Annotated in this window: 55 protein-coding genes and 1 pseudogene (1 of these 56 only partly in view); 40 read left to right on the top strand and 16 right to left on the bottom strand. The window is 59.5% G+C overall.

Features of this window, described 5'->3' with window-relative positions; all coding sequences use genetic code 11:
* The 11 genes from fliA to F8N85_RS14775 all read left to right on the top strand — a co-directional run.
* Positions 1-576, top strand: partial view of an RNA polymerase sigma factor FliA gene (gene fliA / locus F8N85_RS14825; RefSeq protein WP_150804313.1) — the 3' portion only. It extends 165 nt beyond the left edge of the window; the window shows 576 of its 741 coding nt (coding positions 166-741); the start codon falls outside the window, past its left edge; its stop codon occupies positions 574-576.
* A gap of 168 nt (positions 577-744) precedes the next feature.
* On the top strand, positions 745-1,116 hold the full coding sequence (locus F8N85_RS14820; protein WP_191636184.1) for a chemotaxis response regulator CheY: 372 nt from the start codon (positions 745-747) through the stop codon (positions 1,114-1,116).
* A 23-nt stretch (positions 1,117-1,139) separates the two neighbouring features.
* On the top strand, positions 1,140-1,928 hold the full coding sequence (locus tag F8N85_RS14815) for a protein phosphatase CheZ (RefSeq protein WP_150804311.1): 789 nt from the start codon (positions 1,140-1,142) through the stop codon (positions 1,926-1,928).
* A gap of 27 nt (positions 1,929-1,955) precedes the next feature.
* Positions 1,956-4,172 (top strand): chemotaxis protein CheA, encoded by a 2,217-nt coding sequence (locus F8N85_RS14810; protein WP_150804310.1) that lies wholly within the window; start codon positions 1,956-1,958, stop codon positions 4,170-4,172.
* 49 nt (positions 4,173-4,221) lie between these two features.
* Complete coding sequence (locus tag F8N85_RS14805; RefSeq protein WP_150804309.1) at positions 4,222-5,352, top strand: protein-glutamate methylesterase/protein-glutamine glutaminase; 1,131 nt, start codon at positions 4,222-4,224, stop codon at positions 5,350-5,352.
* A complete protein-coding gene (locus F8N85_RS14800) occupies positions 5,352-6,092 on the top strand; it encodes a flagellar motor protein (RefSeq protein ID WP_150804308.1) in 741 nt (246 codons plus the stop codon). Before F8N85_RS14805 ends, F8N85_RS14800 begins: the two co-directional genes overlap by 1 nt.
* A 15-nt stretch (positions 6,093-6,107) precedes the next feature.
* The gene (gene motD / locus F8N85_RS14795) at positions 6,108-6,995 is read left to right on the top strand and encodes a flagellar motor protein MotD (RefSeq protein WP_150804307.1); all 888 of its coding nucleotides are present in this window, start codon (positions 6,108-6,110) and stop codon (positions 6,993-6,995) included.
* 50 nt (positions 6,996-7,045) lie between these two features.
* Entirely contained in the window at positions 7,046-7,834 is a 789-nt protein-coding gene (locus F8N85_RS14790) for a ParA family protein (RefSeq protein WP_150804306.1), read from the top strand.
* A gap of 57 nt (positions 7,835-7,891) precedes the next feature.
* Positions 7,892-8,770, top strand: a complete 879-nt coding sequence (locus tag F8N85_RS14785) for a CheW domain-containing protein (protein ID WP_150804305.1) — start codon at positions 7,892-7,894, stop codon at positions 8,768-8,770.
* Positions 8,771-8,848: 78 nt separating this feature from the next.
* Positions 8,849-9,331 carry a chemotaxis protein CheW gene (locus F8N85_RS14780; protein ID WP_150804304.1) on the top strand — a complete coding sequence of 161 codons (483 nt, stop codon included), beginning with the start codon at positions 8,849-8,851 and terminating at the stop codon, positions 9,329-9,331.
* Positions 9,332-9,736, top strand: a complete 405-nt coding sequence (locus F8N85_RS14775) for a DUF2802 domain-containing protein (RefSeq protein WP_150804303.1) — start codon at positions 9,332-9,334, stop codon at positions 9,734-9,736.
* 294 nt (positions 9,737-10,030) lie between these two features.
* On the opposite strand, the gene F8N85_RS14765 is transcribed toward F8N85_RS14775, so the two are convergent.
* Together F8N85_RS14765 and F8N85_RS14760 are read right to left on the bottom strand one after the other, a co-directional pair.
* Positions 10,031-10,360 carry an EscU/YscU/HrcU family type III secretion system export apparatus switch protein gene (locus F8N85_RS14765; protein ID WP_150804302.1) on the bottom strand — a complete coding sequence of 110 codons (330 nt, stop codon included), beginning with the start codon at positions 10,358-10,360 and terminating at the stop codon, positions 10,031-10,033.
* Positions 10,357-11,928, bottom strand: a complete 1,572-nt coding sequence (locus F8N85_RS14760) for a flagellar hook-length control protein FliK (protein WP_150804301.1) — start codon at positions 11,926-11,928, stop codon at positions 10,357-10,359. The genes F8N85_RS14765 and F8N85_RS14760 overlap by 4 nt, the downstream gene beginning before the upstream one ends.
* A gap of 249 nt (positions 11,929-12,177) precedes the next feature.
* On the opposite strand from F8N85_RS14760, the gene ccmA reads away from it, so the two are divergent.
* From ccmA to F8N85_RS14695, 13 genes are all read left to right on the top strand, one after another.
* On the top strand, positions 12,178-12,771 hold the full coding sequence (gene ccmA / locus F8N85_RS14755; protein ID WP_412072492.1) for a cytochrome c biogenesis heme-transporting ATPase CcmA: 594 nt from the start codon (positions 12,178-12,180) through the stop codon (positions 12,769-12,771).
* Positions 12,768-13,436: a heme exporter protein CcmB gene (ccmB, locus tag F8N85_RS14750; RefSeq protein ID WP_150804299.1), complete on the top strand. Its 669-nt coding sequence runs from the start codon at positions 12,768-12,770 to the stop codon at positions 13,434-13,436. Before ccmA ends, ccmB begins: the two co-directional genes overlap by 4 nt.
* A gap of 95 nt (positions 13,437-13,531) precedes the next feature.
* Positions 13,532-14,287, top strand: coding sequence for a heme ABC transporter permease (locus F8N85_RS14745; RefSeq protein WP_150804298.1), 756 nt, complete (start codon positions 13,532-13,534; stop codon positions 14,285-14,287).
* Positions 14,284-14,460, top strand: a complete 177-nt coding sequence (ccmD, locus tag F8N85_RS14740; protein ID WP_150804297.1) for a heme exporter protein CcmD — start codon at positions 14,284-14,286, stop codon at positions 14,458-14,460. The genes F8N85_RS14745 and ccmD overlap by 4 nt, the downstream gene beginning before the upstream one ends.
* A complete protein-coding gene (gene ccmE, locus F8N85_RS14735; RefSeq protein WP_150804296.1) occupies positions 14,457-14,912 on the top strand; it encodes a cytochrome c maturation protein CcmE in 456 nt (151 codons plus the stop codon). Before ccmD ends, ccmE begins: the two co-directional genes overlap by 4 nt.
* Before the next feature lie 3 nt (positions 14,913-14,915).
* Positions 14,916-16,904, top strand: a complete 1,989-nt coding sequence (locus tag F8N85_RS14730; RefSeq protein ID WP_150804295.1) for a heme lyase CcmF/NrfE family subunit — start codon at positions 14,916-14,918, stop codon at positions 16,902-16,904.
* Complete coding sequence (locus tag F8N85_RS14725) at positions 16,901-17,437, top strand: DsbE family thiol:disulfide interchange protein (RefSeq protein WP_150804294.1); 537 nt, start codon at positions 16,901-16,903, stop codon at positions 17,435-17,437. The genes F8N85_RS14730 and F8N85_RS14725 overlap by 4 nt, the downstream gene beginning before the upstream one ends.
* Positions 17,434-17,904, top strand: coding sequence for a cytochrome c-type biogenesis protein (locus tag F8N85_RS14720; protein ID WP_150804293.1), 471 nt, complete (start codon positions 17,434-17,436; stop codon positions 17,902-17,904). Before F8N85_RS14725 ends, F8N85_RS14720 begins: the two co-directional genes overlap by 4 nt.
* Positions 17,901-19,109, top strand: a complete 1,209-nt coding sequence (gene ccmI, locus F8N85_RS14715) for a c-type cytochrome biogenesis protein CcmI (RefSeq protein WP_150804292.1) — start codon at positions 17,901-17,903, stop codon at positions 19,107-19,109. Before F8N85_RS14720 ends, ccmI begins: the two co-directional genes overlap by 4 nt.
* 14 nt (positions 19,110-19,123) lie before the next feature.
* Entirely contained in the window at positions 19,124-19,531 is a 408-nt protein-coding gene (locus F8N85_RS14710) for a hypothetical protein (RefSeq protein ID WP_150804291.1), read from the top strand.
* 306 nt (positions 19,532-19,837) lie between these two features.
* A complete protein-coding gene (locus F8N85_RS14705; protein ID WP_150804290.1) occupies positions 19,838-20,020 on the top strand; it encodes a type II toxin-antitoxin system HicA family toxin in 183 nt (60 codons plus the stop codon).
* Between the two features lie 29 nt (positions 20,021-20,049).
* Complete coding sequence (locus F8N85_RS14700; RefSeq protein WP_150804289.1) at positions 20,050-20,454, top strand: type II toxin-antitoxin system HicB family antitoxin; 405 nt, start codon at positions 20,050-20,052, stop codon at positions 20,452-20,454.
* A 134-nt stretch (positions 20,455-20,588) separates the two neighbouring features.
* Positions 20,589-20,990, top strand: coding sequence for a RidA family protein (locus tag F8N85_RS14695; protein WP_150804288.1), 402 nt, complete (start codon positions 20,589-20,591; stop codon positions 20,988-20,990).
* A gap of 168 nt (positions 20,991-21,158) precedes the next feature.
* Here F8N85_RS14695 and F8N85_RS14690 read toward each other — a convergent pair whose 3' ends face one another.
* From F8N85_RS14690 to gcl, 8 genes are all read right to left on the bottom strand, one after another.
* Positions 21,159-22,157, bottom strand: coding sequence for a sulfate ABC transporter substrate-binding protein (locus tag F8N85_RS14690; protein ID WP_150804287.1), 999 nt, complete (start codon positions 22,155-22,157; stop codon positions 21,159-21,161).
* An 88-nt stretch (positions 22,158-22,245) separates the two neighbouring features.
* On the bottom strand, positions 22,246-23,070 hold the full coding sequence (locus F8N85_RS14685) for an ion transporter (RefSeq protein ID WP_150804286.1): 825 nt from the start codon (positions 23,068-23,070) through the stop codon (positions 22,246-22,248).
* A gap of 21 nt (positions 23,071-23,091) precedes the next feature.
* A complete protein-coding gene (locus tag F8N85_RS14680; RefSeq protein ID WP_150804285.1) occupies positions 23,092-24,012 on the bottom strand; it encodes an urea transporter in 921 nt (306 codons plus the stop codon).
* Positions 24,013-24,168: 156 nt separating this feature from the next.
* A complete protein-coding gene (gene pyk, locus F8N85_RS14675; RefSeq protein WP_150804284.1) occupies positions 24,169-25,584 on the bottom strand; it encodes a pyruvate kinase in 1,416 nt (471 codons plus the stop codon).
* Positions 25,574-26,854: a glycerate kinase gene (locus F8N85_RS14670; RefSeq protein WP_150804283.1), complete on the bottom strand. Its 1,281-nt coding sequence runs from the start codon at positions 26,852-26,854 to the stop codon at positions 25,574-25,576. The genes pyk and F8N85_RS14670 overlap by 11 nt, the downstream gene beginning before the upstream one ends.
* 274 nt (positions 26,855-27,128) lie before the next feature.
* On the bottom strand, positions 27,129-28,019 hold the full coding sequence (locus F8N85_RS14665; RefSeq protein WP_150804282.1) for a 2-hydroxy-3-oxopropionate reductase: 891 nt from the start codon (positions 28,017-28,019) through the stop codon (positions 27,129-27,131).
* Between the two features lie 206 nt (positions 28,020-28,225).
* Positions 28,226-29,008: a hydroxypyruvate isomerase gene (gene hyi, locus F8N85_RS14655; protein WP_150804280.1), complete on the bottom strand. Its 783-nt coding sequence runs from the start codon at positions 29,006-29,008 to the stop codon at positions 28,226-28,228.
* A 129-nt stretch (positions 29,009-29,137) separates the two neighbouring features.
* A complete protein-coding gene (gene gcl, locus F8N85_RS14650; RefSeq protein WP_150804279.1) occupies positions 29,138-30,913 on the bottom strand; it encodes a glyoxylate carboligase in 1,776 nt (591 codons plus the stop codon).
* Between the two features lie 266 nt (positions 30,914-31,179).
* Here gcl and F8N85_RS14645 point away from each other — a divergent pair, with 266 nt between their 5' ends.
* On the top strand, positions 31,180-31,620 hold the full coding sequence (locus F8N85_RS14645; protein ID WP_150804278.1) for a GlcG/HbpS family heme-binding protein: 441 nt from the start codon (positions 31,180-31,182) through the stop codon (positions 31,618-31,620).
* Between the two features lie 215 nt (positions 31,621-31,835).
* Positions 31,836-32,305, top strand: a pseudogene (locus tag F8N85_RS14640) (REP-associated tyrosine transposase).
* 125 nt (positions 32,306-32,430) lie between these two features.
* On the opposite strand, the gene F8N85_RS14635 reads toward F8N85_RS14640, so the two are convergent.
* Positions 32,431-33,036 (bottom strand): TetR/AcrR family transcriptional regulator, encoded by a 606-nt coding sequence (locus tag F8N85_RS14635; RefSeq protein WP_150804277.1) that lies wholly within the window; start codon positions 33,034-33,036, stop codon positions 32,431-32,433.
* A 134-nt stretch (positions 33,037-33,170) separates the two neighbouring features.
* On the opposite strand from F8N85_RS14635, the gene F8N85_RS14630 reads away from it, so the two are divergent.
* On the top strand, positions 33,171-34,097 hold the full coding sequence (locus F8N85_RS14630) for a DUF808 domain-containing protein (RefSeq protein ID WP_150804276.1): 927 nt from the start codon (positions 33,171-33,173) through the stop codon (positions 34,095-34,097).
* Positions 34,098-34,295: 198 nt separating this feature from the next.
* On the opposite strand, the gene F8N85_RS14625 is transcribed toward F8N85_RS14630, so the two are convergent.
* Positions 34,296-35,084 (bottom strand): VacJ family lipoprotein, encoded by a 789-nt coding sequence (locus tag F8N85_RS14625; RefSeq protein WP_150804275.1) that lies wholly within the window; start codon positions 35,082-35,084, stop codon positions 34,296-34,298.
* Positions 35,077-36,375: a serine/threonine protein kinase gene (locus F8N85_RS14620; RefSeq protein ID WP_150804274.1), complete on the bottom strand. Its 1,299-nt coding sequence runs from the start codon at positions 36,373-36,375 to the stop codon at positions 35,077-35,079. The genes F8N85_RS14625 and F8N85_RS14620 overlap by 8 nt, the downstream gene beginning before the upstream one ends.
* A gap of 236 nt (positions 36,376-36,611) precedes the next feature.
* Here F8N85_RS14620 and F8N85_RS14615 point away from each other — a divergent pair, with 236 nt between their 5' ends.
* Positions 36,612-36,980, top strand: coding sequence for a hypothetical protein (locus F8N85_RS14615; RefSeq protein ID WP_150804273.1), 369 nt, complete (start codon positions 36,612-36,614; stop codon positions 36,978-36,980).
* Positions 36,981-37,106: 126 nt separating this feature from the next.
* On the opposite strand, the gene F8N85_RS14610 is transcribed toward F8N85_RS14615, so the two are convergent.
* The gene (locus F8N85_RS14610; RefSeq protein WP_150804272.1) at positions 37,107-38,702 is read right to left on the bottom strand and encodes a beta (1-6) glucans synthase; all 1,596 of its coding nucleotides are present in this window, start codon (positions 38,700-38,702) and stop codon (positions 37,107-37,109) included.
* Positions 38,703-39,027: 325 nt separating this feature from the next.
* Here F8N85_RS14610 and F8N85_RS14600 point away from each other — a divergent pair, with 325 nt between their 5' ends.
* From F8N85_RS14600 to F8N85_RS14590, 3 genes are all read left to right on the top strand, one after another.
* A complete protein-coding gene (locus tag F8N85_RS14600; RefSeq protein WP_150804271.1) occupies positions 39,028-39,876 on the top strand; it encodes a glycine betaine ABC transporter substrate-binding protein in 849 nt (282 codons plus the stop codon).
* Between the two features lie 192 nt (positions 39,877-40,068).
* On the top strand, positions 40,069-40,380 hold the full coding sequence (locus tag F8N85_RS14595; protein ID WP_150804270.1) for a DUF485 domain-containing protein: 312 nt from the start codon (positions 40,069-40,071) through the stop codon (positions 40,378-40,380).
* On the top strand, positions 40,377-42,035 hold the full coding sequence (locus F8N85_RS14590) for a cation acetate symporter (protein WP_150804269.1): 1,659 nt from the start codon (positions 40,377-40,379) through the stop codon (positions 42,033-42,035). Before F8N85_RS14595 ends, F8N85_RS14590 begins: the two co-directional genes overlap by 4 nt.
* Before the next feature lie 786 nt (positions 42,036-42,821).
* On the opposite strand, the gene gltA is transcribed toward F8N85_RS14590, so the two are convergent.
* Positions 42,822-44,111 (bottom strand): citrate synthase, encoded by a 1,290-nt coding sequence (gltA, locus tag F8N85_RS14585; RefSeq protein WP_150804268.1) that lies wholly within the window; start codon positions 44,109-44,111, stop codon positions 42,822-42,824.
* A gap of 364 nt (positions 44,112-44,475) precedes the next feature.
* Here gltA and sdhC point away from each other — a divergent pair, with 364 nt between their 5' ends.
* The 9 genes from sdhC (at position 44,476) to sucD (ending at position 55,826) form a co-directional block, all read left to right on the top strand.
* Positions 44,476-44,850 carry a succinate dehydrogenase, cytochrome b556 subunit gene (gene sdhC / locus F8N85_RS14580; protein ID WP_150804267.1) on the top strand — a complete coding sequence of 125 codons (375 nt, stop codon included), beginning with the start codon at positions 44,476-44,478 and terminating at the stop codon, positions 44,848-44,850.
* A complete protein-coding gene (gene sdhD, locus F8N85_RS14575) occupies positions 44,844-45,212 on the top strand; it encodes a succinate dehydrogenase, hydrophobic membrane anchor protein (protein WP_095110633.1) in 369 nt (122 codons plus the stop codon). The genes sdhC and sdhD overlap by 7 nt, the downstream gene beginning before the upstream one ends.
* 3 nt (positions 45,213-45,215) lie before the next feature.
* On the top strand, positions 45,216-46,991 hold the full coding sequence (sdhA, locus tag F8N85_RS14570) for a succinate dehydrogenase flavoprotein subunit (protein WP_150804266.1): 1,776 nt from the start codon (positions 45,216-45,218) through the stop codon (positions 46,989-46,991).
* Between the two features lie 11 nt (positions 46,992-47,002).
* Positions 47,003-47,707: a succinate dehydrogenase iron-sulfur subunit gene (locus F8N85_RS14565; protein ID WP_150804265.1), complete on the top strand. Its 705-nt coding sequence runs from the start codon at positions 47,003-47,005 to the stop codon at positions 47,705-47,707.
* A gap of 254 nt (positions 47,708-47,961) precedes the next feature.
* Entirely contained in the window at positions 47,962-50,793 is a 2,832-nt protein-coding gene (locus tag F8N85_RS14560; protein ID WP_150804264.1) for a 2-oxoglutarate dehydrogenase E1 component, read from the top strand.
* A gap of 42 nt (positions 50,794-50,835) precedes the next feature.
* Complete coding sequence (gene odhB, locus F8N85_RS14555) at positions 50,836-52,053, top strand: 2-oxoglutarate dehydrogenase complex dihydrolipoyllysine-residue succinyltransferase (RefSeq protein ID WP_150804263.1); 1,218 nt, start codon at positions 50,836-50,838, stop codon at positions 52,051-52,053.
* 110 nt (positions 52,054-52,163) lie between these two features.
* Positions 52,164-53,600 carry a dihydrolipoyl dehydrogenase gene (lpdA, locus tag F8N85_RS14550; RefSeq protein ID WP_150804262.1) on the top strand — a complete coding sequence of 479 codons (1,437 nt, stop codon included), beginning with the start codon at positions 52,164-52,166 and terminating at the stop codon, positions 53,598-53,600.
* A 178-nt stretch (positions 53,601-53,778) separates the two neighbouring features.
* Positions 53,779-54,945, top strand: coding sequence for an ADP-forming succinate--CoA ligase subunit beta (sucC, locus tag F8N85_RS14545; protein WP_008148602.1), 1,167 nt, complete (start codon positions 53,779-53,781; stop codon positions 54,943-54,945).
* Positions 54,945-55,826 carry a succinate--CoA ligase subunit alpha gene (gene sucD / locus F8N85_RS14540; protein WP_150804261.1) on the top strand — a complete coding sequence of 294 codons (882 nt, stop codon included), beginning with the start codon at positions 54,945-54,947 and terminating at the stop codon, positions 55,824-55,826. Before sucC ends, sucD begins: the two co-directional genes overlap by 1 nt.
* A gap of 162 nt (positions 55,827-55,988) precedes the next feature.
* Here sucD and F8N85_RS14535 read toward each other — a convergent pair.
* The coding region (locus F8N85_RS14535; protein ID WP_191636183.1) for a transposase at positions 55,989-56,418 on the bottom strand (430 nt) is incomplete at its 5' end.

Raw genomic sequence — 56,418 nt, 5'->3', positions numbered from 1 at the left:
CTGCTCGAGGTCTCGACCAAGTACGACGCCAGCAAGGGTGCGAGTTTCGAAACCTATGCCGGTATCCGTATTCGTGGGGCGATGCTCGATGAGGTGCGTAAAGGTGACTGGGCGCCGCGTTCGGTACACCGCAATACCCGGATGGTCAGTGATGCCATTCGCTCAATTGAAGCTAAAACCGGTCGCGACGCTAAAGATCACGAGGTTGCGGCCGAACTCCAATTGAGTCTCGACGATTATTACGGGATTTTGAACGACACCTTGGGCAGCCGGCTGTTCAGTTTCGACGATCTGTTGCAGGACGGCGAGCATGAAGGGCTGCACGAAGATGGCGCGAGTGCTCATCTCGAGCCGTCGCGCGACCTGGAAGACGAGCGTTTCCAGGCTGCGTTGGCGGACGCGATTGCCAATTTGCCGGAGCGTGAGCGACTGGTCTTGGCGCTGTACTACGACGAAGAGCTGAACCTCAAGGAAATCGGTGAGGTCCTGGGGGTCAGCGAATCGCGGGTCAGCCAGTTACACAGCCAGTGCGCGGCCCGCTTGCGGGGGCGTTTGGGGGAGTGGCGAGCGCGCTGACAGGCAGTGTGGGGACACTGCGAACGAGGCTGGTACGGCGTTTTTGCTGCACCGGTCGCGGCCCTTTGTACTCCATGCAGCCGTTGAGTGTGACGTCAAAATGATTGAGTGGCGTGTCCAGGTGCTGGGCGCGTTTAAGACTGCTTGGAGGTCGAATTGGACAAGAACATGAAAATCCTCATCGTTGATGACTTCTCAACGATGCGGCGGATCATAAAAAACCTGTTGCGTGACCTTGGGTTCACCAACACGGTCGAGGCGGATGACGGTACTACCGCGATTCCAGTCCTCAACAGCGGGAGCATCGACTTTCTGGTAACCGACTGGAACATGCCTGGCATGACCGGTATCGACCTGCTGCGTCACGTGCGTGCCGATGAAAGACTCAAGCACCTGCCGGTTCTGATGGTCACGGCCGAAGCCAAGCGTGAACAAATCATCGAAGCTGCCCAGGCCGGAGTGAACGGCTATGTGGTCAAACCCTTCACGGCCCAGGCGTTGAAAGACAAGATTGAAAAAATCTTCGAACGCATTGGTTGACGGAATTTGCCACGGGGGGAGCTATGGAGCATTACGAAACTTCACAGGCCGATTTTGAATCGACTCTGAAAAAACACGCCCGCGAACTGGTCGACAGCCTTGAAAAAGGCCAATTCGGCGACGCGGTGCAATTGATCCATGAGCTCAACCAGACCCGTGATCGCGGCCTGTACCAGGAAGTCGGCAAGCTCACCCGCGAACTGCATAGTGCGATCGTCAATTTTCAGATTGACCCGAACATGCCGCAAGCCAAGGAAGTGTCCCAGATCACGGATGCCACTGAGCGTTTGTCTTATGTTGTCAGGCTGACCGAGGCTGCAGCCAACCGCACCATGGATCTGGTCGAGAACAGTACGCCGCTGGTCAATGGCCTGAGCAATGACGCCCAGGCCTTGAGTGCCGACTGGGGCCGTTTCATGCGCCGCGAAGTCGGTGCCGAAGAGTTTCGCGAACTGGCCCGGCGGGTCGACGGTTTCCTGACGCGCAGCGAGCAACAGAATCGTATCGTCTCGGGCAACCTCAACGACATCCTGCTGGCGCAGGATTACCAGGACCTTACCGGTCAGGTAATCAAGCGCGTGACCCAGTTGGTCACGGAAGTCGAAAGCAATCTGCTCAAACTGGTGCTGATGGCCAGTCAGGTCGACCGTTTTGCCGGCATTGAACATGACCGTGAAGCGATCCTCGCGGAAAAAGATCCAGAAAAACATCTGTCTCAGGGTGAAGGTCCGCAGATTCATGCCGATAAACGTGAAGACGTTGTGTCCGGTCAGGACGATGTAGACGATTTGCTTTCCAGCCTTGGATTTTAGGCCGACCTAGTAGGAGCACCCATACACATGAGCTTCGGCGCCGATGAAGAGATCCTTCAGGATTTCCTGGTTGAGGCCGGCGAGATTCTTGAGCAACTGTCCGAACAGCTGGTCGAGCTTGAGAGCCGACCCGATGATGCGGATTTGCTCAATGCAATCTTTCGCGGTTTTCACACTGTAAAAGGGGGCGCCGGCTTCCTCCAGCTCCATGAGCTGGTGGAGTGCTGTCACATCGCCGAGAACGTCTTCGACATCCTGCGCAAGGGTGAGCGACGGGTCGACTCGGAATTGATGGACGTGGTTCTGGAAGCGCTGGATGCGGTGAACGGGATGTTCACTGAAGTCCGTGAACGCACCCCGGTTACTGCTGCAACACCCGAGTTGTTGGCGGCTCTGGCGCGTCTTGCCGAGCCTTCCACTGCCGAGGCAGCACCGGCGGTTGAAGTCAGTGCCGAACCCGTTGCCGAGAGCGATTCGGGCGACGTCACGGATAACGAATTCGAACTGCTGCTCGACTCGCTCAATGCGGTGAAGTCCCAGGCCGAGGCACCTGCAGCGGCACCCGTAGCGGCTGGCAGCGATGAAATCACCGACGCCGAGTTCGAGTCGTTGCTCGATCAGTTGCACGGCAAGGGCCAGTTCGCGGTCGACGCACTCGCCGAACCGGCCGAGCCTGCAGCCCCAACAGTCGCGGCGGCCAGCAACGAAATTACCGACGACGAATTCGAAGCGCTGCTCGACCAGTTGCACGGCAAAGGCACCTTCGCGGTCGAGGCCCTGGAATCGGCTATCGCTGCGGTACCGGCTCCGGCCGCGCCGAGCGCGTTAGCGGCGGGCAGTGATCTGATTTCCGATCATGAGTTCGAATCGCTGCTCGACGAATTGCACGGCAAAGGCAAGTTCACTGAAGTCGGTGCAGGTTCTGCCTCTCCCGCTGCAGTGGCCGCGCCGGTCGTCAAGCCGGTGGCCAAGCCTGTTGCCAAAGCACCTGAACCTGCAGCACCAAAGCCTGTCGCGGCGGCTGCACCTGCCCGGGCACCGGCTTCGCCACCCGCGGAAAAACCGGCCAGCGAAGCCGAGACCACTGTGCGGGTCGATACCGCGCGGCTGGACGAGATCATGAACATGGTCGGCGAACTGGTACTGGTGCGTAACCGCCTGGTGCGCCTGGGTCTCAACAGCGGCGATGAAGCCATGTCCAAAGCCGTGTCGAACCTCGACGTGGTGACGGCCGATCTGCAGACCGCGGTGATGAAAACCCGCATGCAGCCGATCAAAAAAGTCTTCGGCCGCTTCCCGCGCCTGGTCCGCGACCTGGCGCGTCAGCTGAAGAAAGAGATCGCCCTGGAGCTGGTGGGTGAAGAAACCGACCTCGACAAGAACCTCGTCGAGGCCCTGGCCGACCCGCTGGTCCACTTGGTGCGCAACGCGGTCGACCACGGTTGCGAATCGCCGGAAGAGCGCGAAGCCTCGGGCAAGCCCCGTTGCGGCAAGGTGATTCTGGCGGCGGAGCAGGAAGGCGACCACATCCTGTTGTCGATTTCCGATGACGGCAAGGGCATGGACGCGAATGTCCTGCGCGCCATCGCGGTGAAACGCGGGGTGATGGACAAGGATGCCGCCGATCGTCTGAGCGACACCGAGTGCTACAACCTGATTTTTGCCCCGGGCTTCTCGACCAAGACCGAGATTTCCGACGTGTCTGGTCGTGGCGTGGGCATGGACGTGGTGAAAACCAAGATTTCCCAGCTCAACGGTTCGATCAACATCTACTCGACCAAGGGCCAGGGCTCGAAGATCGTCATCAAGGTGCCGTTGACCCTGGCGATCATGCCGACGCTGATGGTCATGCTCGGCAATCAGGCCTTCGCCTTCCCGCTGGTCAACGTCAACGAGATCTTCCATCTCGACCTGTCGCGTACCAACGTGGTCGACGGCCAGGAAGTGGTGATTGTGCGCGACAAGGCGCTGCCACTGTTTTACCTCAAGCGCTGGCTGGTCGCTTCCGCCGCTCATGAAGAGCAGCGTGAAGGCCATGTGGTGATCCTTTCGGTGGGCACCCAGCGGATCGGCTTTGTCGTCGATCAACTGGTCGGCCAGGAAGAAGTGGTCATCAAGCCATTGGGCAAAATGCTCCAGGGAACCCCGGGCATGTCCGGCGCCACCATTACCGGTGACGGCCGCATCGCCTTGATTCTCGATGTCCCGAGCATGCTCAAGCGTTACGCCACGCGGCGTTTTTGATTCTGCTGGTGCGGGGCGGTCTTGCCCCGCCCTGCCTAACGGAGTGTTTATGGTAGTCAAGGTCCTGGTGGTGGATGATTCGGGTTTTTTCCGCCGCCGCGTCTCGGAAATTCTTTCAGCGGATCCGAATATCCAGGTCGTCGGTACGGCGACTAACGGTAAAGAGGCGATCGATCAGGCCCTGGCCCTCAAGCCGGACGTGATCACCATGGACTACGAGATGCCGATGATGGATGGCATCACGGCCGTGCGGCACATCATGCAGCGCTGCCCGACCCCGGTATTGATGTTCTCCTCGCTGACCCATGAAGGCGCCCGGGTCACCCTCGATGCGCTGGATGCCGGTGCGGTGGACTTCCTGCCGAAGAATTTCGAAGACATCTCGCGCAATCCCGAGAAGGTCAAGCAACTGCTGTGCGAGAAGGTTCTCAGCCTTTCGCGCAGCAATCGGCGTTTGAATGCCTACAGCAGCGCTGCGGTCCCGCAACCCGTCGCTACACCGGCTCCGTCACCCGCGATCAGCAGTCTGGGCAGCAGTGTGCCGGCACGTCCGGCTCCCACGCCGATGCCTGCTCGCATGCCAGCGGCCAGCCCGAGCTCGCCGGCACCGAAACGCAAAGCCTACAAGCTGGTGGCGATTGGTACGTCCACCGGCGGTCCGGTCGCGTTGCAGCGGGTGCTGACTCAATTACCGGCAAACTTCCCGGCGCCGATCGTGCTGGTCCAGCACATGCCGGCGGCCTTCACCAAGGCCTTCGCCGAACGTCTGGACAAGCTGTGCCGGATCAGCGTCAAGGAAGCCGAGGACGGTGACATTCTGCGTCCGGGCCTGGCGTTGCTGGCTCCCGGTGGCAAACAGATGATGATCGACGGGCGTGGCGCGGTGAAAATCCTCCCGGGCGACGAACGCCTGAACTACAAACCGTGCGTGGACATCACCTTCGGTTCGGCGGCCAAATCCTACGGTGACAAAGTTCTGGCGGTGGTGCTCACCGGCATGGGTGCCGACGGTCGCGAAGGCGCGCGTCTGCTCAAGCAGGGCGGCAGCGCGATCTGGGCTCAGGACGAAGCCAGTTGCGTGATCTACGGCATGCCGATGGCGATCGTCAAGGCTGACCTCGCGGACGCCGTGTACAGCCTGGACGAGATTGGCAAGCATCTGGTCGAGGCCTGTCTCTGATGGATGTACTAAGCCTCATCGGGATCATTCTGGCGTTTGTCGCGATCATTGGCGGCAACTACCTGGAAGGCGGTCATCTTGGTGCGCTGGCCAACGGCCCGGCGGCCTTGATCGTGATTGGCGGGACCATCGGCGCGGCGTTGTTGCAGGCGCCGATGAGCGCCTTCAAGCGTTCGATGCAGATCCTGGTGTGGATCATCTTTCCCCCACGGATCGATCTGGCCGGGGGCGTCGATCGGGTGGTCAACTGGAGCCTGACGGCGCGCAAGGAAGGTTTGCTAGGGCTGGAAGGGGTGGCCGATGCCGAACCCGACAACTACTCGCGAAAAGGCCTGCAGTTGCTGGTCGACGGTGCCGAGCCGGAAGCGATTCGCAGCATTCTCGAGGTGGATTTCTACACCCAGGAAAGCCGCGATATCGAAGCCGCCAAAGTCTTTGAAAGCATGGGCGGCTATGCGCCGACTATCGGCATCATCGGCGCGGTCATGGGCTTGATCCATGTCATGGGCAACCTGGCCGACCCTTCGCAACTGGGCAGCGGGATCGCCGTGGCCTTCGTCGCGACTATCTACGGTGTTGCCAGCGCCAACCTGCTGCTGTTGCCGATTGCCAGTAAGCTCAAGTCGATAGCCATGCGCCAGTCGCGTTATCGCGAAATGTTGCTTGAAGGAATCCTGTCGATTGCCGAAGGGGAGAATCCTCGTTCCATTGAGTTGAAGCTTCAGGGCTTCATGGACTGATGGGGGTAATGGATTATGGCTCGTCGTCGCCAACCTGAAGAACACATCAACCACGAACGCTGGCTGGTGTCCTACGCGGACTTCATTACCCTGCTGTTCGCCTTCTTTGTCGTCATGTATTCGATTTCGTCGGTCAACGAAGGCAAGTACAAGGTGATTTCCGAGGCGTTGATTGGCGTGTTCACCGACTCGGACCGGGCCCTCAAGCCGATTCCGATAGGCGACGAGCGAGCAAAGACGGTCACCCCGGCGCAACCCCTGGTCAAGGACAGCGAGCAAACCGATGCCGGCATTGCCGAGGCGAGCAATGACCCGCTGAAGTCGATTGCCGATGACATCAGCGCGGCGTTCGGCGACCTGCTCAGCTCCAAGCAGATGACCATCCGTGGCAACGAGCTGTGGGTGGAGATCGAACTCAATTCCAGCCTGCTGTTCGGCAGCGGCGACGCGATGCCCAGCGATATCGCATTCAATATCATCGATAAGGTCGCGGTCATTCTCAAACCCTTTGAAAACCCGATTCACGTCGAAGGCTTTACCGATGACCAGCCGATCCGCACCTCCCAATACCCGACCAACTGGGAGCTGTCTTCGGCTCGCTCGGCCAGCATCGTGCGCATGCTGGCCATGCAGGGGGTGAACCCCGGCCGTCTGGCCTCAGTGGGTTACGGCGAGTTTCAGCCAGTGGCCAACAATGCCACTGCCGAAGGTCGTGCGCGCAATCGGCGGGTGGTGCTGGTGGTGTCGCGCAATCTCGACGTACGCCGCAGCCTGACCGCTACCGGGGCGGCGAATGCCACGCCGGATGCCGCGTTGAAGCGTGCTGGCACACAAACTGCACCGACGCCTGTAAAGTCGCTGGGGCGTGGGAGTGCCGTCAATTCTCCGTCACCGGCTCTATAACGTAGCGCCATTTCTCGGTTGAGCCTGTTCGACCGGGAGGAACAATCCGAATGAGAGTCTGGGCAGTCGCCAATCAAAAAGGTGGTGTTGGTAAAACCACCAGTTCCATCGCTTTAGCCGGTTTGCTGGCCGAGGCGGGCAAGCGCGTGGTCGTGGTCGATCTCGACCCCCACGGCTCCATGACCAGCTACTTCGGCTACGACCCCGACACCCTTGAACACAGCTGCTACGACCTGTTCCTGCACAAGGGCAGTGTGCCGGCGGGGTTGCCCGGCCAGTTGCTGCTTTCGACCAGTGACGAACGCATTTCCCTGCTGCCTTCGAGCACCGCGCTGGCTACCCTCGAGCGTCAGTCGCCGGGCCAGAGCGGCCTGGGCCTGGTGATCGCCAAGAGCCTCGCGCAGTTGTGGCAGGATTTCGATTACGCGCTGATCGACAGCCCGCCGTTGCTCGGCGTGCTGATGGTCAATGCCTTGGCGGCCAGCCAGCAGTTGGTGATCCCGGTACAGACCGAGCACCTGGCGGTGAAAGGCCTGGAGCGCATGGTCAACACCCTGGCAATGATCAATCGTTCGCGCAAGCAGGCGTTGCCCTTCAGCATCGTGCCAACCCTGTTCGACCGCCGGACCCAAGCGTCTCTCGGCACCTTGCGGGTACTGCGTGACATGTACCCCGAGGACATCTGGCAAGGTTACATTCCGGTCGATACCCGGTTGCGCGATGCCAGCCGGGCCGGGCTGACGCCTTCGCAGTTCGACGGCAAGAGCCGTGGGGTTCTGGCCTATCGGTCATTGCTCAAGCACCTGCTGGCGCAACAACTTGTGCCGCAGGTGGCTTGAGATGAGGCTTCTTTCTACGGGACCGGGGTCGGACGCAGCTTTTGTAGGAGTGTTCCAATGAACCGGCCGGTAAAAATCACCTCTCGGCCGCAACTGGCGCTGCAGTCCTATCTGGATGCGTTGCTGCAGGACGCCACCGAAGAGCTCGAGCTGATAGTCGAACCGTTGCCCGAGCGGGTGACGGCGCACGACACGCTGGATGAGTTCCAGGCGGCGGTGCTTGAAGAGCAGGCTCGAGATGCGCGGCAGCAGAGCGTGGTTGTCCCGGTTGGTGCTGCCGTTGCGCCGCCGTCGGTCGCGGTGCCGGTGCTGGAAGCGCCCGCGCCGATGCTCACCGTCGTTGCTCCGCTGGCTCCGGTTGCGGCGCAGGTGCAAGCCTTGGTCTCGCCGGTGGTCGAAGTCCATTTGCCGCCGAGCAACACGCCGCCACCCGTGGAGAGCGACGGCCGGCCGTCCTGGGCTGCCGAGCCGTTCGAATGCCTGCTGTTCGATGTGGCCGGCCTGACCCTGGCAGTACCGTTGGTTTGCCTGGGTTCGATTTATTCCCTGGCCGGCCACGAACTAACGCCGCTGTTCGGCCAGCCGGAGTGGTTCCTCGGGATTCTGCCGAGCCAGGCCGGCAACCTGAAAGTGCTGGATACCGCGCGCTGGGTCATGCCGGATCGCTACCGCGATGATTTCCGTCAGGGCCTGCAATACGTGATCTCGGTTCAGGGCTATGAATGGGGGCTGGCGGTGCATCAGGTCAGCCGTTCCCTGCGCCTGGACCCGAACGAAATCAAATGGCGCAGCCATCGTGGTCAGCGTCCATGGCTGGCCGGTACGGTGATTGAGCACATGTGCGCGCTGCTGGATGTCTCTGAACTGGCCGAATTGATTGCCAGCGGCGGGGCGAAGCAGCTGCCCGTCAGCAAGCCGACGAACAAACCTGCATAACCAAACAACAGGCTGCACCTTGAGTGTGGCCAGACAGAACACACACCGTTTTAAACGGTTTTTTGAGGGGTCAGGGGTATGAATAAGTCGTCGTCTCTACAGAGTTCCGAAGATCCGATCCTGCAATGGGTGACCTTCAAGCTGGACAATGAAACCTACGGCATCAATGTGATGCGCGTTCAGGAAGTCTTGCGTTACACCGAGATCGCGCCAGTGCCGGGTGCGCCAGCCTATGTGCTGGGCATCATCAACCTGCGCGGCAACGTGGTCACCGTGATCGACACCCGTCAGCGCTTCGGCCTGATGAACGCCGAGATCAGCGACAACACCCGTATCGTGATCATCGAAGCCGACAAGCAAGTGGTCGGGATCATGGTCGACAGCGTGGCGGAAGTGGTTTACCTGCGTCAGTCGGAAATCGAAACCGCGCCTAACGTCGGTAACGAGGAATCGGCCAAGTTCATCCAGGGCGTGTGCAACAAGAACGGCGAACTGCTGATTCTGGTCGAGCTGGACAAGATGATGAGCGAAGAAGAATGGTCGGACCTGGAGCAAATCTGATTGATTCTTGAGGTGGCTGTGATTGTCCTGGGCGTCCTCTGGGTAACGACCCTGGGACTGTTCCTGGCCTACGCCATGCGGCAGCGGCAAGCCGCCATGGTCAAGGCCCAGGAGCAAGCCCAGGCCGATGCGCTGCGCGATCAACGCATCAAGGACCTGGGCAAGCGCGTCGACGATTACCAGAATGGCAACGTGCGGATGGGTGAAGCCCTGCATGAACTGCGGGCGGTGGTCGAGCCGTTGCCGGACAAACTGGCCCGACTGGAGCAGCGCGACCCGACCAGCCTCTCATTCGCCCAGGCCGCGCGCCTGGTGGGAATGGGCGCCAGCGTCGACGAACTGACCCAGTCCTGCGGATTGACCCAGGCCGAAGCCGAGTTGATGAGCAAGGTGCACAGAAACTAAAGGCATCGACGCGAGTCTGGCTGCGGGCGAACAACTGTGGCGAGGGGGCTTGCCCCCGTTCGGCTGCGCAGCAGTCGTAAAGCGGCTGATTCCATTTTTCTGGAAGAGCGCAATCGCAGGTTTCAGGGCTGCTCTGCAGCCCAGCGGGGGCAAGCCCCCTCGCCACAGGGTTCGCTGTGTTACTGATGCACCGTGTCATCGTTTTCGCGGGTAAGCTGATGCAACACATTACCCTGTGGGAGCGGCGATGCGACTTGCCCGCGATGGCGACGTTAGGGCCAACATCTCTCTCGCCTAGTAGTCTTCCCCCTGATCCGTCACATCCCGCTCCACCATAGGGGCATTCGGATCATGTCCTTCCGGAAACTTGCCTTTCAGGTTCCAGGCAAAGGCAATGATTTCGGCAATGGTCCGGTACAACTCTTCCGGAATACTGTCCCCCAGTTCCATCCGCGCCAGCAGCTTCACCAACTCGGCGTTTTCGTAGATCGGCACTTCGTAGTCGCGGGCGATTTTCAGGATGGCTTCGGCCAGTTCGTCGTCACCTTTGGCGGTGAGGGTCGGTGCGTGCTGGCCGTCGTATTTGAGGGCGATGGCCTGGCGGGGTGGGTTGGGGTTTTTCATGCGGTTTCATCGACCCAGCGTTGTTCGAGGCGGGTTTGTGCGCCTTGGGGGGGTGTGCCGAGGTGGCAGTCTAGATCACCGACGTTCAGGCCGGACGCTACGAGGCGCTCACGCAGCCCGCTCAAGTGGTTCTCGATCAGGCTCGCGGTATAGGGCCGCTCGGCCCACAGCTGGCCGGACAGCCGGCCTTGAACCAGTTGTGCCTGGATCTGCAGCGGCCCCAGCGGCTCCATGGCGAATGCCAGTTCGACTCGCCACAATAGTTGTTTGGATTCGCGTTCCGGGTGTTTTTCCTTCGGTGCTTTCTCGGGTATTTCCTCTCGCTGAAACTTGAGCTGCAGCGGCACGATGTCCTGCAGGTTGCGCATGGGGATTTCCAGCTGCCAGGTGCTTTGCAGGTTGCCCTCGGCGGTGAGGCCGGTCTGCTCCAGGCTCGACAGTTGATGGCTTTGCAGGCGCGACACCGCGGCGGCGGCCAGGCGCAGCAAGTGTTCCAGATCACCTTCGCCGTCCAGGCTTTGCAGCAAGCGCGAAGGCAGCGGGAAACCACCGGGGTGGGGTTTGGCGCTGACCTGGCCAAGGGTGCCGAGGGCGCTGCGGACAAAACTCGGCAACGCCTGGGCCAGGGTGTTGGCGGCAATGAGCGCGTTGAAGTGGGTGTTGGCCGGCAGGCCGGGGGCCATTTGCCCGATCAGGCGCAGCAGGTTGCCTTTGATGTCCGGGGTCAGCGCCGGGTTCTGTCCGGCGAGCAACTTCGCTTCCAGGAACAGGCCGCTGTTGGCCAGCGCCTGGGCCAGGCCTTTTGGCGTGCTCAACTGTTGGGCGTCGGGTAAACCGCTGAGCAACTTGTCGATGGCGGCGCGCACATCGGCAGATGTAGTGCTGGCTGAGGTCTGATTCTGCAAGGCGTTCAACAACCCTTCCAGCGAGCCCTGGCGGCTCTGTTGGCTGATCAGTTGTTGCGCCACAGCCAGCTGTTCCTGACGACCGCTCAGAGGCACGAAGCTCAGCTCTTGTGAGCCCTGGACGATGGCGCTAAGCAGGCTGGCGATGCGCAGCGGTTGCGGGCTGTCGATGCTCAAGGTGCTGCCGCTCAAGGCGGTATTGAGCAGGCTCACCAGCGAGCGATAAACCGCGGGTTGGCCTGCGGTCTGGGGCAGTAACTGAGTGGTCAGGACCTTGCCCTGGAGCAAACTGCCGACCGGCAGTCTCGAAGTATCCAGGCGGGTGAGGGTGGCGACGCTGGAGGCGATGGCTTGCTGCACGCTGATCGCCAGTTTTCCGGCCGACGGCTGGCTCACCGCCAGGTTCGTGCCTTCGGGCAGGGGCTGGTTACTGGTGGCCTGGACGGTGGTCTGGCGGCCGTTGTCGAGTGTCAGCTTGAGCAGCAACTGGAACGTCTGATCAGCCTGTTTCAGCGACAGCACTTCGGCCCTGGCGGTCTGTCCGGCGCCAATCAGGCCTTCCAGCGGTTGCAGCAGCTTGAGCAACTCGCCACTCACCGCGGTCGGGCGCGTGGCGCCGGGAGCTGGCTGCGGTAGCGGGAGGATGTTCATTTCGCCGGTCATCGGGTCACACCCTGTCGAAATTGCCCTCTTTGGATCAGGACATGACATGTATAATGCCGCCCCGTTATCAAGGGCGCGCTGAAAACATCGCAAATGTTTGACGCAGCTCTCTAGAACAGGCCGCCAATGCATTTACTCTGCATCACTTTAACGGCCGCTCTACCGCCGACTTGAACCGTAAAGGCCCGCGATCTCTTGACCAGCCCACTTCTAGAAGCCATAGCCCTCGCCTGTGAGCGAGACTGGCGGATGCTCTTCGAAAACCTCGAATTGCGTCTGGCGGGCGGTGACATGTTGCAGATCAGCGGCCCCAACGGCAGTGGCAAGACCAGCCTGCTGCGTTTGCTGGCCGGTCTCATGCAGCCGACCGCGGGCCAGGTCTTGCTCAACGGCCAGCCCTTGAAAGCGCAGCGTACCGATCAGGCGCATAACCTGTTGTGGATCGGCCACGCCGCCGGGATCAAGGATTTGCTGACACCTGAAGAAAACCTCAGCTGGCTCTGCGCCCTGCATCAGCCGGCCGGCCATGAGGCGATCTGGAAGGCGCTGGATTCGGTAGGTCTGCGCGGATTCGAGGATGTACCCTGTCACACCCTGTCCGCCGGTCAGCGACGCCGCGTGGCGCTGGCTCGGCTCTATCTGGACAGCCCGAAGCTGTGGATCCTCGACGAACCCTTCACCGCCCTCGACAAGCAAGGCGTGGCGCAGCTCGAAGAGCACCTGGCCGTTCACTGTGAGCAGGGTGGTATGGTGGTGTTAACCACTCACCATACCTTGAAGCGCATGCCTGCCAGTTATCGCGACATCGATTTGGGCTTATACCTTGGGGGCCAGGCCGAATGAGTGTTTTCGGACTACTGGTTGCCCGTGAGGCGCGGTTGTTGTTTCGGCGTCCGGCCGAGCTGGCCAATCCGCTGGTTTTCTTCTCAATAGTGGTTGCAATGTTTCCGTTGGCGGTCGGTCCGGAGACTCAATTGTTGCAAACCTTGTCTCCGGGACTGGTCTGGGTAGCGGCCTTATTGTCCGTCCTGCTCTCGCTGGACGGGCTCTTCCGCAGTGATTTCGAAGACGGATCGCTGGAGCAGTGGGTCCTTTCGTCGCACCCCCTGCCTCTTCTTGTTTTGGCCAAGGTACTGGCACACTGGGCGTTTTCCGGCCTGGCACTGGTTTTGCTCGCACCCTTGCTGGCCTTGATGCTCGGTTTACCGGCCGCTTGTCTGCCGGTGTTGCTGCTGTCGTTGCTGCTCGGTACACCGGTACTGAGTTTGCTCGGTGCGGTGGGCGCGGCGCTGACGGTGGGATTGAAACGTGGTGGCTTGTTGCTGGCACTGTTGATTCTGCCGTTGTACATCCCGGTACTGATTCTTGGCAGTGGCGCCTTGCAGGCGGCATTGCAGGGCATGCCGGCAACCGGTTACCTGCTCTGGCTTGGCAGCCTGACCGCCCTGGCGGTAACCCTGACACCTTTTGCAATAGCTGCTGGCCTGAAGATAAGCGTCGGCGAATAATAATGAGGTCTGGTCATTTTTTGATCACTTTTTATTGAAAAAAGGCAGACCCTGGCTTTTCGTGCTGACGAAAAGCAACCGTGATGGAAACAGCAATGAACTGGACTTGGTTTCATAAGCTCGGCTCGCCCAAGTGGTTTTATGGTATCAGCGGCAGAATGCTGCCCTGGCTAAGTGTGGCCGCGGTACTGCTGATCGGCATAGGCACGGTCTGGGGCCTGGCCTTCGCACCACCGGACTACCAGCAAGGCGACAGTTTTCGGATCATCTACATTCACGTCCCGGCCGCCATGCTGGCGCAGTCCTGCTACGTGATGCTGGCCGTGTGCGGCATTGTCGGGCTGGTGTGGAAGATGAAACTGGCCGACGTCGCTCTGCAATGCGCAGCGCCGATCGGCGCCTGGATGACCGTGGTGGCGCTGGTCACCGGGGCCATCTGGGGCAAACCGACCTGGGGCTCGTGGTGGGTCTGGGATGCACGACTAACGTCCATGCTTATTCTGCTGTTTCTGTACTTCGGTCTCATTGCCCTGGGCAACGCCATCAGTAATCGTGATAGCGCGGCCAAGGCCTGCGCGGTGTTGGCGATTGTCGGGGTGATCAACATTCCGATCATCAAATACTCTGTAGAGTGGTGGAACACACTGCATCAAGGTGTGACATTCAGCCTCACCGAGAAACCGGCGATGCCCGCCGAGATGTGGTTGCCGCTGCTGCTGACAGTACTGGGTTTCTACTGTTTCTTCGGCGTTGTGCTATTGCTGCGCATGCGCCTCGAAGTGCTCAAGCGTGAAGCCCGCAGCAGTTGGGTCAAGGCCCAGGTGCTGAACACACTGGAGGTCGCCCGATGAGTTTTACCTCAGTCGGCGATTTTCTCGCCATGGGCCATCACGGCCTGTATGTCTGGTCAGCCTATGGCATCTGCTTTGCAGTGCTGGCCCTCAACGTCGCGGCGCCGATCCTGGCCCGCAAGCGTTATCTGCAACAAGAGGCGCGTCGTCTGCGCCGGGAGAACGGTAAGTGAATCCGCTGCGTAAAAAGCGTCTAATGATTATTCTCGCGCTTCTGGTCGGAGTCGGCGCTGCTGTCGGCCTGGCCTTGAGCGCCTTGCAGCAGAACATCAATCTGTTCTACACCCCGACCCAGATCGCCAACGGCGAGGCACCGCAAGACACGCGCATCCGTGCCGGCGGCATGGTCGAGAAGGGGTCGCTGCAGCGCTCCGGGGATTCCCTGGACGTGCGATTCGTCGTCACCGACTTCAGCAAGTCCGTCACCATCACCTACCGCGGCATCCTCCCGGACCTGTTCCGTGAAGGGCAGGGCATCGTCGCCCTCGGCAAAATCAACGCTGATGGCGTGGTAGTGGCCGATGAAGTGCTGGCCAAACACGATGAAAAATACATGCCACCGGAAGTGACCAAGGCCCTGCAAGACAGTGGTCAATCGGCACCGACACCAGTCAAAGAGGGTTAACCGATGACGTCTGGAATCTTCATTCCCGAACTGGGCCACCTGGCGATGATACTGGCGCTGTGTTTTGCGCTGGTGCAAGCCGTGGTGCCGTTGCTCGGTGCCTGGCGCGGTGACCGGATGTGGATGGGCCTGGCCCAGCCTGCCGCATGGGGCCAATTTGCCTTTCTGACCTTCGCCTTCGGTTGCCTGACCTACGCCTTCATGACCGACGATTTTTCCGTCGACTATGTCGCCAGCAACTCCAACAGTGCGTTGCCCTGGTACTACAAGTTCAGCGCCGTATGGGGTGCCCACGAAGGTTCGTTGCTGCTCTGGGCGCTGATCCTCGGTGGCTGGACCTTCGCGGTATCGGTGTTCTCCCGGCAGTTGCCGCAAGTGATGCTGGCGCGGGTGCTGGCGGTGATGGGCATGATCAGCACCGGCTTCCTGCTGTTCCTGATCCTCACCTCCAACCCGTTCGCGCGCATCCTGCCGCAAATACCTACCGATGGTCGTGACCTCAACCCGCTGTTGCAAGATATCGGCCTGATCGTCCACCCACCGATGCTCTACATGGGTTATGTCGGTTTCTCCGTGGCCTTCGCTTTCGCCATCGCCGCATTGCTCGGCGGCCGACTGGATGCGGCCTGGGCGCGCTGGTCGCGGCCATGGACCATTGTTGCCTGGGCGTTCCTCGGCATCGGCATCACCCTCGGCTCCTGGTGGGCCTACTACGAACTCGGCTGGGGCGGCTGGTGGTTCTGGGACCCGGTGGAAAACGCTTCCTTCATGCCTTGGCTGGTGGGTACCGCGCTGATTCACTCGCTGGCCGTTACCGAAAAACGTGGCGTGTTCAAAAGCTGGACCGTGCTGCTGGCCATCGCCGCGTTCTCCTTGAGCCTGCTGGGAACCTTCCTGGTGCGTTCCGGTGTACTGACCTCGGTGCATGCCTTCGCCTCCGATCCGGAACGCGGGGTGTTCATCCTGATCTTCCTGCTGTTCGTGGTCGGCGGTTCGTTGACGCTGTTTGCCTTGCGTGCACCGGTGGTCAAGAGCCATGTCGGTTTCAACCTGTGGTCGCGCGAAACCCTGCTGCTGGGCAACAACCTGGTGTTGGTGGTTGCGGCCTCGATGATTCTGCTCGGCACCCTGTACCCGCTGATCCTCGATGCCATGACCGGCGCCAAGCTGTCGGTCGGCCCGCCGTACTTCAATGCGCTGTTCATCCCCTTGATGGCCTTGTTGATGGTGGTGATGGCGGTCGGCATGCTGGTGCGCTGGAAAGACACACCAGTCAAATGGCTGTTGAGCATGCTGACCCCGGTCTTGCTCGGCAGCGCGGCGCTGGCCGTGGTGGCCGGCATCGCCTATGGCGATTTCAACTGGGCGGTGCTGGCGACCTTCATGCTCGCCGCCTGGGTCTTGCTGGCGGGTGTGCGCGACATCTTCGACAAGACTCGGCACAAAGGCCTGATCAAAGGCCTGCCGACCCTGACCCGCAGCTATTGGGGCATGCAGGTGGCGCATCTGGGGATCGCTGTCTGCGCCCTGGGCGTGGTGCTTTCGAGCCAGAACAGCGCCGAGCGTGACCTGCGCCTGGCACCGGGCGAATCCATGGACCTGGGTGGTTACCAGTTTATCTTCGAAGGCGCCAAGCACTACGAAGGGCCGAACTTCACCTCGGACAAAGGCACTGTGCGGGTGATCCGCGACGGTAAGGAAATCAGCGTGTTGCACCCGGAAAAACGCCTCTACACCGTGCAGAATTCAGTGATGACCGAAGCCGGGATCGACGCCGGTTTCACCCGTGACCTGTATGTCGCCCTCGGCGAACCCCTGGGTGATGGCGCCTGGGCGGTGCGGGTGCACGTCAAACCGTTCGTGCGCTGGATCTGGTTCGGCGGCCTGCTCACCGGTCTTGGTGGTTTGCTGGCGGCATTGGACCGACGTTATCGGGTCAAAGTGAAAAGCCGCGTGCGCGAAGCTCTGGGCCTGTCGGGAGCCGCTGCATGAAGCGCTGGATAATGCTGCTGCCTCTGGCGGTGTTTCTGCTGGTGGCGGTGTTTCTCTACCGCGGGCTGTTCCTGAACCCGGCCGAACTGCCGTCGGCAATGATCGGTAAGCCGTTCCCGGCTTTCTCGCTGCCTACCGTGCAGGGTGACAAGCAGTTGACCCAGGCGGATCTGCTCGGCAAGCCGGCACTGGTCAACGTCTGGGCCACCTGGTGCATTTCCTGCCGGGTCGAACACCCGGTACTGAATAAACTGGCCGAGCAGGGTGTAGTGATCTATGGCGTCAACTACAAGGATGTCAATGCCGATGCGCAGAAGTGGCTCAAGGAATTCCATAATCCGTACCTGCTGGATATCCGTGACGAGGAGGGCTCCCTGGGCTTGAACCTTGGCGTTTACGGCGCCCCGGAAACCTTCTTCATCGACGCCAAAGGCATCATTCGCGACAAATTCGTCGGGGTGATCGACGAAGTGGTCTGGCGCGAAAAACTGGCCGGCAAGTATCAGGCACTGATCGATGAGGCCAAACCATGAAGCGCTGGTTAGCGGCGATCGTTTTCGGCCTGAGTATCGCCGGCATGGCTCACGCGGCGATCGACACCTACGAGTTCGCCAATGATGCCGATCGTGAGCGTTTTCGCGAGCTGACCAAAGAATTGCGCTGCCCCAAATGCCAGAACCAGGACATCGCTGATTCCAACGCGCCGATTGCCGCCGACTTGCGCAAAGAGATTTTCCGCATGCTTGGCGAGGGCAAGGACAATCAGCAGATCATCGACTTCATGGTCGACCGCTATGGCGACTTCGTGCGCTACAAACCGGCCCTGACTTCGAAAACCGCGGTGCTCTGGTTCGGTCCGGCCGGGCTGCTGCTGGGTGGGATAGTGATCATTGCGGTGATCATCCGCCGTCGTCGCGTACAGCGCACCGACACCCCGGACACGCTTTCCACCGAGGAGCGCAAGCGCCTCGATCAACTGTTGGATAAAGACCAAGAATGATTGATTTCTGGCTCGCTGCAGGTCTACTGCTATTGGTAGCCCTGAGTTTTCTGCTGATCCCGGTTTTACGCGGCCGTCGTGCCCAGCGTGAAGAGGATCGTACCGCGCTGAACGTGGCGCTTTACCAGGAACGCGTGGCTGAGTTGCAAACTCAGCAGGAAGAAGGCGTTCTCACTTCAGCGCAAATGGACGCCGGCCGCGCCGAAGCCGCCCGTGAACTGCTGGCCGACACCGAAGGCGCCGAGACCCCACGGGTTTCCCGTCTGGGCAAGCCGGCGCCGTTGCTCGCGGCCATTTTGGTGCCGGTGCTGGGCCTTGGCCTGTACCTGCATTATGGCGCCAGCGACAAGGTCGAACTGACCCGCGAATTCGCCCAGGCACCGCAATCGATGGAAGAGATGACCCGCCGTCTTGAGCGTGCCGTCGCCGCACAGCCGGATTCGGCTGAAGGCTTGTACTTCCTCGGTCGCACCTATATGGCTCAGGATCGCCCGGCGGACGCGGCGAAGATCTTCGAGCGCACCGTGGCCGTGGCCGGTCGTCAGCCGGAACTGCTCGGTCAGTGGGCTCAGGCGCAGTACTTTGCCGACAACAAAAAATGGTCGGACAAGGTTCAGGCCTTGACCGATGAAGCGCTGAAGGCCGACCCGAAAGAAGTCACCAGCCTCGGTCTGCTGGGCATCGCCGCCTTCGAAGGCGAGCGCTACCAGGAGGCGATCGAGTACTGGAATCGCCTCCTGGCGCAACTGCCGCCAGAGGACAGCTCCCGCGCCGCGCTGCAAGGCGGCATCACCCGGGCCAGCGAGAAACTGCAGGAGAGCGGCGGCAAAGTCGCTCAAGCTCCGGCAGTCGTGGCGAAAACCGCAGCGCTGCTCAAGGTCCGCGTCGATCTGGCGGCGGACCTCAAAGCCAAGGTCCAACCGGGCGACAGCGTATTCATCTTCGCCCGCGCCACCTCCGGCCCACCCGCGCCCTTGGCCGCCAAGCGGCTGACCGTTGCGGATCTGCCGGCGACTGTCGAGCTGGGTGATGCCGACGCGATGATGCCGCAGTTGAAACTGTCGAACTTCCCTGAAGTCCAACTGGTTGCGCGCATCTCCCGCGCCGGTAAACCGACTGCCGGCGAATGGATCGGTCGCAGCCAGCCTCTGGCCAGCAGCACCACCGCGCAGCAGCAATTGACCATCGACAGCCCGGACAAATAACAGGGAAACCGCCTATGACCGCCATCGCTCGCATCACCCTGCTCAGTCTGGTTCTGGGTCTAAGCGCTTGCGCGGTCCAACGGCCGACGCCTGCGCCCATGCCGCCGATTCCACCGTCAGGGCCGAGCACTCAGCCGGTTCCACCCAAGGCGCCGAGCAAACCGACCACCACGCCGGCCAAACCGGCCAAGCCGCTGCCACGCACCTCCGCCAGCTTTGCCCCACCACCGGGCGGCAACAGCCACTGGGATGCCAAGCTGGGCGTCTACGTTCTCGACGACCAGACCGACACCTTCTACCGCCAGCGCACCTACTACCGCTGGAACAACGGCTGGAGCCGCTCCATCAGCCCGAACGGGCCTTGGGAAGAGACGGATATCCAAGGCGTGCCGTCGGGGCTGGGGCGTCAGTTCAGTCAGTAAACAAAAACGGCAGCCTCAGGGTTGCCGTTTTGTTTTGGGAGACGAGCATCGCACCTGTGGCGAGGGAGCAAGCTCGCGCTGGGCCGGGGACGCGCTCGTTCGCGCAGCGGCCCTAAAACCTGCAAGCCGGTTCTGTCAGACCCGCCTCATGTGCAGTCTTTACGACTGCTGCGCCCGAGCGCGAACCGGTCATTTCTGCTCACTCAACATCCTGTAAAACACCACAACGTCACGCTTCGATTTTTTATGCTTGAGTAAAAGTAACTCTGGAGTTATTTTTGTCGGGCCGAAGCAAGGAGGCTGGTGGTGCAGAGCAGGCTATTGATCAAGGAGCTGGAGGCTGCGGGGTGGATACTCGATCGGGTCACCGGCAGTCATCACATCTTCGTCCACCCTTACAGTCCGCACACACTACCCGTCCCCCATCCCAAGAAAGACTTGCCGATCGGGACGGTCAAAAGCATCAGGAAGCGTGCCGGGCTTATTTAGTACGACGGTAGTTTTGCAGGAGAACCGCAATGCAATATCCAATCTGTATCGAATGGGGCGACGAAAACACCGCCATCGGTATTCAGATCCCCGATATACCGGGCGCCGTGACCGCAGGCGATACATTCGAAGAGGCCTACAACGCGGCTGTCGAAATCGCCCATATCATGCTGCAAGAAATTGCCGCCGACGGGCAGGCGATTCCCATGCCGACTTCGGCTGCGGTCCACCGTGACAATCCAGACTTTGCGGACATGGGCTGGGGAATGCTGGAACTGGATATCGCTCCCTATCTCGGCAAAACCGAGAAGGTCAACGTGACGCTGCCAGGTTTCGTCATTCAACGTATCGATCGTTATGTGCGTGAGCACAACGTCAAAAGCCGCTCTTCGTTTCTAGCGGATGCGGCGATGGAGAAGCTGGTTCGACACTAGGCGCGATATTCAGGTAGCGGCTTTTTCTCGGTCCTCCTCAGTGTATTTCCGGATTTTTCAGCGGACTGTCTTCGAGTGGGACTACCGGTCGCCTTCGGATAGGGTATGTGATCAGCCCATTGCCAGGAGGCAACATGCAGAAGACTGCGATCAATCCACCCTCGGTTTTCAACTCGTTGCAGTACGGGTTCAGTCAGGCGGTAGAGGTGCATGGCGGTCGCCGGCTGCTCCTTTCCGGTCAGGTCGGCGTCGATGCCAATGAGTGCACGGTTGGGCCTGGTCTGTTCGAACAAAGCTGCACGGCTATCGATAACATCGAGAAGCTGTTGGCTGAGCGGGGAGGGGATTTAAGCCATGTGATCATGTTGCGAATCTACATCGCCCAATCGGCTCGCAATGAGCAGGATTCTATCGTCAAGGTGCTGCGTGAGCGTTTCCCGGACAATCCGCCACCATCTTCCTGGATCATTGTCAGTGGGTTGTCGCTGCCGGAGTGGTTGATCGAGATTGAAGCCGAAGCGGTGCTTGCTGAGTGATGGCCGGTTTGGAGCTATCGATCAGAATGTGCGTCGGCTGGTCCGGCCCCATCGCGAGCAGGCTCGCTCCCACAGGTATTGAGTTGTACCCGTGGGAGGGGCGGTGCGGCGATCCGACTTGCTCGCGAAAGCGGTTGAACAGTCGCTAAAGATCTCGACCTTCAGCGCTTACTGCCCGCTGTAGATCTGATCAAAAACCCCGCCATCATTGAAGTGGGTTTTTTGCACGGTGCGCCAGTCACCGAAGGTTTTCTCCACCGAGAGGAAGTCGACTTTCGGGAAGCGGTCGGTGTATTTGGCCAGCACCGCAGGGTCCCGTGGGCGCAGGTAGTTGGCGGCGGCGATTTCCTGGCCTTCCGGGGACCAGAGGTACTTCAGGTATTGTTCGGCCACGGCGCGGGTGCCTTTCTTGTCGACGACTTTGTCGACCACGCTCACTGGCGGCTCGGCTTCGGCGGAAACGCTTGGGTAGATCACTTCGAACTGCTCGCGACCGAATTCGCGGGCAATCATTTCGGCTTCGTTTTCGAAGGTCACCAGTACGTCGCCGATCTGGTTGGTCATGAAAGTGGTGGTGGCTGCGCGACCGCCAGTGTCGAGGACCGGGGCTTGCTTGAACAGCCTGCCGACGAATTCCTTGGCCTTGTTCTCGTCACCGCCGTTCTTCAGCACATAGCCCCAGGCCGAGAGGTAGGTATAGCGACCGTTCCCGGAGGTTTTCGGGTTTGGCACTATGACTTGCACGCCGTCCTTGAGCAGGTCCGGCCAATCTTTCAAGGCTTTCGGGTTGCCTTTGCGGACGATGAATACGGTAGCCGAGGTGAACGGTGCGCTGTTGTTCGGCAGGCGGGTGACCCAATTCTCCGGGACCAGTTTGCCGTTGTCGGCAAGGGCGTTGATGTCGGTGGCCATGTTCATGGTGATGACGTCGGCCGGCAGGCCGTCGATGACCGAGCGGGCTTGTTTGCTGGAGCCGCCGAAGGACATCTGCAGGGTGATGTTTTCGTTGTGCTCGGCTTGCCAGTGTTTCTGGAAGGCAGTGTTGTAGTCCTTATAGAAATCTCGCATCACATCGTAGGAAACGTTTAGCAGGGTCGGCGCGGCCTGAGCCAGGCTACCCAATGCCAGACCGGCGGCCAGAAGTGAGGCACTAAAGAGTTTTTTCACTGCGCAATCCTTGTGTTAGATGTGGGGCAATTTGCCAGCGACTATAGCCGGGCCTGCATAGCTCTTTAAAGATTAAAAAGTACTTTGCTTATTCTATTTTCTTGAAAAGCACATTGCCGCAACGGGAGCAGAATGCTGCGCCATGTTCGTGATGGTTTTTCTTGCACACCGGGCAGTCGTGCTGGAGCTGCTCGCCGCGCATGGCGTTGGCCAGTTCAGCGGTAAAGATCCCGGTGGGTACGGCGATGATCGAATAACCGGTGATCATCACCAGTGACGATATGACCTGGCCCAGCGGGGTCTTGGGCACGATATCGCCGAAACCGACGGTGGTCAGGGTGACGATCGCCCAGTAGATCCCCTTGGGAATGCTAGTGAAGCCGTGCTCCGGGCCTTCGACCACGTACATCAAGGTGCCGAACACCGTGACCAGCGTCGATACGCTGAGCAGGAATACGATGATTTTCTGTTTGCTGCCGCGCAAGGCCGACATCAAATAGTTGGCTTGCTTGAGGTACGGGCTGAGCTTGAGTACGCGGAAAATTCGCAGCATCCGAATGATACGGATGATCAGCAGGAATTGGGCGTCGGCGTAATACAGCGCAAGGATCCCCGGGACGATCGCCAGCAGGTCCACCAGCCCGTAGAAACTGAAGGCATAGCGCAACGGCTTGGGCGAGCAGTACAGACGCAGGCCGTACTCGATAACAAACACAACGGTAAAAGCCCACTCGATGTAGGCCAGAACGTTGGCGTAGTTCTGGTGAACGCTGTCGATGCTGTCGAGAATCACGATCACCAGACTGGCGAGAATGATCAGCAGCAAGATGCTGTCGAAGCGTCTACCGGCCACTGTGTCGCTCTGGAAAATCAGGACGTAAAGTCGTTCACGCCAATTGCTGCTGCTGTCCATGGATAACGCCTGAACCGATGATCAGCGAAGCCTAGGGTGATTCTCCTCGATTACGCAAGGCGCACTGTCCATTGCCGTCTGGCGCAACACCCGAGTGCCGGCGTGGACCAGCCAGCAGGCGAAGATGAAAGGCGCGGTGAGAGCAGAAAGACCCAAGGCACTGAAACCGGGTGTCAGCAGTATGGCCAGGGCAATGCCGAGCAGCGGTAACCATGGGTAACGACGTTGCTGGCTTAGGGCGAGAGCGGCCAGTGCCGGATTGTAGCCGTTCAGGCCGAGTAACGCGGTCGAGGATTCGTTGAGCAGTAAAGCGCACGCCAGACCAATGCCTGCGCCCAGTAATGCCCAGGCGCCAGCGCGACGATTGGCAATCAGCAGCCCGGCAGCGATCAGCATGCCGGCCAATGGATGGTCGAGCAGCATGATCTGGCCCAGCCCTTTGAACCCGGCACCCAGCACGTTGAGGGTATCCAGTTCGGGCAGCTGGATGGCAGTCGGCTGATGGGGTGTGGCGAGACTGAGCAGCAGCCAACTCAAGCCCACGAACGGTGCGGTGTAGGCGGGCAGGCAAAACTGTTCGCGGGTGCGTTTGAGCCATTGCTGGGTGAGGATCGCACTAAGGCCGCCGCAGGCGATGATCAGCGGCGGCAGTATCACGGACCAGGCGAACTGCTGGCTCAGCAGCAGGCCCAGCAGGACGCCGTTGTAACTGTAGAGCCCGGCCTGGCGCTCGGCCTTGTCATAGCCGCGCCGTTGCGCGGTGAGCAAACCGGCGACGCCGCCCAGCAGGGCACCGCCGAGCAGCGTCGGCGCGGTCAGCAGAATCGCCAACAGACACAGCAAGCCGCAGAGCGGATGACGCTGCAGGAAAATCTGGCTGAAGCCGTTGAGCAGGGCGGTGGCCCAGTCGGGGCAGTGGGTGTTGAAGTGCTGAGTGGACATGGTGGGGTCTGTGGATAGGGGGAAGGCTGATAAGCCGCGGCGCCCCCATCGCGAGCAGGCTCGCTCCCACACTGGATCTTCGGTGTACACGCGATAGGTGTTCAACGCCGATCGAATGTGGGAGCGAGCTTGCTCGCGATGAGGCCGGCACAGGCGCTAGATCAACGTCTCGATGCGCAACGAGTTAGTCGACCCCGGCTGACCAAAAGGCACACCCGCCGTGATCAATAATGTATCGCCACGCTTGGCCATGCCTTGCGCCTGGGCGATTTCCAGGGCGGTGGAGCAGACTTCGTCGACTTGACGCAACCGGTCGTTAACCACCGAGTGCACGCCCCAGGCCACGGTCAGGCGGCGGGCGGTCTGCAGGTTCGGGGTGAGGTTGAGGATCGGCACTGTCGGCCGTTCCCGGGCGGCGCGTAAACTCGAGCTGCCGGACTCGCTGTAGTTCACCAGCACGGCCACCGGCAGGATGCTGCTGATCCGCCGGATCGCACAGCTGATGGCATCGGATACCGTGGCTTCGGCCTGTGGACGGCTGACGTCGAGTTGCGCCTGATAGTCCGGCCCACCTTCGACCTGACGGATGATCTTGCTCATCATCTGCACGGCTTCGAGCGGGTAATCGCCGGAGGCGGTTTCCGCCGAGAGCATCACCGCATCGGCGCCTTCGGCCACTGCATTGGCGACATCCGTGACTTCGGCGCGGGTCGGTGCCGGAGAGAAGCGCATCGACTCGAGCATCTGCGTCGCGACCACCACCGGTTTACCGAGCTGACGGCAGATAGTAATGATGTTCTTCTGGATCTGCGGCACGCTTTCGGCCGGCACCTCCACGCCCAGATCACCCCGGGCGACCATGATTGCGTCGCTCAGCTCGGCGATTTCGCGCAATTGTTCGACCGCTGACGGCTTCTCGATTTTTGCCATCAGGAAAGCTTTGTCACCGATCAGTTCGCGAGCTTCGCGGATGTCTTGCGGGCGTTGTACGAAAGACAGCGCGACCCAGTCGACACCCAGTTCCAGACCGAAGCTCAGGTCGCGACGATCCTTGGCCGTCAACGGGCTCAGCTCCAGCACCGCCTGGGGCACGTTGACGCCTTTGCGGTCGGACAACTCGCCGCCGTTGAGCACCGTGGTGTCGATGGCGTCGGCATGCTTGGCGATGACCCGCAGGCGCAGCTTGCCGTCGTCCAGCAGCAAGTCCATGCCCGGCTCAAGCGCAGCGATGATTTCCGGGTGGGGCAGGTTGACCCGGCGTTGGTCGCCGGGCGTCGGGTCCAGGTCCAGACGCAGCGCCTGACCGCGCACCAGTTGAACCTTGCCCTGGGCAAATTTGCCGACCCGCAGTTTCGGGCCTTGCAGGTCCATCAGAATGCCCAGGGGATAGTTCAGCTGCTGCTCGACTTCACGAATCCACTGGTAACGCTGGGCGTGGTCGGCGTGATCACCATGGCTGAAGTTGAGGCGAAAGATGTTCACCCCGGCTTCGACCAGCTCACGGATGGCGTCGATCCCGTCTGTGGCCGGGCCGAGGGTGGCGAGGATTTTGACCTTCTTGTCAGGCGTCATGTTCAGGGCTCTCGAGAATCAGGATGGCGCGGAAGTCGTTAACGTTGGTGCGGGTCGGTTCAGTGACGATCAACGCGTCCAGGGCGGCGAAGTAGCCATAGCCGTTGTTGTTGTCCAACTCGTCGCTGGCACTCAGGCCCATAGCGGCGGCGCGGGCGTAGCTGTCGGGGGTCATGATGGCGCCGGCGTTGTCTTCGGAACCGTCGATGCCATCGGTGTCACCTGCCAGTGCATACACCCCGGGCAGACCCTTGAGGCTGTCGGTAAGGCTCAGCAGGAATTCAGCGTTGCGCCCGCCCCGGCCGTTGCCGCGCACGGTGACGGTGGTTTCGCCGCCGGAGAGAATCACGCAGGGCGCGGCCAGCGGCTGGCCATGCAGGACCACCTGACGGGCAATGCCCGCATGGACCTTGGCCACTTCCCGGGACTCGCCTTCCAGATCGCCGAGAATCAATGGGCTGAACCCGGCCTGACGCGCTTTCACCGCTGCCGCTTCGAGGGATTGCTGCGGCCGCGCGATCAACTGGAAATGGCTGCGGGCCAGGCTCGGATCGCCGGGTTTGACCGTCTCCGATTCCGCGCTTTGCAGCCAGTTGCGCACCGTCGCCGGCACCTCGATGGCGTAGCGCTGGAGAATCGCCAGGGCTTGGGCCGAGGTGCTCGGGTCGGCCACGGTCGGCCCGGAAGCGATCACGGTCGCCAGGTCGCCCGGTACATCGGAAATCGCATAGGTGTAGACAGTAGCCGGCCAGCAGGCCTTGGCCAGGCGTCCACCCTTGATCGCCGAGAGGTGTTTGCGTACGCAGTTCATCTCGCCGATGGTGGCGCCGGATTTGAGCAGGGCTTTGTTGATCGACTGTTTGTCGGCGAGGGTGATGCCGGCCGCAGGCAGTGCCAGCAATGCCGAGCCACCCCCGGAGAGCAGAAAGATCACCCGGTCGTCTTCGCTGAGGTCGCTGACCAGTTCCAGCACCCGTTTTGCCACGGCCAGGCCGGCAGCATCAGGCACCGGGTGGGCGGCTTCGAGCACTTCGATTTTTTCGCAGGGGGCGCCGTGACCGTAGCGAGTCACCACCAACCCGGACACCTCGCCCTGCCAGCAGCGCTCGACCACTTGCGCCATGGCCGCGGCCGCTTTACCGGCGCCAATCACGATCACCCGACCGCTGCGATCGGTGGGCAAATGGGCTTCAAGGACTTGCTGCGGATGAGCGGCGTCGATGGCTGTGGCGAACAGCTCACGGAGCAATTGTTGCGGATCGACCGACATGGCGGGCTCCGGAATTCTTGTTATTGGGTAGGGCGACAGCTTGTGGGCAAACTCGGTCCAATGTGGGAGCTGGCTTGTTGTGGCGAGGGGGCTTGCCCCCGTTCGATTGCGAAGCAATCGCAAAACCGGTCACTGCATTTCTAATGCAAGATTGCGGTGACTGGCTTCAGGGGCGCTTCGCACCCCAACGGGGCGATGCGGCGTTCCGACAAGCCCCCTCGCCACACAAGCTCGCTCCTACAGGGGGGGGGCGGGCCAACTACAGGTAGCGGCCTTATTTATCGCGAATCGAGAAATTCGCCATGTGCTCCAGGCCTTTGATCAGCGCCGAGTGATCCCAGTTGCTGCCACCGATGGCCGCGCAGGTGCTGAACACTTGTTGGGTATTGGCGGTATTGGGCAGGTTGATGCCCAGCTCGCGCGCGCCGGCCAGGGCCAGGTTCAAGTCCTTCTGGTGCAGGCTGATGCGGAAACCTGGATCGAAGGTGCCTTTGATCATGCGCTCGCCGTGAACCTCGAGGATCTTCGACGAAGCGAAACCACCCATCAGCGCTTCACGCACCTTGGCCGGATCGGCACCGTTTTTCGAAGCGAACAGCAGGGCTTCAGCGACGGCCTGGATGTTCAGCGCGACGATGATCTGGTTCGCCACTTTGGCGGTTTGACCGTCGCCGTTACCGCCGACCAGGGTGATGTTCTTGCCCATGCTCTGGAACAGCGGCAGGACTCGTTCGAAGGCAGTGTTATCGCCACCGACCATGATGCTCAGGGTCGCGGCCTTGGCGCCGACTTCACCGCCGGACACCGGGGCGTCGAGGTATTGCGCGCCTTTTTCGTTGATCTTCGTAGCGAAGGTTTTGGTCGCGGTCGGCGAGATCGAGCTCATGTCGATCACGACTTTGCCTTTGCCGACACCGGCAGCCACGCCGTCGGCGCGGAACAGCACGTCTTCGACCTGCGGGGTATCCGGGACCATGACGATGATGAACTCGGCTTCCTGGGCGACTTCTTTCGGGCTCGCCAGAGCGATCGCGCCACCGGCGATCAGGTCGGCAGGCGCGGCGTCGTGGTGCGCCGACAGGAACAGGCTGTGACCGGCATTCTGCAGGTTCAACGCCATTGGGTGGCCCATGATGCCGGTGCCGATAAATCCGATTTTAGCCATGAGAAAATCCTCTTTTTGTTATGTAGCTAAACAATGTGGTATTGGACGGGCATATACCTGTGGCGAGGGAGCTTGCTCCCGCTGGGGCGCGCAGCGGCCCTAAAACCTGCCATCTCGGTGTGTCAGGCGGTGCGCATACACAGGTTTTACGACTGCTTCGCAGCCGAGCGGGAGCAAGCTCCCTCGCCACAAAAGCCCAGTCTCAGTCAAATCGCGTTATGGGTTTTCAGCCAGCCCAACCCGGCTTCGGTGGTGGTCAGCGGCTTGTATTCACAGCCGACCCAGCCCTGGTAACCGATGCGGTCCAGGTGGGCGAACAGGAAGCGATAGTTGATCTCGCCAGTGCCCGGTTCGTTGCGCCCCGGGTTGTCGGCGAGCTGGATGTGATTGATCTCGTCCAGATGGTCGGCCATGGTCCGGGCCAGGTCGCCCTCCATGATTTGCATGTGGTAGATGTCGTATTGCAGGAACAGGTTGCTGCTGCCCACCTGCTCGCGAATCGACAGGGCCTGGGCGGTGTTGTTCAGGTAGAAGCCCGGGATGTCGCGGGTGTTGATCGCTTCCATCACCAGCTTGATGCCCACCGCTTGCAGCTTGTCGGCGGCGTACTTGAGGTTGGCGACTAAGGTCTTTTCCACGGTGGCATCGTCGACGCCTTGGGGGCGGATGCCGGCCAGGCAATTGACCTGCGTGTTGCCCAGCACTTTCGCGTAAGCGATCGCCAGATCGACACCGGCGCGGAATTCTTCGACCCGATCCGGCAGGCAGGCGATACCGCGCTCACCCTTGGCCCAGTCACCGGCCGGCAGGTTGAACAGTACTTGGGTCAGGCCGTGGGCATCGAGCTGGGCCTTGATCTCAGCGGAGTTGAAGTCATAAGGAAACAGGTATTCGACACCACTGAAGCCGGCCTTGGCGGCAGCTTCGAAGCGGGCAAGAAAATCCTGCTCGGTAAACAGCATGGACAGGTTGGCGGCGAAACGCGGCATGGTGGTCTCCTGTAAATGTGTGAGGCCTGCTGTGGGAGCGAGCTTGCTCGCGAAAGCGGTGTGCCAGACAACAAAGATGTTGAATGTACCGGCCTCATCGCGAGCAAGCTCGCTCCCACAGAGGGACGATCAATCGAGCAACGAAATAGCCGTCGGCGCATCGTTGCCGACCAGCGCCAGGTCTTCGAATTCGTTGACGGCGTTGATCTCGGTGCCCATGGAAATGTTGGTCACACGCTCCAGAATAATCTCGACGATCACCGGAACCTTGAATTCTTCGATCATTTCCTGAGCCTTGCGCAGCGCCGGCTGGATCTGCGCCGGTTCGAACACGCGCAGGGCCTTGCAACCCAGGCCTTCGGCCACCGCGACGTGGTCGACGCCGTAACCGTTGAGTTCCGGAGCGTTGAGGTTGTCGAAGGACAGCTGCACGCAGAAGTCCATATCGAAACCACGCTGCGCCTGACGGATCAGCCCCAGATAGGAGTTGTTCACCACCACGTGGATGTACGGCAGTTTGAACTGCGCGCCCACCGCCAGCTCTTCGATCATGAACTGGAAGTCATAGTCGCCGGACAGGGCCACGACCTTGCGGCTCGGATCCGCCTTGACCACGCCCAGCGCTGCCGGAATGGTCCAGCCCAGAGGGCCGGCCTGGCCGCAGTTGATCCAGTGGCGCGGCTTGTAGACGTGCAAGAACTGCGCGCCGGCAATCTGCGACAGACCGATGGTGCTGACGTAGCAGGTGTCCTTGCCGAACACCTGGTTCATTTCTTCGTAGACCCGTTGCGGTTTGACCGGCACGTTGTCGAAGTGAGTCTTGCGCTGCAGGCTGGCTTTGCGCTGCTGGCAATCTTGCAGCCAGGCGCTGCGGTCCTTCAGTTTGCCGGCGGCTTTCCATTCGCGAGCGACTTCGATAAAGACCTTCAGTGCGCTTGCGGCATCGGAAACGATGCCCAGGTCCGGGGTGAACACACGACCGATCTGGGTCGGTTCGATGTCGACGTGAATGAACCGTCGGCCTTCGGTGTAGACCTCCACCGAGCCGGTGTGACGGTTAGCCCAGCGGTTACCGACGCCCAGTACCACGTCGGACTTGAGCATGGTCGCATTGCCATAGCGGTGTGAGGTCTGCAGACCGACCATGCCGACCATCAGCGGGTGATCGTCAGGGATGGTGCCCCAGCCCATCAGGGTAGGGATCACCGGGATACCGGTCAGTTCTGCGAACTCTACCAGCAGCTCGCTGGCATCGGCATTGATGATGCCGCCACCGGCCACCAGTAATGGGCGTTCGGCCTGATCGAGCATGGCCAGGGCTTTCTCGATCTGCACCCGGTTGGCCAAGGGTTTGGCCAGCGGCAGCGGTTCGTAGGCGTCGATGTCGAATTCGATTTCGGCCATCTGCACGTCGAACGGCAGGTCGATCAGCACCGGGCCAGGGCGGCCGGAGCGCATTTCGAAAAAGGCTTTCTGGAAGGCGTAAGGCACCTGGCCGGGTTCCAGAACGGTGGTTGCCCATTTGGTCACTGGCTTGACGATGCTGGTGATATCGACCGCCTGGAAGTCTTCCTTGTGCATACGGGCGCGGGGTGCCTGGCCAGTGATGCAAAGGATCGGGATCGAGTCGGCCGAGGCGCTGTAGAGCCCGGTGACCATGTCGGTACCGGCAGGCCCGGAAGTACCGATGCATACGCCGATGTTGCCGGCTTTAGTGCGGGTGTAACCCTCGGCCATGTGCGAGGCGCCTTCAACGTGGCGCGCGAGGACGTGATCAATGCCGCCAATCTTTTGCAGGGCGGAGTACAGCGGGTTGATGGCTGCACCCGGGATGCCAAAAGCGGTATCAACCCCTTCACGGCGCATCACCAGAACGGCGGCTTCGATTGCTCTCATTTTGCTCATGGTTTTGTGCCTCTTACGTTTTGTAATTGTATACAAGTGGCTTTGCGCAGAGTGTATTCACGGCGGACGGCGCAGGTCAATCCATTTTATCAAGCGGCTGTTTCATTTCGTCAGAAGCCGGAAGTGCTGTGACTTTTCGTCGCACGAGCCGATTTTAGATAATTATTGTATACAAAAAAATAACTCATTGTGTTCTATTTGTTGTATCGGATTTCGCCTCGCCGAAGTCCACAGGCTTCTTCCATAACAAAATAAGGACGGCACCCATGAGCGCTTTAACCTTGAAAGTCGCAGTCAGCCTGACCGGTCGAGCCCTAGTCGCGGGGCGCAAGATCGCCGCGGCACCGCTGACCATTGCGGTACTCGATGCCGGCGGGCATCTGCTGAGCTTGCAGCGTGAAGACGGCGCGAGCCTGCTACGGCCGCAGATCGCCATCGGCAAAGCCTGGGGCGCGATTGCCCTGGGCAAGGGGTCGCGATTACTGGCGCTGGACGCGCAACAGCGGCCGGCGTTTATCGCCGCGCTCAATAGTCTGGGGCAGGGCAGCGTGGTGCCGGCGCCGGGCGGGGTGTTGATTCGGGATCAGGAGGGTGTGGTGATCGGCGCCATCGGCATCAGCGGCGACACCTCGGACATCGACGAACAATGCGCGATCAGCGCCATCGAGGCGCAGGGGTTGCGGGCGGATGCGGGGGTGAGTGCTTGATGGGTGTTGATTGATCCACCGCTATCGCGAGCGAGCTCGCTCCCACATTGGACTGATGGTGGACACAAAATATGTGAACACAATCGATCCCTGTGGGAGCGAGCTTGCTCGCGATAGCTATCTACTGGACACATCCAGACTAAAATTCTGCCCCACCGTCCGTCATTTACAGGTCTAGCCTTTCCATGAATTCATCATGTGAAAGAGGCAAAGGAATGCCTGATTTACCTGCTTCGCATCGCCTGCGTATCGCCTGCGCATTGGCCGCTATGCCGAGCCAAACCGCATTTACCTACTGACCACCAATACCCTCGACCGAGAACCGGTTTTTGAGGATTTTGTCTTGGGCAGATTGGTCGTTGACCAATTTCGAAGTGCACAGGATCAGGGTTGGGCGAACTCATTGGCCTGGGTGGTCATGCCCGATCACTTTCACTGGTTGATCGAGTTGGAGCACGGATCGTTGGGCGAACTGATGCAAAAAACCAAGTCATTGAGTACGCGAGCGGTGAACATGTCCTCTGGGCGCAAGGGCAGTCTTTGGCAGCCTGGCTATCACGACCGAGCGCTACGGTGGGAGGAGGATCTGGTAAAGCTGGCCAGGTACGTCGTAGCAAACCCATTGCGCGCGGGATTGGTCGAGCGTCCTGGCTACTATCCGCTGTGGGATGCTATTTGGATCTGATAGAAATCCGAGTTGCCCCCATTCGCGAGCAAGCTCGCTCCCACATTTGCTCTCTAGTGTTCACGGGATTTGTGTTCGCCGAAGATCATGTGTGGGCCTGCTCGCGAAGTGGGCGCCGCGGTCCATCAGTCCAGCTCGCACCCCTTGAGCACCAACCGAATGATGGTCTGCGCCGCTGCTTCATAATCCGCTTCATCGAGCTTGGCCTTGCCGGTGACGACTGATATTTGCCAGTCGAAATCGGCGTAGGTCTGGGTGGCGGCCCAGATGCTGAACATCAGGTGGTTGGGGTCGAGCGGGGCGATCAGGCCGCGGTCGATCCAGGTCTGGATGCAGTCGATGTTGTGCCTGGCCTGGGCGTTGAGTTGTTCGACCTGATCGGGGCTCAGGTGTGGCGCGCCATGCATGATTTCACTGGCGAACACCTTGGAGGCGAACGGCAGGTCGCGGGAGATGCGGATTTTTGAGCGGATATAGCCGCTCAGCACTTCGCTGGGTATGCCCTCGGCGTTGAACGGGGTCGAGGCCTGCAGGATCGGTTCGATGATGCTTTCCAGTACCTCGCGGTAGAGGTTTTCCTTGGACTTGAAGTAGTAGTAGACGTTGGGCTTGGGCAGCCCCGCCTTGGCCGCGATGTCGCTGGTTTTGGTCGCGGCGAAGCCCTTGTCGGCGAACTCTTCGCTGGCTGCACGCAGGATCAGTTCTTTGTTGCGCTCGCGGATGGTGCTCATAAACCAGGTGATTCCTTGCCTGTTCTGGCGGTTGCGCATGGTAGCACCGGCTTTGCGCGAGGCTCAAGAAAGCCCCACAGCGCCTTGGGTCGCGCTATGCTCGTCAAAATTTATTAGCAAAGGAAGCCTGACCCATGGCCGGAAGCAGTTTGCTGCTGTTGATCGATGATATTGCCGCGGTGCTCGATGACGTCTCCTTGATGACCAAAATGGCCGCGAAGAAGACCGCCGGGGTGCTCGGCGACGATCTGGCGCTCAATGCCCAGCAGGTCTCGGGCGTGCGCGCAGAACGTGAAATACCGGTGGTCTGGGCGGTTGCCAAAGGCTCGTTCATCAACAAGTTGATCCTGGTTCCTGCCGCATTGGCCATCAGTGCCTTCGTGCCATGGCTGGTGACTCCACTGTTGATGCTCGGTGGGGCTTACCTGTGTTTCGAAGGTTTCGAGAAACTCGCGCACAAGTTCCTCCACAGCAAGGCCGAAGATCAGGCTGAGCACGCTGAGTTGATCGAGGCCGTGGCCAATCCCGCAGTCGATCTGGTGGCCTTCGAGAAAGACAAGATCAAGGGCGCGGTGCGCACTGACTTCATCCTTTCGGCAGAAATCATCGCCATTACCCTCGGCACCGTGGCCGATGCGCCGCTGATGCAGCAGGTCCTCGTGCTGTCGGGCATTGCCATCGTCATGACCGTCGGTGTCTATGGCCTGGTAGCCGGTATCGTCAAACTCGACGACCTCGGGTTGTGGCTGACCCAAAAGCCCGGGCAGATGGCCAAAAGCATCGGCGGCGTCATTTTGCGCACGGCGCCGTACATGATGAAAGGCCTCGCGGTGATTGGCACCGCGGCGATGTTCCTGGTCGGTGGGGGGATTCTCACCCATGGTGTGCCAGCGGTTCATCACTGGATCGAGCGTGTTACCCAGAGCACCGCGGAACTGGTGGGCGGCTTTTCGCTGATCATGCCGACGTTGCTCAATGCAGTCGCCGGGATTATCGCCGGGGCGGTGGTGTTGGTGGGTGTGATGGCGTTCAGCAAGGTCTGGCGGATGGCGAAGGCCTGAAAAGATCAAAAGATCGTCCGAACGCGGCCCGAACCTGCGGCAGCTCCTACAGAATCGCGTGAATCTGCAATTTCACGGGTGTACCTGGTCGGCGTAGGAGCTGGCGTAGCCTGCGATCTTTTCGGGGGGCTGCAAAGCAACAAAGAAAAAGGCCATTCGATCTGATCGAATGGCCTTTTTCGTTAGCCGCAGTGTGCGTTATTCGGCAATCTGCAACTTGCGCGCCTCGGTGTAGACGTAACGCACCTTTTCGTACTCGAATGGCGAGTTCAGCTGGCCGTAGCGGAAGCTGGTCTGGTAGCGCTTGTCGATGCCGCGCAGGAGCAGGAGCTCCGGGTGGTTCCCGCTGACTTCGGCGACGTTGAGGAAGTTGATCTGCGCTTCCGCCGCGAAGTCGAACACCAGGCCGCCGGTATCGCGCAGGTTCGACGGGCCGAGGATCGGCAGGACAACGTAGGCCCCTCCCGGTACGCCATAGAAGCCCAGGGTCTGGCCGAAGTCTTCGTTCTGGCGCGGCAAGCCCATCATGGTTGCCGGGTCCCACAGGCCGGCGATGCCGATGGTGGTGTTGAGCAACAATCGACCGGTGGTTTCCATCGAGCGCTTGCCCTTGAGCTGAAACAGGCTGTTGAGCAGGTTGGGCACATCGCCGAGGTTGTTGAAGAAGTTGCTCACGCCGGTGCGCAGAAAGGTCGGGGTGATGTATTGATAACCGTTGACCACTGGCAGGAACACCCACTGATCGAAGCGATAGTTGAAGTGGTAGACCCGACGGTTCCACGACTCCAGCGGGTCAAAGACATTCAACGCGTTTAATGTCGAGCGTTCGAATTCGCGCTGGTCCAGGCCGGGGTTGAACTTGAGCCTGGAGAGCGGGAGGGTGAAGCCGTCCTGTTCGACCACGCTGGGTGTATTGGCCTTGCTGTTGTCGGCATTGGCATAGCCTGCGCAGAGCAACGCAGCGATAAGCAGGAGAGGTTTATCCACGGAAGAACTCCAGCATGGCGTCGCTGTTGACGCGGTAGTTGAGGTTGCCGCAATGGCCGCCGTGAGGGTAGACGGTCAGACGATCGCCGAAGGTTTTACGCAGGAAACCGAGGTCACCCGGGCCGAGGATCACGTCGTCGGCGTTGTGCATCACGGCTATTTTCGGGCTGTCGTGCAGATAATCCTTGAGCGCGTAGAGGCTCACCTGGTCGATCAGTTGCAGCACGCTGCCGCCGTCGGTACGGGCGCGCCACATCGGGATCACCTGCTCGGTGAGGTAGCAGTCGAAGTCGCATTGCAACGCACGTTTGAGAAACGGTGTGAGGCTGGTGCCTTCGGTGATCGGGTATTTGGGCGGGGTGATCAGGCCGCGGCGGTTGATCAGGTCCGAGGTAAAGGCGATGTCGGCCGCCGAGAAGCGGAATGAAGTACCGATCAGCATGGCCATTTGTTCGTTGGTCAGGTGCTGCTTGGACTGTTGGAAGTCGTAGAGCAGGGCGTCGTTGAGATCGATATAACCTTTTTGCTGGAAATAGCGGGTCAGCTTGTTCAGCACCAGTTCATAAAACGTGGTGCTGTTGTTGATGCCCTTGACCTCCGTTTGCACAAGCTTGTCGAGGTTGGTGATCGAGGTGTAGAGGTTGACCGGCGGATTGAGCAACAAGACTTTCTTGAAGTTGAAGCTGCGCCGGGTCTCGTCCAGTTTGCTGACAAACGCCGCGTCCAGTGCGCCCAGGCTGTAACCGGTGAGGTAGAAATCGGTGATCGGCAGTTTCGGGTTTTGCGCACGCACGGCCTGCATGACTCGGTACAAATCCTCGGCATCTTCCTGGGTCACCCCTGGGGTCGCAAAGCGTGAAGCGGCGGTCATGAAGTCGAAGCTGGTGGGCGACGACAGCTGCACCACGTGATAGCCGGCTTTGTAATAGAGCTTTTTCAGGTATTCGTTGATGCTGCTGTGATAAGGCGCACCCGTGCCGGCGATCAGGAAAATCAGCGGTGCCGGATGGTCCTGTTTGGCCATGCGGTAGGTAAGCTTTTTCACCGCCCAAAAGTTGTCGGGCAAAGTGAATTCACGCTCCGGACGCAATGTCAGGCTGTAATCCGCCTGGTCGATGTCCTCGTCGGCCGGCAGTTCTGGTCGCAATTCCGGTGGCGTGGTAGCAATCGTTGCCTCGAACGGATTGGTCACCGGGTAGCCATAACTGGCGGCGTCGATATCCACTGCCAGTGCGGACGCACTCAGAATAAGGCCGCCAACAAGGGCAGCGAAGCGCAAGGGTCGGAGCATGACTGAATCCCTTAGAGGAAGGTGCCGGGTAAAGTTTCGCAGGCCTATGACCACCACACTGGTACTGAAGTGCCATTCAGCGGCACAAAAAGTCAGTTCAACGAGCGTTCGTCGGGGCAATAGTAGCCGGACGATACACTTAGCGGCGATTTCGTGAACAGTTATCTGTTGATCTCGCTTGCTTACCCCCGCCGGGCGATTAAGCTGGGCGCCATTTTCGTCTATCGGAGTGCTTCATGTCCCGCCGCCTGCCCGTGATCCTGTTACTCATTGTTTTGCCGTTATGGCTGGCCGCCAGTTATGGCCTGCGTTACGGCTTTATGGAGGATGGGCAGTGGGTCGGCATTTGTGTCGACGAGGCAAGTCGCTGGGAATGCCAGGTGCGCTCGAACCTGGGGCTGATGATTCATTTCCAGATCCTCGGCTGGACGGCGTTGGCGGCAGCGGTGCTCGGGTTTGTGCTGCCGGGGCGTGCGGGCTGGTGGATGGCGGTGCTGGCACTGCTGTTCGGATTTCCGGCGCTGGCCTTGTACAACACCAGTATGGCGGTGTTTGCGGTGGTGATGGGTGGGTTGCGGTTGGTCAGGGCGACTCGCGGCGCCTGATAGTCAGCCTTCGCGGGCAAGCCCGCTCCCACACTTAACCTGAGTCGATCACACCATAGTGGTCTACCGCAGATCTAAATGTGGGGGCGGGCTTGCCCGCGAAGGGGCCTGCAAGAGCGCTGAAAATTACCTTTTGCGAACCCGCAAGCTGCGCCACAGTGCGGCAACCATCAATCCGCTCACCAGCGCCCAGCCCCAGGCCTGCTGGTTTTCCAGGCCTTCGCGGTATAGCTGCGGGGCGATGCCGACACCGATGATAAAGGCCAGCAGGGCAATCTCTGCACGCGGCACCCGGACCGGGCGGCACAGGTAGACCAGTGCCGGCAGCAACAAAGCGGCGCTCGGGAAACTGCGGTAGCGCGGGTCGAACACCAAGGCGAGCATCATCACCGCGCCAGCGAAACCTGCGGCCGCCAGCAGCCAGCCGGCGCGCTGCTCCAGCCAGTTGAAGGCACGCTCACGCCAGGCGGTTTTGCTACTCAGCGCCAGCGCAGCGTGTGCCAGTACCAACAGATTCAAGCCAACCAGTAATCCCGCCCAGATCCATTCGCCGGCAAAACGGCTGGTGACCCGCGCCAATTCACCCCAGGTGCCGATGGAGCAGGCCGCGACTGCACCGAGCAGCGGCAGGATCAGCGCTGCCCGAGTGCCGCGCACGCGACCCCCGAGGATCAGCGTGCCGAGGAAGACCAAGCCACCGATGCCCAGCCACAGAGGCCAGAAGGGCAGGTTCGACACCGGCCCGGCCAGCACGCCCTTGTCTTGACGATTGGCATCGAACAGCCCCCAGTAACCGCCCACCGCACCTTCGCTGGCGCGCTTCCACGGCTGGTCGAAGGCTTCGATCAGGTTGTAGTGCCAGCCTTGCTGCTCGGCCATCGCGACAAAGCCGCGAATGAACCGGGCTTCATTGACCCGGCTCGGCACCGCGGTTTCGCGCTGGCGGCCTTCGCTTGGCCAGCCGGTTTCGCCAATCATCACGTCCTTGGGCGCAAAGCTCTTGCCGAACACCTGGCGGACTTCGGCGACGTGATTGAGCGCGGCGTCGATATTGGAGGGGTCATCTTCCCAATACGGCAGCAAGTGGATGGTCAGAAAGTCCACGGTTGGCGCGATTTCCGGATGCTTGAGCCAGAACTCCCAGACATCGGCGTAGGTCACCGGCTGTTTGACCTGGCTTTTCACCTTGAGAATCAATTTTGCCAATTGCGCGCCGGTGACCTCCTTGCGCAACAGGACTTCGTTACCGACGATCACCGAGGTCACGACATCGGCGTTGGCATTGGCGGAAGCGATCAGCAAGTCGACTTCCTTGGCGGAGTCCACCGGATTGCTGTTGATCCAGGCACCGATCATCAGTTTCAAGCCGTGCTTGCGCGCCAGGGCGGGGAGGGCTTCGAGGCCGGTCATGGAATAGGTGCGGATGCATTCGAAGCGGGTGGCCAGCAACGCGAGGTCGGCATCCATGCGTTCGGGGCGCAGCTTGAACGGCTGGTCGAACGGCGATTGGTCTTTATCGAATGGGGTGTAGGAGGCGCATTGCAGCTTGTGCGTGGCGCTGGCCACATCCGGCAGCAGTACCGGTTGGCCGAGGCCGTACCAGAAACCGCAAAGGGCAAACAGGCCAAGCAGACAGGCGAACAGGTAAGGTAAAAAAGCGAAGCGTGCAGTCGCGGGCATGGTCTGGCCGGATGGGGGCAAAGCCGCGCATCTTACCTGCATTTATCACCCGCTTGGGCGGCTGCATGGTTTTGATATGCAAAGTTCGGGCGGGATCCGTCGTCGTATTTCTACTTGCCGTCGTTAATGGCGTTCTGATGTCGTTTCTCGTTGCCTTGAGGTCGCTGCCAGAGCAGGTCGCCGATCACGGCAGGTTGATGATCGGTGCGTCAGTACTCCGCTGATGTTCGAACAGGTTTGGTGGTAGGGCGTGAAGGGGGCGCTGGCGCCGAAGTTGACTAACAGAACTAGCCACACAGGCCGCTGAATAACAATAAGTTGACGCCGCTCGGCATCCGTCGGGCGCAGCACTTTCGGGGAAGTAACGATGAAGATGCGACGACTCTTAGGTGCAGGTGCCGCTCTGGTGCTTGCAGTTGGTTCCACTCTGGCCAGTGCCGACAGCAAAACCCTGAGCATCGGCTACGTCGACGGTTGGTCGGACAGCGTGGCGACCACCCATGTGGCGGCCGAGGTGATCAAAACGCTCGGTTATGACGTCAAGCTGCAGGCTGTGGCGACCGGGATCATGTGGCAGGGTGTTGCAACCGGCAAGCTCGATGCGATGCTCTCGGCCTGGCTGCCGGTGACTCACGGTGAGTACTGGGCCAAGAACAAGGACAAGGTGGTCGATTATGGCCCCAACTTCAAGGACGCGAAAATCGGCCTGATCGTGCCGGAGTACGTCAAGGCGCAGACTATCGGCGACCTGAAAGAAGACACTACCTTCAAGAACAAGATCGTCGGGATCGATGCCGGCTCGGGTGTAATGCTCAAGACTGATCAGGCGATCAAGGACTATGGCCTCGATTACAAGCTCCAGGCCAGTTCCGGTGCGGCGATGATTGCCGAACTGACGCGTGCCGAAGAGAAGAAAGAGTCCATTGCGGTCACCGGTTGGGTGCCACACTGGATGTTCGCCAAGTGGAAACTGCGCTTCCTTGATGATCCAAAAGGTGTTTACGGTGCTGCTGAAACGGTAAACAGCATCGGCAGCAAAGGTCTGGAAAAGAAGGCTCCGGAAGTTTCGGCTTTCCTGAAAAAATTCAACTGGGCGTCGAAAGACGAAATTGGCGAAGTAATGCTGGCAATTCAGGACGGTGCCAAGCCTGAAGCAGCTGCCAAGGACTGGGTGGCCAAGCATCCGGAACGGGTTGCCGAGTGGACCGCCAAATAATCTATCGAAGCGTCTAAACCGCTGCTATTAAGACCGTCTGGCGTTCGCGCCAGACGGTCTTTTGCGTTGTTGGGGGTGACAATTCGTCACTGGAGTCATGTCGTTCTAATACTAAGGTCGTCTGGAACCAGATCTGTAGCCGCATAGAGTGGAATACGTTGCAATTCAATCTGTGCTGCGAGGACAAAAACAATGAACGACAGCATTTACCTCTCGATTCAAAACAGCCCGCGTTTCAAGGAGCTGGTCAGTAAAAGAGAGCGGTTCGCCTGGATTCTCTCGGCGATCATGCTTGGGCTTTACGCGGGCTTTATCCTTTTGATTGCTTATGGACCCCATATACTAGGGGCGAAAATCAGCCCTGAGTCATCGATTACCTGGGGTATACCCATTGGTGTCGGGCTGATTCTTTCGGCCTTTGTCCTGACTGCGATCTACGTTCGACGCGCCAACGGCGAATTCGACGACCTGAACAATGCGATTCTCAAGGAGGCTCAGCAATGATCCGGCGTCTAATTGCGGCATTCGGTATAGCGGCCTTCGCCCCGGCAGTCTGGGCGGGGGAAGCCTTGACCGGCGAGGTGCAAAAACAACCACTCAACGTTTCAGCGATCCTGATGTTCGTCGCGTTCGTTGGCTTGACCCTGTGCATCACTTACTGGGCTTCCAAGCGTAACAATTCGGCGGCCGACTACTATGCGGCGGGCGGCAAGATCACCGGTTTCCAGAACGGTCTGGCAATTGCCGGTGACTACATGTCGGCGGCGTCCTTCCTGGGTATTTCCGCGCTGGTGTACACCTCCGGTTATGACGGCCTGATCTACTCGATCGGCTTCCTGGTGGGTTGGCCGATCATTCTGTTCCTGATCGCCGAACGTCTGCGCAACCTGGGTAAATACACCTTTGCCGACGTAGCGTCCTACCGTCTCGGGCAAACCCAGATCCGCACCCTGTCGGCCAGCGGTTCGCTGGTGGTAGTGGCGTTCTACCTGATCGCGCAAATGGTGGGTGCCGGCAAGCTGATCCAGCTGCTGTTCGGTCTGGACTACCATATCGCGGTAATCCTGGTCGGTATCCTGATGTGCATGTACGTGCTGTTCGGCGGCATGCTGGCGACCACTTGGGTGCAAATCATCAAGGCCGTGTTGCTGCTCTCGGGCGCTACTTTCATGGCTGTCATGGTGATGAAGTACGTTAACTTCGACTTCAATGCGTTGTTTGCCGAAGCGACCAAGGTTCACGCTAAAGGTGAAGCAATCATGAGCCCCGGCGGTCTGGTGAAGGATCCGGTATCGGCATTCTCCCTCGGCCTGGCGTTGATGTTCGGTACTGCGGGCCTGCCGCACATTCTGATGCGCTTCTTCACCGTGAGTGACGCTAAAGAAGCTCGCAAGAGCGTGCTGTATGCCACTGGCTTCATCGGCTACTTCTACATCCTGACCTTCATCATCGGCTTCGGCGCGATCCTGCTGGTCAGCACCAACCCGGCCTTTAAAGATGCTGCTGGCGCGCTGTTGGGCGGCAACAACATGGCGGCGGTGCACTTGGCTAACGCGGTAGGTGGCAGTATCTTCCTGGGCTTCATCTCGGCAGTAGCGTTCGCGACCATTCTGGCTGTTGTGGCTGGTTTGACCCTGGCCGGTGCTACGGCGGTGTCTCACGACCTTTACGCCAGCGTGATCAAGAAGGGCAAAGCCAACGACAAGGACGAGATCCGTGTCTCGAAAATCACCACCGTCTGTCTGGGCGTGCTGGCGATCGGTCTGGGCATTGCGTTCGAAAGCCAGAACATCGCGTTCATGGTCGGCCTGGCGTTCTCCATCGCGGCGAGCTGTAACTTCCCGGTGCTGCTGCTTTCCATGTACTGGAAGAAGCTCACCACCCGTGGCGCGATGATCGGTGGCTGGTTGGGTCTGATAAGCGCTGTTGGTTTGATGGTGCTTGGGCCAACCATTTGGGTGCAGATCCTGCATCACGAGAAGGCGATCTTCCCGTATGAGTACCCTGCGCTGTTCTCGATGGGTATTGCCTTTGTCGGGATCTGGTTCTTCTCCATCACTGACAAGTCGGCTGCGGCAGACAAGGAGCGGGCGCTGTTCTACCCGCAATTCGTTCGCTCGCAGACTGGTCTGGGCGCGAGTGGGGCGGTGTCGCACTAAGGTTTCAAGCTTCTATATATAAGCTGCGTTAAATGGAAATGCCCCGGTCGAGAGACTGGGGCATTTTTGTTTGGGGGGCACGCAACTCCCCCTGTGGGAGCGGCGGTGCGGCGATCCGACTTGCTCGCGATGACGGCCTGACAGTCAACCTGTCTCTTGCTGGTGTACATATCCATTTCTGCGGTAACGGCCACTTAGGGTTTCGTCCTTACGACGAGTCCCTTTGGCAAACGCCGGAGTGCCGGCCCAGCCCAAAGGAACCAAAGGTCTTGCCCCGAGCGTTCGGCCCCTCGCCAAGGCTCGGGGTTCCCTCGCTCCGGTGTCCATCATGGGGCGCCGCAATGCGGCGGAGTCAGCTGCGCTGACGGCGCTACGCGCCACCCCCCTGATGAACACCTCCACTCGGCCTGCCGAAGGGGCGGGTAGATCAAAAGCCAGATCAAAAGCCAAAGCGAGGCGGCCTGACAGCCGGCCTGGCTCTCGCGGATGTACGCAGATCCACAGTGGGAGCGAGCCTGCTCGCGATATGCGGCCTGACAGTCAGTCTGGCTCTCGCGGATGTCCACAGATCAAATGTGGACTGCTCGCGGCCTGGCAGCCGGACTGTTTTCTGGCGCACGCGATGCCTTTGTAGGAGCTGCCGCAGGCTGCGATCTTTTGATCTGGGGTTGGGGTTTGAGGCTTGAAATGCCGCGAATGCGGCAGGGGAGGGCACCGCACAAACAAATACGGCCTCTATAAAGAGGCCGTACCCGCTGCAGCTAAGACGTTATCGCAAGACAGGTCTTATTTGCGGTCTTCCAGATCAGTGATGTCACGCGACTCGTAGCCGGTGTACAACTGGCGAGGGCGGCCGATTTTGTAAGGGCTGGAGAGCATTTCTTTCCAGTGGGAGATCCAGCCGACGGTCCGCGCCAGGGCGAAGATTACGGTGAACATGCTGGTTGGAATGCCGATCGCCTTGAGGATGATCCCCGAGTAGAAGTCGACGTTCGGGTACAGCGAGCGCTCGATGAAGTACGGGTCGGTCAGCGCGATTTCTTCCAGGCGCATGGCCAGGTCGAGTTGCGGATCGTTGGTGATGCCCAGCTCTTTGAGCACTTCGTCGCAGGTCTGTTTCATCACGGTGGCGCGCGGGTCGCGGTTTTTGTAGACCCGGTGACCGAAGCCCATCAACTTGAACGGATCGTTCTTGTCCTTGGCCTTGGCGATGTACTTGTCGATGTTCGACAAATCGCCGATTTCGTCGAGCATGCTCAACACGGCTTCGTTGGCGCCGCCGTGAGCCGGGCCCCAGAGTGCAGCGATGCCGGCCGCGATACAGGCGAACGGGTTGGCACCCGAAGAGCCCGCCAGGCGTACGGTGGAGGTCGATGCGTTCTGCTCGTGGTCGGCATGGAGGATGAAGATCTTGTCCATGGCCTTGGCGAGTACCGGGCTGATCGGTTTGATCTCGCACGGGGTGTTGAACATCATGTGCAGGAAGTTTTCCGCGTACGTCAGGTCGTTGCGCGGGTACATCATGGGCTGGCCCATGGAGTACTTGTAAACCATTGCGGCCAGGGTCGGCATCTTGGCAACCAGGCGGATCGCGGAGATTTCGCGATGCTGCGGGTTTTTGATGTCCAGAGAGTCGTGGTAGAAGGCCGAGAGCGCGCCGACTACGCCGCACATGATGGCCATCGGGTGGGCATCGCGACGGAAGCCGTTGAAGAAGCTCTTCAGCTGCTCGTGGACCATGGTGTGGTTCTTCACGGTGCTGACGAACTGGGCCTTTTGCTCTGCGGTCGGCAGTTCGCCGTTGAGCAGCAGATAGCAGGTTTCCAGGTAGTCCGACTTCTCGGCCAACTGTTCGATCGGGTAACCGCGGTGCAGCAGGATGCCGTTGTCGCCGTCGATATAGGTGATCTTCGACTCGCACGAGGCGGTCGACATGAAACCAGGGTCAAAGGTGAAACGGCCCGTGGCCGTCAGGCCCCGAACGTCGATAACATCGGGACCAACGGTGCCGGTTAAAATGGGCAGCTCGACGGGGGCTGCGCCCTCGATGATCAACTGCGCTTTTTTGTCAGCCATGTGGCCTCCTATTTATGCTTGAAATCATCAGACAGACCCCCCACGCAGGGCCCGCACCACTATAGTGAGATAAATTTGAATGTCAATTTGCCTAAAGTCTTGCTCCAGAAGGCTTTAACCAGACTTTTTCCTCGAAATTACCCGCCATTTACGCCTTTTATTCAACTAACGCAATGAGCTATTAGGGGAAGGCGATTGCGTTGTCATTAGTGACCTAACTGTCTATACTCGGCCTCCGACCGCCGGGGGCTTTTGGGCCCGTTTTGATGGGGGTCGCACTCCCTGGGTGGTGGTTACCTGACCAGTGCACTCCCCAACAACTTTGCCCTGATTGTTAGGGGCTCTTCAGTGTGAAAAAAAAGCCGTGAATAGCCAACGACCTGTAAACCTAGACCTAAGGACCATCAAACTCCCCATCACCGGCGTTACGTCATTTCTTCACCGTGTATCCGGCATCATCCTCTTCCTGGGCCTTGGCTTCATGCTTTATGCATTGGGCAAATCCCTGGGTTCCGAGGAAGGTTACGCCGAGGTGAAAGAATGCTTGACCAGTCCGCTGGCCAAGTTCGTGGCATGGGGCCTGCTATCCGCCTTGCTGTATCACCTGGTGGCCGGTGTACGCCATTTGTTGATGGACATGGGCATCGGCGAGACGCTGGAAGGCGGCACGCTGGGCTCGAAAATCGTTATCGCCATTTCCGTGGTGATGATCGTTCTGGCGGGAGTTTGGATATGGTAACCAGCGTTACGAACCTGTCGCGTTCGGGCCTCTATGACTGGATGGCGCAGCGTGTGTCTGCGGTCGTTCTCGCGGCTTATTTCATTTTCCTGATCGGATACCTCATTGCGAACCCCGGCATTGGCTACGCCCAATGGCACGGCCTGTTCGCAAACAATGGAATGCGTATCTTCAGTCTGCTGGCCCTTGTAGCCCTGGGCGCTCACGCCTGGGTCGGCATGTGGACCATCGCGACCGACTACCTGACGCCGATGGCGCTGGGCAAGTCCGCGACTGCAGTACGTTTCCTCTTCCAGGCTGTATGCGGCGTCGCGATGTTCGCTTACTTCGTCTGGGGTGTGCAGATTCTTTGGGGTATCTGATTCATGGCTAACACAGTTAATACACTCGCATTCGACGCCATCATCATTGGCGGCGGCGGTGCTGGCATGCGCGCTGCGCTGCAACTGGCCCAAGGCGGTCACAAGACTGCCGTGGTCACCAAGGTGTTCCCGACCCGTTCCCACACCGTTTCGGCCCAGGGTGGCATCACTTGCGCCATCGCCTCCGCCGATCCAAACGATGACTGGCGCTGGCACATGTACGATACCGTCAAGGGTTCCGACTACATCGGTGACCAGGACGCTATCGAATACATGTGTTCCGTAGGCCCGGAAGCGGTCTTCGAACTGGAACACATGGGTCTGCCGTTCTCCCGTACCGAACAGGGCCGCATCTACCAGCGTCCATTCGGCGGTCAGTCCAAGGACTTCGGTAAAGGTGGCCAGGCCGCCCGTACCTGCGCTGCAGCCGACCGTACCGGTCACGCGCTGTTGCACACTCTGTATCAGGCCAACCTCAAGGCTGGCACCGTATTCCTCAATGAGTACTATGGCGTCGACCTGGTGAAGAACGAAGATGGTGCCTTTGTCGGCATGATCGTGATCTGCATTGAAACCGGTGAAACCTCGTACATCCGCGCCAACGCTACTGTATTGGCGACCGGCGGTGCAGGCCGTATCTACTCGTCCACCACCAATGCCCTGATCAACACCGGTGACGGCGTCGGCATGGCTCTGCGTGCTGGCGTGCCGGTACAAGACATCGAGATGTGGCAGTTCCACCCGACCGGCATCGCCGGCGCCGGTGTACTGGTTACCGAAGGCTGCCGCGGTGAAGGCGGTTACCTGATCAACAAGCACGGCGAGCGTTTCATGGAGCGTTATGCTCCGAACGCCAAAGACCTTGCCGGTCGTGACGTGGTAGCCCGCTCCATGGTTAAAGAGATCATTGCCGGTAACGGCTGTGGTCCGGATGGCGACCACGTTCTGCTGAAACTTGATCACCTCGGTGAAGAAGTGCTGCACAGCCGTCTGCCAGGCATCTGCGAACTGTCGAAGACCTTCGCTCACGTTGACCCGGTTGTTGCTCCGGTTCCAGTGGTTCCTACCTGCCACTATATGATGGGTGGCGTTCCCACCAACATTCATGGCCAGGCGATCACTCAGGACGCCGACGGCGTTGACCAGATCATCCCGGGTCTGTTCGCTGTAGGCGAAGTGGCTTGCGTATCGGTTCACGGTGCCAACCGTCTGGGCGGTAACTCGTTGCTCGACCTGGTAGTGTTCGGTCGTGCCGCCGGCCTGTTCCTGGAACAGACCCTGAAGGAAGGCGTTGATTACACTCGCGCTCGCCAGTCCGACATCGACGCTGCCCTGGCACGTCTCGATGGCCTGAACTCGCGTACCGAAGGCGAAGACGTAGCGACCCTGCGTAAAGAGCTGCAAAGCTGCATGCAGAACTACTTCGGTGTATTCCGTACCGGCGAATACATGCAGAAGGGTATTGCTCAGCTGGCGGATCTGCGTGGCCGTATCGCCAACGTCAAGATCAACGACAAGAGCCAGGCGTTCAACACCGCTCGTATCGAAGCCCTGGAACTGCAAAACCTGCTGGAAGTGGCCGAAGCTACCGCCATCGCCGCAGAGATCCGTAAAGAGTCCCGCGGCGCTCACGCCCGTGAAGACTTCGAAGATCGCGATGACGTCAACTGGTTGTGCCACACCCTGTACTTCCCTGGTGAGAAACGCGTTGCCAAGCGTGCCGTGAACTTCTCGCCAAAAACAGTCCCGACCTTTGAACCAATGATTCGGACTTATTAAGGGTGGCCGCCATGTTGAAAGTCAGTGTTTATCGCTACAACCCTGATCAGGACGCTGCGCCGTTCATGCAGGAATTTTCGGTCGATACCGGTGGTAAAGACCTGATGGTGCTGGATGTGCTGGCCCTGATCAAAGAGCAGGACGAAGGTTTCTCCTATCGTCGCTCTTGCCGTGAAGGTGTCTGCGGCTCCGACGGCATGAACATCAACGGCAAAAACGCTCTGGCGTGCGTCACGCCGCTGTCGGCTGTCGTAAAAGGTAACAAGCTGATCGTTCGTCCTCTGCCAGGTTTGCCGGTTATCCGTGACCTGGTCGTCGATATGAGCATCTTCTACAAGCAGTACGAAAAAGTTAAGCCATACCTGCAGAACGACACGCCGGCTCCGGCCATCGAGCGTCTGCAGTCCCCTGAAGAGCGCGAAAAGATCGATGGTCTGTACGAGTGCATCCTGTGCGCTTGCTGCTCGACCTCTTGCCCGTCCTTCTGGTGGAACCCGGACAAGTTCCTGGGTCCAGCTGCGCTGCTGCAAGCTTATCGCTTCCTGGCAGACAGCCGTGACACTCAGACTTCCGAGCGTCTGGCTTCGCTGGATGACCCGTTCAGCGTATTCCGCTGCCGCGGGATCATGAACTGCGTCAACGTTTGTCCGAAGGGCTTGAACCCGACCAAGGCCATCGGTCACATACGTAACATGCTGCTGCAAAGCGGCGTGTGATTCAGCTGCTGTACCCGCTGTACCCGTAGACGCTGCGGCGCAGGCTTCAACCGGCGCCGTAGTTTTAACCTGAGCAGCAGCTCACAAAGCTGCGGCTCTTATTTTGAAGAAATGAGACAAGCAGGGGCATCCGGGCTGGTACCCGGACTATCAGCGTGATCCTAAGTGGCTTGTTTTGGTCGCTGCACTCGGACTTCTGCAAGTTTGCTCGGTGTCTTCGCCGGTGGTGTTCCCCTAACCGAGGGTGACCAAGCATGCAAGAAAGCGTGATGCAGCGCATGTGGAACAGCGCCTACCTATCTGGTAGTAACGCTGCCTATGTGGAAGAGCTCTACGAGCTCTACCTGCACGACCCTAACGCTGTGCCAGAAGAGTGGCGCACCTACTTTCAGAAGTTGCCGACTGACGGCAGCTCTGCCATCGATGTTTCGCACTCGACAATTCGCGATCATTTCGTCTTGCTGGCAAAGAACCAGCGCCGCGCCCAACCGGTTTCCGCCGGCAGCGTGAGCAGTGAGCACGAGAAGAAGCAAGTTGAAGTGTTGCGATTGATCCAGGCCTACCGTATGCGTGGCCACCAGGCAGCCCAGCTTGACCCGCTGGGGCTGTGGAAGCGTCCTGCACCTGCAGACCTTTCGATCAATCATTACGGCTTGACCAATGCCGATCTTGATACGACCTTCCGTGCCGGCGACCTGTTCATCGGCAAAGAGGAAGCGAGCCTACGCGAAATTCACGAAGCGTTGCAGCAGACATATTGCCGCACCATCGGTTCTGAATTTACCCACATCGTCGATTCCGAGCAGCGCCAGTGGTTCCAGCAGCGTCTGGAAAGCGTGCGTGGCCGTCCGACGTACTCCGCGGACATCAAGAGCCACTTGCTCGAGCGCGTGACTGCTGCCGAAGGCCTGGAAAAATACCTGGGTACCAAATACCCGGGCACCAAGCGTTTCGGTCTGGAAGGTGGTGAAAGCCTGATCCCGTTGCTGGATGAGTTGATTCAGCGTTCGGGCTCCTACGGCACCAAGGAAATTGTTATCGGCATGGCCCACCGTGGCCGTCTGAACGTCTTGGTCAACACTTTCGGCAAGAACCCACGCGATCTGTTCGACGAATTCGAAGGCAAGAAAAAGGTCGAACTGGGTTCCGGTGACGTCAAATATCACCAGGGCTTCTCGTCCAACGTCATGACCGCCGGCGGTGAAGTTCACCTGGCCATGGCCTTCAACCCTTCCCACCTGGAAATCGTATCGCCAGTGGTCGAGGGTTCGGTGCGTGCCCGTCAGGATCGTCGTAACGACCCTACCGGTGAAAAGGTTCTGCCGATCTCCATCCACGGTGACGCTGCTTTCGCAGGTCAGGGCGTGGTCATGGAAACCTTCCAGATGTCGCAAACCCGTGGCTTCAAGACGGGCGGCACGATCCATCTGGTGATCAACAACCAGGTTGGCTTCACCATCAGCAACCCGGAAGACTCGCGTTCCACCGAGTACTGCACCGACGTCGCGAAAATGATCCAGGCGCCGATCCTCCATGTGAATGGTGATGATCCGGAAGCCGTATTGTTCGTGACCCAGCTCGCCATCGACTACCGCATGCAGTACAAGCGCGACATCGTGATCGACCTGGTCTGCTACCGCCGTCGCGGCCACAACGAGGCCGACGAACCTAGCGGTACTCAGCCGGCGATGTATCAGCAGATCGCCAAGCAGCGCACGACCCGCGAGTTGTACGCCGAGCGCCTGATCCAGTCCGGTGTGGCCGATGCCGAGCGTGTTCAGGGCAAGATCGACGAATATCGCAACGCGCTGGACAACGGTCTGCATGTTGTAAAAAGCCTGGTCAAAGAGCCGAACAAAGAGTTGTTCGTGGACTGGCGTCCGTATCTGGGCCATGCCTGGACCGCGCGTCACGACACTCGTTTCGATCTGAAAACCTTGCAGGAACTGTCCGCCAAGCTGCTGGAAATCCCGGAAGGCTTCGTGGTTCAGCGCCAGGTTTCGAAAATCTACGAAGACCGTCAGAAGATGCAAGCCGGCGGCCTGCCGATCAACTGGGGTTACGCCGAAACCATGGCGTACGCGACCCTGGCGTTCGAAGGTCACCCGATTCGCATGACTGGTCAGGACATCGGGCGCGGTACGTTCTCGCACCGTCATGCGGTCCTGCACAATCAGAAAGACACTGGCAGCTACATTCCGCTGCAGAACTTGTACAAAGGTCAGCCACGTTTCGACCTGTACGACTCGCTGCTGTCTGAAGAAGCGGTTCTGGCGTTCGAATACGGTTATTCGACCACCGAGCCAAACGCCCTGGTTATCTGGGAAGCCCAGTTCGGCGACTTCGCCAACGGTGCCCAGGTGGTTGTCGATCAGTTCATCACCAGTGGTGAGCACAAGTGGGGCCGTCTTTGCGGTCTGACCATGCTGCTGCCGCACGGTTATGAAGGTCAGGGTCCGGAGCACTCTTCGGCTCGTCTGGAGCGTTACCTGCAGCTGTGCGCCGAGCACAACATTCAGGTAGCCGTGCCGACTACGCCGGCTCAGATCTACCACTTGCTGCGTCGTCAGGTGATTCGCCCGCTGCGCAAGCCGTTGATAGTCCTGACTCCGAAGTCGCTGCTGCGCCACAAACTGGCCGTCTCGACCCTGGAAGATCTGGCGGAAGGTTCGTTCCAGACCGTTATTCCGGAAATCGATGCCCAGGACCCGAAAAAGGTCGAACGCATTGTTCTTTGTAGCGGCAAGGTCTACTACGACCTGCTGGAAAAACGCCGTGCCGAAGGTCGTGAAGACATCGCCGTCGTGCGTATCGAGCAGCTGTACCCATTCCCTGAGGACGACTTGAATGAAGTCCTGGCTCCGTACACCAACCTCAAACACATCGTTTGGTGTCAGGAAGAGCCGATGAACCAGGGTGCCTGGTACTGCAGCCAACACCACATGCGCCGCATCGTTGGCAATCACAACAAGTCGCTCGTACTCGAGTACGCGGGCCGTGATGCTTCTGCTGCTCCTGCTTGTGGTTATGCATCGATGCACGCTGAGCAGCAGGAAAAACTGCTGCAAGACGCCTTTACCGTTTAACGCCTTCGCGCACTTGAAACCGAATTTAAGGAACTACAGATAATGGCTATCGAGATCAAAGCCCCCACTTTCCCGGAATCGGTTGCCGATGGCACCGTTGCCACCTGGCACAAGCAACCGGGCGACGCCGTCAAGCGTGATGACCTGATCGTCGACATCGAAACCGACAAAGTCGTACTGGAAGTTCTGGCCACTGCTGACGGCGTGCTGGGCGCTATCGTCAAGAACGAAGGCGACACCGTTCTGTCCGACGAAGTTCTGGGCTCTATCCAGGCCGGCGGCGCTGCTGCCGCACCGGCTGCCGCTGCTCCAGCCGCCGCCCAAGCTGCTGCACCCGCTGCTGTTGGCGAAGACGATCCTGTTGCTGCACCGGCTGCTCGCAAGCTGGCTGAAGAAAACGCCATCAACATCGCTTCCGTTGCCGGTACCGGCAAAGGCGGTCGTGTGACCAAGGAAGACGTAGTCGCTGCCGTTGCTGCCAAGAAAGCCGCGCCGGCTGCCGCGCCTGCCAAGGCTACTGCTCCTGCCGCCGCCGCTCCAGTGTTCGCTGCCGGTGACCGCGTTGAAAAACGCGTTCCGATGACCCGTCTGCGGGCCAAGGTTGCCGAGCGTCTGGTTGAAGCTCAGTCGAACATGGCGATGCTGACCACCTTCAACGAAGTCGACATGACCGAAGTCATGGCCCTGCGTTCGAAGTACAAGGACCTGTTCGAGAAGTCCCACAACGGCGTACGCCTGGGCTTCATGTCGTTCTTCGTGAAGGCTGCCACCGAAGCGCTGAAACGCTTCCCGGCGGTCAACGCCTCGATCGACGGTGCCGACATCGTTTACCACGGTTACGCCGACGTCGGTGTTGCGGTGTCCAGCGATCGCGGTCTGGTGGTACCGGTTCTGCGTAACGCCGAACTGATGAGCCTGGCTGAAATCGAAGGCGGCATCGCCACCTTCGGCAAGAAAGCTCGTGACGGCAAACTGTCGATGGACGAGATGACCGGTGGTACGTTCACCATCACCAACGGTGGTACCTTCGGTTCGATGATGTCGACTCCGATCGTCAACCCGCCGCAAGCGGCTATCCTGGGCATGCACAACATTCTGCAGCGCCCTATGGCGATCAACGGTCAGGTTGTCATCCGTCCGATGATGTACCTGGCTCTGTCCTACGATCACCGTCTGATCGATGGCAAAGAAGCTGTGACCTTCCTGGTTACCATCAAGAACCTGCTGGAAGACCCGGCTCGTTTGCTGCTGGATATCTGATTTCGTTGCACGGGCCGTTCAGTGATGAGCGGCCCTCCTGCAATGACCAGCTTCGTCCCACGACGGGCCTCAAAAGGGGCCGTCCGGTTTGATTCGAAAAGGAATGACACATGACTCAGAAATTCGACCTGGTAGTGATTGGCGCGGGCCCTGGTGGCTACGTGGCTGCCATTAAAGCAGCGCAGCTGGGCCTCAGCACTGCCTGCATCGAGAAATACACCGACAAGGAAGGCAAACTGGCCCTCGGCGGTACTTGCCTGAACGTCGGCTGCATTCCATCCAAGGCGCTGCTCGACAGCTCCTGGAAGTTCCATGAAGCACAAGACGGCTTCGCGATCCACGGTATCAATCACGCTGGCGTGACCATGGACGTAGCCGCAATGGTCGGCCGCAAGGCCAACATCGTCAAAGGCCTGACCTCCGGTGTTGCCACCCTGTTCAAGGCTAACGGTGTGACTTCCCTGCAAGGCCACGGCAAACTGCTGGCCGGCAAGAAAGTCGAACTGACCAAGCCTGACGGCACTGTCGAAGTGATCGAAGCCGAGAACGTGATTCTCGCTTCCGGCTCGCGCCCGATCGATATTCCACCGGCTCCGGTTGACCAGAACGTGATCGTTGATTCGACCGGCGCTCTGGAATTCCAGACCGTGCCTAAGCGTCTGGGCGTCATTGGCGCGGGTGTGATCGGTCTGGAGCTGGGTTCGGTATGGTCCCGTCTGGGCGCTGAAGTGACTGTCCTGGAAGCACTGGACACCTTCCTGATGGCTGCCGACGCCGCCGTTTCCAAGGAAGCCTTGAAAACCCTGACCAAACAAGGTCTGGACATCAAGCTTGGCGCTCGCGTAACCGGTTCCAAGGTCAACGGCGAAGAAGTCGTAGTGACCTACACCGATGCCAATGGCGAACAGACCATTACTTTCGACAAGCTGATCGTAGCCGTTGGTCGCCGTCCAGTGACCACTGATCTGTTGGCTGCCGACAGCGGCGTGACCATCGATGAGCGCGGTTTCGTGTTCGTTGACGATCATTGCGCCACCAGCGTTCCGGGCGTTTACGCGATCGGTGACGTGGTTCGCGGCATGATGCTGGCGCACAAGGCGTCCGAGGAAGGCATCATGGTCGTTGAGCGGATCAAGGGCCACAAAGCCCAGATCAACTATGACTTGATCCCTTCGGTTATTTATACTCACCCGGAAATCGCGTGGGTCGGGAAAACCGAGCAGACCTTGAAAGCTGAGGGCGTTGAAGTTAACGTCGGCACTTTCCCGTTCGCAGCCAGTGGCCGTGCCATGGCAGCCAACGATACCGGCGGTTTCGTAAAAGTTATCGCTGATGCCAAGACTGACCGCGTATTGGGTGTCCACGTGATTGGCCCGAGCGCTGCAGAGCTTGTGCAGCAAGGCGCAATCGGCATGGAATTCGGCACCAGTGCCGAAGACCTGGGCATGATGGTCTTCTCCCATCCGACCCTGTCCGAAGCCTTGCACGAAGCAGCTTTGGCAGTGAATGGCGGCGCCATTCACATCGCCAACCGCAAGAAGCGTTAAGACAATAAGAAACCACGGCGCTATGCCCGTCGTGAGTCTTGTGTGCAAGGCTCACCGCGGAACTTGAGCCGGACGCAGTCTTGCGTAGCTCAGCTACGCAAGCAGCAGTCACAGGTGGTGCGGCACTTGAATGAGTGCAGCACCGAATGCGCAGTACCTAACGAAGACGGTAATAAGCATGAATCTTCATGAGTATCAGGGTAAGCAGCTGTTCGCTGAATACGGCCTGCCAGTATCCCAGGGTTTCGCAGTAGATACCCCGGAAGCAGCAGCAGAAGCGTGCGACAAAATCGGCGGGACCGAGTGGGTTGTCAAAGCCCAGGTGCACGCTGGTGGTCGCGGTAAAGCGGGCGGCGTAAAGCTGGTTCGCAGCAAAGAAGACGCCAAGGCATTCGCTCAACAGTGGTTGGGCAAGCGTCTGGTGACTTACCAGACTGATGCCAACGGTCAGCCAGTCACCAAGATCCTGGTTGAATCGTGCACTGATATCGCTAAAGAGCTGTACCTGGGCGCTGTCGTTGACCGTTCGAGCCGTCGCATCGTGTTCATGGCTTCCACCGAAGGTGGCGTGGACATCGAGAAAATCGCTCACGACACCCCTGAGAAAATCCTCAAGGCCACTATCGATCCACTGGTTGGCGCTCAGCCATTCCAGGGTCGCGAGCTGGCTTTCCAGTTGGGTCTGGAAGGTAAGCAAGTTGCTCAGTTCGCCAAGATCTTCGTAGGTCTGGCCAAACTGTTCAAGGATCACGACCTGGCTCTGCTGGAAGTGAACCCGCTGGTGATCAAGGCCGACGGCGATCTGCATTGCCTCGATGCCAAGATCAACATCGACGCCAACGCCATGTACCGTCAGCCTAAGCTGAAGACTTTCCACGATCCGTCGCAAGACGATCCGCGCGAAGCGCACGCTGCCAAGTTCGAACTGAACTATGTAGCACTGGAAGGCAACATCGGTTGCATGGTCAACGGTGCTGGCCTGGCCATGGGTACCATGGACATCGTCAATCTGCATGGCGGCAAACCAGCCAACTTCCTCGACGTGGGCGGCGGTGCTACCAAAGAACGCGTTACCGAAGCGTTCAAGATCATCCTGTCCGACACTAACGTCGCCGCAGTATTGGTCAACATCTTCGGCGGCATCGTTCGTTGCGACATGATTGCCGAAGGCATCATCGGTGCAGTGAAAGAAGTCGGCGTGAAAATCCCGGTTGTTGTTCGCCTTGAAGGCAACAACGCTGAACTGGGCGCTAAAGTACTGGCAGAAAGCGGTTTGAACATCATCGCGGCTACCAGCCTGACCGACGCTGCTCAACAAGTTGTCAAAGCTGCGGAGGGCAAGTAATGAGCGTCCTGATCAATAAAGACACCAAAGTTATCTGCCAGGGTATTACCGGTTCGCAAGGTAGTTTCCACACCCAGCAAGCTCTCGAGTACGGCACCAAGATGGTTGGCGGCGTGACTCCAGGCAAAGGCGGCACCACTCACCTGGACCTGCCTGTCTTCAACACTGTGAAAGAAGCTGTAGCAGCCACTGGCGCCACCGCCAGCGTGATCTACGTTCCAGCTCCTTTCTGCAAGGATTCGATCCTTGAAGCAGCGTTCGGCGGCATCAAGCTGATCGTGTGCATCACCGAAGGCATTCCTACCCTGGACATGCTGGATGCCAAGGTCAAGTGCGACGAACTGGGTGTGATCCTGATCGGCCCTAACTGCCCAGGCGTGATCACTCCAGGCGAATGCAAGATCGGCATCATGCCAGGTCACATTCACTTGCCAGGCAAGGTCGGTATCGTTTCCCGTTCCGGCACCCTGACCTACGAAGCTGTGAAGCAGACTACTGACGCCGGTTTCGGTCAGTCGACTTGCGTCGGCATCGGTGGTGACCCGATCCCGGGCTCCAACTTCATCGACATCCTGAAGCTGTTCCAGGAAGACCCGAAGACCGAAGCGATCGTGATGATCGGTGAGATCGGCGGTTCGGCTGAAGAAGAAGCGGCTGCCTACATCAAGGCACACGTGACCAAGCCGGTTGTTTCCTACATCGCTGGTGTGACTGCTCCTGCGGGCAAGCGCATGGGCCATGCTGGCGCAATCATCTCTGGCGGCAAGGGTACTGCGGACGAGAAGTTCGCTGCCCTGGAAGACGCAGGCGTGAAAACCGTGCGTTCGCTGGCAGATATCGGCAAGGCTCTGTCCGAGCTGACTGGTTGGGCTATCAAGTAAGCCTCGCGCTGACCTGACGCTACACCAGACAAAGGCCACCTTCGGGTGGCCTTTGTCGTTCCTGAAGATCAAAAGATCGCAGCCTTCGGCAGCTCCTACGGGATTTGTGTACATCCGCAATGCCTCGGGTGTATTCGGTCGGCGTAGATACCGTCTTAACTCTCACCGGGCAAGCGCAAGTTTCGGGTCAAAGGGCTGGCCCGATTTGATCACTCCAAAGATGATGTGCAGCAGCTTGCGCATTGCTGCACAGATGATCTGCTTGGGGGCCTTGCCGTTGGCTTTCAATCGCTCTTTGAGCGCGATAATCGCTTCGTTGTGCTGCATCGCCACCAGACCTGGCATGTAGAGCCCGGTTCGGAGTCGCGCTGATCCGATTTTCGAGATAAAGGTGCGGCCCTTAAGCTGGCCAGACTCTTCCAGCTTTGGATTTAAGCCCGCCGCCGCCACCATTTGTCGAGGATTCGAATACTTTCGCAGGTCGCCCAGCTCGGCAAACAGCATTTGCGCCGATTTGTCGGCAATGCCATCAATGGTCACCATCAAATCGCGCATTTGGCGCATGTCCGGGTCGTCATCAATGTGTTTCTTG

It is taken from the genome of Pseudomonas fluorescens (assembly GCF_902497875.1).
Lineage (GTDB): Bacteria > Pseudomonadota > Gammaproteobacteria > Pseudomonadales > Pseudomonadaceae > Aquipseudomonas > Aquipseudomonas fluorescens_BR.
The sequence above is the reverse complement of the archived record's forward strand: the minus strand, read 5'-3'. Positions and strand labels throughout refer to the sequence as shown.

Excerpts from the sequence above, each read along its gene's own strand:
- F8N85_RS14820 (WP_191636184.1), top strand. The coding sequence starts at position 745 with ATGAAAATCCTCATCGTTGATGACTTCTCAACGATGCGGCGGATCATA.
- F8N85_RS14815 (WP_150804311.1), top strand. The coding sequence starts at position 1,140 with ATGGAGCATTACGAAACTTCACAGGCCGATTTTGAATCGACTCTGAAA.
- F8N85_RS14810 (WP_150804310.1), top strand. The coding sequence starts at position 1,956 with ATGAGCTTCGGCGCCGATGAAGAGATCCTTCAGGATTTCCTGGTTGAG.
- F8N85_RS14805 (WP_150804309.1), top strand. The coding sequence starts at position 4,222 with ATGGTAGTCAAGGTCCTGGTGGTGGATGATTCGGGTTTTTTCCGCCGC.
- F8N85_RS14800 (WP_150804308.1), top strand. The coding sequence starts at position 5,352 with ATGGATGTACTAAGCCTCATCGGGATCATTCTGGCGTTTGTCGCGATC.
- motD (WP_150804307.1), top strand. The coding sequence starts at position 6,108 with ATGGCTCGTCGTCGCCAACCTGAAGAACACATCAACCACGAACGCTGG.
- F8N85_RS14790 (WP_150804306.1), top strand. The coding sequence starts at position 7,046 with ATGAGAGTCTGGGCAGTCGCCAATCAAAAAGGTGGTGTTGGTAAAACC.
- F8N85_RS14785 (WP_150804305.1), top strand. The coding sequence starts at position 7,892 with ATGAACCGGCCGGTAAAAATCACCTCTCGGCCGCAACTGGCGCTGCAG.
- F8N85_RS14780 (WP_150804304.1), top strand. The coding sequence starts at position 8,849 with ATGAATAAGTCGTCGTCTCTACAGAGTTCCGAAGATCCGATCCTGCAA.
- F8N85_RS14765 (WP_150804302.1), bottom strand. The coding sequence starts at position 10,360 with ATGAAAAACCCCAACCCACCCCGCCAGGCCATCGCCCTCAAATACGAC.
- F8N85_RS14760 (WP_150804301.1), bottom strand. The coding sequence starts at position 11,928 with ATGACCGGCGAAATGAACATCCTCCCGCTACCGCAGCCAGCTCCCGGC.
- ccmA (WP_412072492.1), top strand. The coding sequence starts at position 12,178 with ATGCTCTTCGAAAACCTCGAATTGCGTCTGGCGGGCGGTGACATGTTG.
- ccmB (WP_150804299.1), top strand. The coding sequence starts at position 12,768 with ATGAGTGTTTTCGGACTACTGGTTGCCCGTGAGGCGCGGTTGTTGTTT.
- F8N85_RS14745 (WP_150804298.1), top strand. The coding sequence starts at position 13,532 with ATGAACTGGACTTGGTTTCATAAGCTCGGCTCGCCCAAGTGGTTTTAT.
- ccmD (WP_150804297.1), top strand. The coding sequence starts at position 14,284 with ATGAGTTTTACCTCAGTCGGCGATTTTCTCGCCATGGGCCATCACGGC.
- F8N85_RS14730 (WP_150804295.1), top strand. The coding sequence starts at position 14,916 with ATGACGTCTGGAATCTTCATTCCCGAACTGGGCCACCTGGCGATGATA.
- F8N85_RS14725 (WP_150804294.1), top strand. The coding sequence starts at position 16,901 with ATGAAGCGCTGGATAATGCTGCTGCCTCTGGCGGTGTTTCTGCTGGTG.
- F8N85_RS14720 (WP_150804293.1), top strand. The coding sequence starts at position 17,434 with ATGAAGCGCTGGTTAGCGGCGATCGTTTTCGGCCTGAGTATCGCCGGC.
- ccmI (WP_150804292.1), top strand. The coding sequence starts at position 17,901 with ATGATTGATTTCTGGCTCGCTGCAGGTCTACTGCTATTGGTAGCCCTG.
- F8N85_RS14710 (WP_150804291.1), top strand. The coding sequence starts at position 19,124 with ATGACCGCCATCGCTCGCATCACCCTGCTCAGTCTGGTTCTGGGTCTA.
- F8N85_RS14700 (WP_150804289.1), top strand. The coding sequence starts at position 20,050 with ATGCAATATCCAATCTGTATCGAATGGGGCGACGAAAACACCGCCATC.
- F8N85_RS14695 (WP_150804288.1), top strand. The coding sequence starts at position 20,589 with ATGCAGAAGACTGCGATCAATCCACCCTCGGTTTTCAACTCGTTGCAG.
- F8N85_RS14685 (WP_150804286.1), bottom strand. The coding sequence starts at position 23,070 with ATGGACAGCAGCAGCAATTGGCGTGAACGACTTTACGTCCTGATTTTC.
- F8N85_RS14680 (WP_150804285.1), bottom strand. The coding sequence starts at position 24,012 with ATGTCCACTCAGCACTTCAACACCCACTGCCCCGACTGGGCCACCGCC.
- pyk (WP_150804284.1), bottom strand. The coding sequence starts at position 25,584 with ATGACGCCTGACAAGAAGGTCAAAATCCTCGCCACCCTCGGCCCGGCC.
- F8N85_RS14670 (WP_150804283.1), bottom strand. The coding sequence starts at position 26,854 with ATGTCGGTCGATCCGCAACAATTGCTCCGTGAGCTGTTCGCCACAGCC.
- F8N85_RS14665 (WP_150804282.1), bottom strand. The coding sequence starts at position 28,019 with ATGGCTAAAATCGGATTTATCGGCACCGGCATCATGGGCCACCCAATG.
- hyi (WP_150804280.1), bottom strand. The coding sequence starts at position 29,008 with ATGCCGCGTTTCGCCGCCAACCTGTCCATGCTGTTTACCGAGCAGGAT.
- gcl (WP_150804279.1), bottom strand. The coding sequence starts at position 30,913 with ATGAGCAAAATGAGAGCAATCGAAGCCGCCGTTCTGGTGATGCGCCGT.
- F8N85_RS14645 (WP_150804278.1), top strand. The coding sequence starts at position 31,180 with ATGAGCGCTTTAACCTTGAAAGTCGCAGTCAGCCTGACCGGTCGAGCC.
- F8N85_RS14635 (WP_150804277.1), bottom strand. The coding sequence starts at position 33,036 with ATGAGCACCATCCGCGAGCGCAACAAAGAACTGATCCTGCGTGCAGCC.
- F8N85_RS14630 (WP_150804276.1), top strand. The coding sequence starts at position 33,171 with ATGGCCGGAAGCAGTTTGCTGCTGTTGATCGATGATATTGCCGCGGTG.
- F8N85_RS14620 (WP_150804274.1), bottom strand. The coding sequence starts at position 36,375 with ATGCTCCGACCCTTGCGCTTCGCTGCCCTTGTTGGCGGCCTTATTCTG.
- F8N85_RS14615 (WP_150804273.1), top strand. The coding sequence starts at position 36,612 with ATGTCCCGCCGCCTGCCCGTGATCCTGTTACTCATTGTTTTGCCGTTA.
- F8N85_RS14610 (WP_150804272.1), bottom strand. The coding sequence starts at position 38,702 with ATGCAGGTAAGATGCGCGGCTTTGCCCCCATCCGGCCAGACCATGCCC.
- F8N85_RS14600 (WP_150804271.1), top strand. The coding sequence starts at position 39,028 with ATGAAGATGCGACGACTCTTAGGTGCAGGTGCCGCTCTGGTGCTTGCA.
- F8N85_RS14595 (WP_150804270.1), top strand. The coding sequence starts at position 40,069 with ATGAACGACAGCATTTACCTCTCGATTCAAAACAGCCCGCGTTTCAAG.
- F8N85_RS14590 (WP_150804269.1), top strand. The coding sequence starts at position 40,377 with ATGATCCGGCGTCTAATTGCGGCATTCGGTATAGCGGCCTTCGCCCCG.
- gltA (WP_150804268.1), bottom strand. The coding sequence starts at position 44,111 with ATGGCTGACAAAAAAGCGCAGTTGATCATCGAGGGCGCAGCCCCCGTC.
- sdhD (WP_095110633.1), top strand. The coding sequence starts at position 44,844 with ATGGTAACCAGCGTTACGAACCTGTCGCGTTCGGGCCTCTATGACTGG.
- sdhA (WP_150804266.1), top strand. The coding sequence starts at position 45,216 with ATGGCTAACACAGTTAATACACTCGCATTCGACGCCATCATCATTGGC.
- F8N85_RS14565 (WP_150804265.1), top strand. The coding sequence starts at position 47,003 with ATGTTGAAAGTCAGTGTTTATCGCTACAACCCTGATCAGGACGCTGCG.
- F8N85_RS14560 (WP_150804264.1), top strand. The coding sequence starts at position 47,962 with ATGCAAGAAAGCGTGATGCAGCGCATGTGGAACAGCGCCTACCTATCT.
- odhB (WP_150804263.1), top strand. The coding sequence starts at position 50,836 with ATGGCTATCGAGATCAAAGCCCCCACTTTCCCGGAATCGGTTGCCGAT.
- lpdA (WP_150804262.1), top strand. The coding sequence starts at position 52,164 with ATGACTCAGAAATTCGACCTGGTAGTGATTGGCGCGGGCCCTGGTGGC.
- sucC (WP_008148602.1), top strand. The coding sequence starts at position 53,779 with ATGAATCTTCATGAGTATCAGGGTAAGCAGCTGTTCGCTGAATACGGC.
- sucD (WP_150804261.1), top strand. The coding sequence starts at position 54,945 with ATGAGCGTCCTGATCAATAAAGACACCAAAGTTATCTGCCAGGGTATT.